Origin of the sequence: Halomicrobium sp. IBSBa (assembly GCF_017612575.1) — an archaeon.
GTDB lineage: Archaea > Halobacteriota > Halobacteria > Halobacteriales > Haloarculaceae > Halomicrobium.
The window spans coordinates 1,221,905-1,277,479 of the sequence record NZ_JADPQC010000001.1; the positions used below are offsets into that span (position 1 = coordinate 1,221,905).

The window sequence follows — 55,575 nt, forward strand, 5'->3', positions numbered from 1 at the left end:
CGCATCCGTCCTCGACATCGTCGAGGTGGTCGGTCGCTGGCTCTTCGGCTTCGACGTCTTCGCGTGAACTCTGTTGTGCGTCTGTCATTGGTTTGTGCATCGCGCCAGTGAGCGCGGTGTTTCGGTACTCACCCGTACTACCTACACCCGCATAAAGCCGCTCTCACCCGTAATCCCTTCCACCACTCCCATTTGCCGGCAATTTGTGCAGGTATCTCCGACGGCGGGCCACGAGCGCCGGTCAGTGCCACCAACACACACGGACCACCAGAGGGAGCGGGGATCGTCGCAGTTGCGGCGAAACTTGGCTACGCCGAACGACTGACGTGGCCGGCGGATCTAATGACATCTAATGACGACCGACGTTCACCAGCTCGACGACGGGGCCTGGATCAGCGTCAACGACTCCCGAGAGGTGAACGTCAGCGACCTGTGGTTGCTGGCGGAAAGTGAGCTTTGCCGGTGTGAGCCGACCGATTTCCTCGCCGAAGGGTTCGTCGATACGGGCGTCGACCCCCCGAATATTCAGGCCCGTATCGCCGGTCGCTGTATCGCCTGTGGAACGGAGGGCGTGACCGACTGGCTCACCGTCGGACGCGTCATCGACCCCGAATCGGGCGAGTTCTACGGTGTCGTCCACGACAGCGTCCACATCCCGGAGAAGCGCCACCGACTGGCCGACCCGCAAGAGTAGGCAACATCATCCTGTTGCGGGGAGAGGTGGGGAGCCTTGTCGAGAAGGCGTGTTGTATATGGGTGGGTCCCAAGAATAGAGGTACACTAACCATGCCGACGAAAGTCGAGAACTGGAAAGACGAGGTGTACGGCAACGAGATCCGTGACCACCTCATGGAGTTCGCCGAAGAGGGTTGGGACGCGATTCCCGAGGACGAACACGACGCCTGGTTCGAGCGCTTCAAGTGGTGGGGCCTGTACCACCAGCGCTCCGGCCAAGAGTCGTACTTCATGATGCGGATCGGGACGCCCAACGGCGTCATCGAGCCCGGACAGCTGGAAGTGATCGCGGAGGTCGCCGACAAGTACGCCCGCGGCCCCGAGGAGAACCCGGAGTTCGGCGACGCCTACTGTGACTGGACGACCCGCCAGTCGATCCAGCTCCACTGGATCAAAATCGAGGACATTCCGGAGATCTTCGAACTGCTCGAATCTGTCGGTCTCTCGACCCAGCAGGCCTGTGGTGACTCCTGGCGGAACATCGTCGGCTGTCCCGTCGCCGGCAAGGACAAGCACGAACACATCGACGCCTGGCCGATCGCCGAAGACCTCCACGAGACGTTCAAGGGCGACGACGACTACGCGAACCTCCCGCGAAAGTGGAAGGTCTCGGTCACGGGCTGCGATCAGGGCTGTGGCCAGGGCGACATCAACGACCTCGCCTACGAGCCAGCCGAGAAGGACGGCGAACTCGGCTTCAACGTCCGCGTCGGCGGCGGCCTCTCCCGCAAGGAGCCCCGCCTCGCCCGCGACATCGACGTGTGGGTCCCCCCGGAGAAGGCGGCCGACATCGGTCACGGGATGTCCGCACTGTTCCGCGAGTACGGCGACCGCGACGACCGATTCAACGCCCGCATCAAGTTCCTCATGGACGAGTGGGGTCCCGAGAAGATGCGGTCGGTCCTCCAGGAGGAGTTCGTCGACTTCGAGCTTCCGCGGGCCGGCGAGGACATGCGCGACCAGTACACCTACAACGCCGGCGGCAACGAACACGGCGACCACGTGGGCGTCCACGAACAGCCCGACGGCAACTACTACGTCGGCCTGAACGTCCTCGTCGGTCGGATGGGCGTCGACGACGTGTACGAACTGGCCGAACTCGCCGAGGAGTACGGTTCCGGCGAGGTCCGGCTGACCCAGCGCCAGAACGTCATCGTCACGGACGTCGACAGTGACCGCCTCGACGCGTTCCTCGACGAGCCGCTGCTGGAGGACTACTCGCCCGATCCCCACTCGTTCATGCGGGGCTCGATCGCCTGTACGGGTACGGAGTTCTGCTCGCTGTCGATCGTCGAGACGAAGAACAGACAGGTCCGCTACGCCCGCTGGCTCAAAGAGAACGTCGAGCTTCCGGAGGGCGTCGAGGACTTCCACATCCACCTCTCGGGCTGTACGGCGTCCTGTGCCCAGCCCCAGATCGCCGACATCTCGCTGCGGGGTATGAAGACCCGCAAGGACGGCGAGCCGGTCGAGGCCTTCGACATCGGCCTCGGCGGCGGCCTCGGAGAGAACCCCCACTTCGCCGACTGGGTCGAGATGCGCGTCGCCGCCGACGAAGTGCCGGGCTACATCGAGAACCTCCTCGACGCCTTCGAGGCCGAGCGCGAGGGCGACGAGACCTTCCGCGAGTTCGTCGCAGACCACGACGAGGAGACCCTACAGTCCCTGGCAGACCCCGAAGAGACCAGCTACGACGATCCGTACCTGGGCAACACGAAGATGACCTGGTACCCCTACGCCGAGGACAGCGACATGCAGTCCTCGCCGGCACCGACCGACGCCAACGACGAGCCGCTGCCCTCCGACGACTGATACCGTCGTCGTTCGTTCGTCCGTGCGACGGGCGAGGGGAGACGATCGCGCTGGACGGGCTCGTCAGTGCGTTGTCCCAGTGCTTTTGTACTGGCCCGCGAACGCTCTAGCATGGCATCTGACGGCGGTCGGAGCAACCTCAAGACGATCGCGCTGGGCCTCGCGGTGCTGTTCGTGCCCGCACTGATCATCGTCGCGACCCTGGAGTTTCTGATTCTCACGGGCGATCTCGTGTTGAACGAGCTGACGCCGCTCCAGCTCGTCGAGTTATATCTCATCGACCTCGTGCTGTTCGCTGGCGGCGCGTACCTCCTCTATCGTCTCTTGCTGTACTCGATCGGAGGCCCCCTCGGCGGCGCAGACGACGAGGAGTGATACTGCCGGCTGTAACTTCGTGAAGATCTTCGCCACCCCGGGGTGGCGAAATCGTTCACAGATTTACAGCCGGTAGTATGAGTCGCCGTCGATCGTGCAGTGTCGACGACGGATCGGCAGTCACCGACGCTATAAGTTCGAGCCACTACTGTGTAGCATATGGTCGATCGGATCATGCGGGTCAACGCGTACACGACCTTCGACCTGCTGGAGGGACACGTCGAGGGACACGGCTTCGAGGAAGACGCTTACGCCGTGTTGAACGTCAGTACGGACACGCGCGAGGACCCCGACGCCGTCGAGGTTCAGTTGGAGATGGACAACACCGAGGTCAACGCCGTGGAGCCCCACGCCGACACCGTGTCGCTGTCGCCGGCCGAGGCTCGCGAGATGGCCGCCGAGTTAGAGAAGTACGCCAGCAAGGTCGAGGCCAGCGAGTAGCGGGTCACTCGCTGTCTGCAATGGGCTCGGCGACGGCAGCGTCGGAGCCAGGGTCGGCTCCGGTAACATCGTCGGCTGTGCCGATCAACTGGTCGAGTTTGCGCTCAAACGCCTCCTCGCTCAGTTCGCCCGCCGCGTAGCGCCGTTTGAGTGTCGCGACTGGGTCCGGTTTGGACGTCGCGTCGCGCGATTCCGCCGTCTGCTCTCGTGGGGCTGCCTGCTCGCTCACGTCCTTGGCCGTCTCGTGGGCGTAGTACAGCGAGAAGATGCCCAGGAACAGCACGCCGACGCCGACAGCCCGGCCAGCGTACAGCGACGCCTGGACCGGCCACGCAAGGAGGGCGACGAACACCCCGTAGACGAACGCAGGCACGCCGACGATCGCACCGACACCAGCACTGGCGAGTCGCCGGAACGCACTGTCGGTGTCGGTCGTGGCGTCGTCTGAGCTGCCAGCACGGCGGGAGACATCGCGAAACAGGAGCTGTGCGACGTGCGTCGAGCAGAGGAACCCGACGAACAACACCAGGAGGGTGAGCGCAGATGCGCCGAACAACACCTCGTTGTGCTCCGAGACGTTGATTCCGACCAGCAGCGCGAACAGAAACACCGTCTGGGGAACAGACGCGAAGGCGAGTCCGAGCAGCGAGCGCGCATACGGATCGGCGGGCGTGAATCGATCGACGTACCCCATGGTTGGCCGTCCTCGATTTCGACGGCGGAACACTTCATAGTTCGGTGAGGGGTTCCGAGTCGAGTTCGTCGCCGGGCAAACGAACGATCCCGTGGTTCTTTGGTGTGTCGTGACATACCGCAGAGTATGTCGACCGATTCGCCCGGAAACCCTGCCTCCCGCGAGCTGGGCTTTTGCCCGTGTTGTGGCTACCGGACACTGCCGGAGGGCCACCCCGGTTCCTACGAGGTCTGTCCGGTGTGTCACTGGCTCGACGACCCCGTCCAGTTCGGCGACACCGAGTACGTCAGCGACACCAACCACGTCTCGCTCAGCGACGCCCGCACCAACTTCGAGAAACACGGAGCCTGCACGCCCGAGGCCGCAGACCAGACTAAGACGCCCGCCGACGCGCCACGTGACCCGAACTGGCCCTACGCCGAGGAGTGACCGGCATCGAGGCCGTGAGACGGTGTCCCGTTCGCTGCATGCACAACGATTAACACCACGTGTACTCCCATCCTAGACGATGTCGCATCCAACGCGTACGCTCCCGAGCGGTGACGAGCTTCCGATCGTCGGCGTCGGCACCTGGAACATCGACGGCGACACGCTCCGTGATTCGGTCCGGGCCGGACTGGACGCGGGCTACACCCACGTCGACACCGCCGAGGGGTACAAAAACGAAGACGAGATCGGCGACGTGCTGGCCGACTACGACCGAGAGGAACTGTTTCTCACCTCGAAGGTCCTCCCCAAGAACCTCGACTACGAGTCGGTGATCGCCTCGTGTGAGGCCTCGCTGGAGCGACTCGGGACCGACTACCTCGATCTCTATCTCGTCCACTGGCCCAACCCCGCGATCTCGCTGCGCGAGACGATGAACGCGATGGCGACGCTACACGACCGCGGACTGATCCGAAACGTCGGCGTCTCGAACTTCAGCGCCTACCAGCTCAGCTGTGCCCACCACGTCAGCGACGTTCCCATCGCGGTCAACCAGATCGAGTTCCACCCCTACCTCCAGCGACCCGACCTCGTCGACTACTGCCGCGAGACCGACACCGTGATCGAGGCCGCCGCGCCGCTCGCCCGGACGGAGATTTTCGACGACCCAGTGGTTCAGGAACTGGCCGAGACCTACGACAAGTCGCCGGCACAGATCGTCCTGAAGTGGGCCGTCGAACAGGACGTGGTCGTCCTCCCCAAATCGTCCTCGCCCGAACACGTCCGCCAAAACGGCGCGCTGTTCGACTGGGAGCTGGCCGCCGAGGACCGCGAGCGCCTCGACGACCGGGACCGCGACCAGCCCGTCTACGACCACCCCGCTCGCGACTGGACCGGCGACACGTACGGCATCTCCCAGTAACGGGCACCACAGCGTCGAGTCCACGCCGAGACGAGTCGAGTCGTCGCACTCGTCTGACCGTCGATCCCAAGCGATAGGTGAGTGGCACTCCCAGGCCCCGGTGATGGACGCCGACATCGACACCGCCGCCGAAGACCCACCACTGGGACTGCTCGCCGTCGCCGTCGTCGGCCTCCTGCTCACCGCGGCGGGCGCGCTCGCCTTCGTCCTCGACCTGGTGGGCACCAGCGATATCGTCCTCGGGGTCGTCCCCGCCCTGACGCCGCTGTTCGATCTGGCGCTGTTGGTCACCGTTCTGGGCGTCGCCCTGTTCCTGTTCGCGATGACCGAGTGGAGCCCGGATCTCGACACCCGATAGCTCCACTCCGACCGACGAGAAGAGAGTGACCGGAGCGACGGACCTCGCCACAGACACGCGACGGTATCAGTACCGGACAGTGTCGTCGACCCGCTCCCAGTCCGGTGCCTCGACGAGCGTCCCAAGCGCGTCGTCCAGTTCGGACCGCGTCGCTCCGTAGAATCGTTCTCGGCCCACGGGCGTCCGCACCCGAACGAGATCCGTGTGATCCGTCACGTGGAACAGCGACAGCGTCCACGGCCTGTTCGTACAGTCCCACCTGCTGTGTACCGTCGCCTCGTCGTCCGCGACGACACGCGCCCCCAGCTCCCAGCTCAGCCGCGTCAGAATCGGGAGCTCGAACGGCACGGCGTCGGGAAGAGTAGCGCTGTCTTCGTCGCCGGGTCGAGCGCTATGAGCAGCCATACCACGCTATCGGACAGCTGTGAGTAAAAGCGTAGCTATTCGCCGACGATCAAGGGCGGCGCTGTGTCGGACGACGAGAGAACGACTGACGGAGCGAAGCGACGGAAGAATGGACTCGCCGGGATTTGAACCCGGGGCCTCTTCCTTGCGAAGGAAGCGATCTACCACTGATCTACGAGCCCGCGTTGGCCACTCGCGCGCGGAACGGTTTAAACCCTGCGCGTGAGAGTGGCGTTCGGGAATCCGTCACACAGTGTCGGACGCCGAACGCTGGTTCGAAGCGGACGCGGCGTCGTGGCCGCGTTCAGTCCCGAAAGGCGGCAACGTCGTCTTTCGATCTTCGGACTCGCTGAGCGAGTCCTCAGTCCTCAAGGACGATCTCGATTGAGACGTCGTTCGGGACCTGGATCCGCATGAGCTGGCGCAGTGCTCGTTCGTCGGCGTCGATGTCGATGAGTCGCTTGTGGACGCGCATCTCCCAGTGTTCCCACGTCGCGGTCCCTTCGCCGTCGGGGGACTTGCGGGTGGGGACTTCCAGCGTCTTGGTCGGCAGCGGGACGGGGCCCGAGAGCTCGACGCCGGTCTTGTTCGCGATCTCGCGAACGTCACCGCAGATGTCGTCGAGGTCTTCGGGGCTGGTTCCTGCCAGCCGGACGCGTGCCTGTTGGGACATGCGTTATCGCTCGTTGACGTCGAGGACTTTGCCGGCTGCGATGGTCTGACCCATGTCGCGGATGGCGAAGCTCCCGAGTTCCGGAATCTCGCCCGAGGGCTCGATGCTGAGAGGCTTCTGGGGTCGGATGGTGACGACCGCGGCGTCGCCGTTCTGGATGAAGTCCGGGTTCTCCTCGGCGACCTCGCCGGAGGACGGGTCGATCTTCTGGTCGATGGACTCGATCGTACAGGCGACCTGTGCGGTGTGTGCGTGGAAGACCGGGGTGTAACCGGCCGTGATCACGGACGGGTGCTGCATGACGACGATCTGGGCCTGGAAGGTGTCGGCGACCGTCGGCGGGTCGTCGGCCGGGCCACAGACGTCACCGCGGCGGATGTCGTCCTTGCCGATGCCACGGACGTTGAACCCGACGTTGTCGCCGGGCTCTGCCTTGGGCACCTCTTCGTGGTGCATCTCGACGGTCTTGACCTCGCCGCCGACGTCGCTGGGCTGGAACGAGACGTTGTCGCCGGTGTTCAGGATGCCCGTCTCGACGCGGCCGACCGGCACCGTACCGATGCCGTCGATCGTGTAGACGTCCTGAATCGGGAGGCGCAGCGGTGCGTCCGTCGGCGGCTCCGGCTCGGGCAGGTCGTTGAGTGCTTCGAGCAGGATGTCGCCATCGTACCAGTCCGTGTTCTCCGATTCCTCGGCGATGTTGTCGCCTTCGAACGCGGAGATCGGGATGAAGCTGGCGTCCTCGGTACCGAAGCGGACCTGCTTGAGCAGCTCTTCGACCTCGGAGACGACGGACTTGTAGTCGGACTCGCTGTAGTCGACGAGGTCCATCTTGTTGACGCCGATGATGAGCTCGCCGATGCCCAGCGTGCGTGCCAGGAAGACGTGCTCGCGAGTCTGGGGCGCGACACCGTCGTCGGCTGCGACGACGAGGACCGCGTTGTCGGCCTGGGACGCGCCCGTGATCATGTTCTTGACGAAGTCACGGTGGCCGGGACAGTCGACGATGGTGAAGTCGTAGGCGTCCGTGCTGAACTCCTGGTGGGCGATGTCGATGGTGACACCGCGTTCGCGCTCTTCGGCGAGGTTGTCCATGACGTAGGCGAACTCGAAGCCGCCCTTGCCCTTCTCCTCGGCTTCTTCCTTGTGCTGTTCGATGACGTGCTCGGGGACGGACCCTGTCTCGTAGAGGAGTCGTCCGACGAGCGTACTCTTTCCGTGGTCGACGTGGCCGATGATGGCCAGGTTCTGGTGTCGGTCGCTCATTGTTGTATCTCACGCGCAGAGGCGCTATATCGGAGTCTTTGCGCGGTAGTTCATAAAACGATTTCGAAAGCGTCCGTAGGCCGTCCCGACGCCGTCCTGCGATTTGGCACGCGGTGACACGGGACGAACCCCGTTCGCGGGCCGCATACACCACCACAATCGGTGCCGATCGGGGGACAGAGGAGCTCCTGAGGTGCCCAGAGAGCGCGCGCGACACGACCAGCTGGATCGCGAGAAAGGGGAGATCGGCTACGCCTCGGGGAGTCGCCCGACGTCGGCCAGGACCGCACTCGCCGTCTCGGGGCCGCCGGCACCGCGTCCCGAGATGTTGAGTCGCCCGGCGTGTTCCGTTTCGAGCTGGACGATGTTTCGCGTCCCGGAGACGGAGAGCGCGGCGTTTTCCGGAACCAGCCGCGGGCCGACGCGAACGTCGCCGTCGGCGACCTCGCCGATGAGGCGGATCGTGCGGCCGTCTTCCTGTGCGAGTTCGAGGGCGCTGCCGGGGATCGAGCTGATCCCCTCGACCGTGGCGTCGTCGAGCGTGTACTCGCGTCGCTCGCCCGCGAGGACGTTCGCGACGATGACACACTTCAGGGCGGCGTCGGTGCCCTCGACGTCGAACGTGGGGTCGGCCTCGGCGACGCCGAGATCCTGGGCCTCGGCGAGGACGTGTTCGTAGCCTAGGCCCTCGGCGGCCATCCGCGAGAGGATGAAGTTCGCCGTCCCGTTGAGGACGCCCCGCGCCGCGGTGATGTGTTCGGGGTCGAAGTCGTCGATCGTCGACAGGACGGGCATCGCACCGCCGACAGTCGCCTCGAAGAGCACGTCGCCCGCGCTCTCGCGTTCGAGCGCGCGCACGTCGGCGTACCGTTCTGCGACGGGGCCCTTGTTCGCGAGGACGACGTGACGGTCCCGCTCCAGTGCGGCCTCGACGTGACCGAAGCCGGGCTGGGCGTCGCCGAGCGTCGTCGGCGTGGCTTCGACGAGGGCGTCGTACTCCGCTTCGAGAGCGGTCTCGGGCCGGGCCGATCCGACCGTCCCGTCGGCCTCTTTGGCAGCGAGGGCCGCGTCGACGTCGATCCCGTCGGCGTCGACGACCGCCCCACTGGAGTCGGCCAGTGCGGTCACGGTGTGGCCGTAATCGCCCGCGAGTTCCGCGACCGATCGGCCCACCGCACCGGCACCGAGGACTGCGAGTTTCACGCGTCACCACCCGCCGTCAGCGGCTCGACGACAGTCAGTTCCTTCTCGGCGGCGATCTCTCGGACCGCCGCCAGCGCGCTGTCGGCGTTGCCCGCCTCGGTGGCGAGACGGAGTCGTGCGCTCGATACGTCTTCGGTGCCTTCCGGGGCCGACAGCGACAGATCGGTGACCGTCGCCTCGGTGGCTTCCTGGATGTGTGAGAGCGTGTGAGAGAGGTCCGTGTTCACCAGGTGACCCGAGAGGACGATCGTCAGGGCCTCGCTGTAGCGCTCCGCGCCGGCCTGGATGATGTTGAAGTTCTCCGCCTGGAGGGCCTCGACGATGTCCTCGAACCGCTCGGGCGTGGCCTCCAGGTCGACCTCCACGGGGATGTGCCCCCGTGGCGTCATGTTCCCACGCTCGTGGAAGATAGAGAGGAGGTTGCCGCCGTTGTCGGCGATTGGGTGGAGCGCCCGGAGCAGTTCGCCGGGTTCGTCGACCAGTTCGAGCCGGACTGTGTAGGCTCGAACCTCGTCCTGCGAGTCGCTCATCGACCGCTCACCTCCTTCTGGATACTGCCGCTCATTGTGCAAGCACACGAACCGCGTGCTATAAGAAACCGTCCGTTCGCCGTCGACAGCCAGCGTCCCACCCGCCCAAGAACGGTCGTGCCGACGGTGAGACAGACGACCCCGATATCGATCTAACGGACAGTACTGCCAGAATCGGCCGGTACCAGACCGGACACTTGAGGCTTTCGCCAGAACATTCATGATGCCGCTTGGAAACCCTTCACAGGGATGGCGCGAACGACGACCACAGAGAGACGGGTCCGGGATCACGGGCGGGGAGGAGACCGAGACGAATCGACACCACGTGGCCGGCGGCTACCGGAGACAGTGCGATGACGACGGACGACCTCCGTCGGCGGGTCGAGCGACTGGAAGCGATGGTCGCGGCGGCGTACGACGAGCCAGAAGATGGAGACGGTCTGACGCGGCGGACGATGCTGAAGGGGCTGGGACTCGTCGGCGTCGGCAGCTACGCCGTCGGGAAGGCACGGGCAGATCCACAGGGACAGCTCGGGACCGACACCGATCCGGTCGCGACCGTCTACGCCGAGCAGCTCCACGGCGGTCTGACGGGCAACACGGCGGTGAGTTCGCTGCTGGGGCCGGGACTGGGGATCGACAGCGGCTCGCTGTCGGCCGACGTGACCGGCGCGACGAGTACGGGTTCCGGCACCGACCTCTACAGCGGGACGACCGACGGCGACCTGCAGCTCCGATCGCTCGTCGGGGGCACGAACGTCTCGCTGTCGAGCGCCAGCGGAGCGGTCACGATCGACGCGACGGCCGGCTCGTCGGTGTGGAGCGATCCGGACGCGGACGATCTCCTCGAACCGACCAGCTCGTACACGGGGATCGATCTGAGTGGCGTCAGCAATCCGCGGGTCGTGACGCCCTGGATCGGTACCACGACGGCGACGGCGTTCGAGGCCTTCGTCGGCACCACCCGCGTCGCCCGGTTCACACCGACTGGAACCGACGGAAACGCCGAGACGGCCGCGGGCAACGTCCTGCTGGGTCAGTATGCCCAGATCGGTGACGGGGCGACGGGCGTCGCGGTCGGCGGCGGCGGCAGCCCGACCAACAGTCACGAGAACGTCGCCTACGACAACTACGGGACGATCAGCGGCGGCCAGAACAACACGGTCGGGAGCAACGACGGCGATCCGGTGACGGCGGCCCACGCGACGATCGGCGGGGGCTACAGCAACACCGCTTCGAGCGAGTATGCGACGATCGCCGGAGGAACGTCTAACACCGCGTCTGCTCAATCTGGGGCCGTCGGTGGCGGCAACGGCAACACCAGTTCGGGCAACTACGCCGCCGTCGCGGGTGGCTACTCCAACAGTGCGAACAGCCAGTACGGGACGATCGGTGGCGGGTCGACGAACACCGCGTCGGGCCAGCACGCGACGGTCGGCGGCGGAAACAGCAACACGGCCGGCGGCGACCAGTCGACCGTCGACGGCGGGCAGAACAACAGCGCAACGGGACCGTACGCGGCGGTTCCCGGCGGCCAGAGTAACACAGCCGCTGGGAGCCACTCGCTTGCGGCCGGCCGTCGCGCGGCGGCCAACGACGCCGGGGCGTTCGTCTGGACAGACAGTCAGGACGCCGACTTCGCGTCCGACACCGACTACAACGGCTCCGGCGTGACCGGAACCGACACGTTCCACGTCCGGGCGCAAAACGGTGCCCGCATCGTCAACGGGGCCGGAACGACCTACATTCCGAGCGGGTCGACCGGGTGGACGGCGACGTCGACCAGAGCGGCGAAGACGAACTTCCAGCCGATCGATCCCGACAGCGTCCTCGACGGCGTCCGCTCGCTGGACGTGGCCACCTGGGAGTACAAGACCAGCGACGGCGAGGCCGCCGGAGTCGAGCACATGGGCCCGACGGCTGAGGCGTTCGACGACGCCTTCGGTCTCGGAGAGAGCGAGCGCCACATCAACTCCATCAACGCCGACGGCGTCGCCCTGGCGGCGATCCAGGGACTCGCGGACCGGGCCGACGAGCTGGCGGGCGAACTCGAACGGAGAGACGAACGCATCGACGAACTCGAAGGACGGCTCGCCGAACGAGACGAACAGGTCGACGAGCTGGCGGACGAACTCGAACGGAGAGACGAACGCATCGACGAACTGGAGGCGCGACTGGACGATCTCGAAGCGCTCGTACAACAGGGTGACTGAGACTGACAGCTGTCCGAACATTGCAGGACGGTTGCAGGGTAGTCCCTCGATTGATAACAATTGCCAATGCTTATAAGTCCGAACGGACGCGTAGTCACTGGTAGCACTATCGACGCTGTCGCGGCGTCGTGTCGGGGTTCTTGCCGACGAAGCCGGCGGGACCGTGACGGCCGACCAGAGAGAACGTACGACTGCGTCGGCGAACCACGCCGACCGCGGCGACAACTGGGATGACCGAATTACATGGAATCATGCACTCGTCGGGCAGTCGTCGCCGGGACGCTCGTCGCGGTGGTCCTCGTCTGGAGCGGACTCGTCCCGCTGTCGGCCGGAGCCGCGAGCGTCTCCGGTCTCGACTGCCAGCCGGGGAGCGAGGGGGCCGTCTTCGCGACCGACAGCGGCCTCGAAGCAGTGTACGACGGCGAGACGCTGGACGGCAATCCGTTCGTCGACGACACCACGCTCGCGTTCCCGAACGTCACGGTCAGTGCGACCGACACCGCGTCGCTTCGCATCGTCGCGGCGACCGACGACGGCGTCTGCCTGCGCTCGATCGAACCCACCAGTGCACCGCTCCGGGTGACGCCGGACGCCGGTGAGACCGTCGTCGTTCGCGATTCGCTGGTGAACCTGAGCTACGGCTCGTTTCAGTACGCACGCTCGGCCGGCGGCGTCGATCTGGCGTACAACGCCAGCGCGCCCGCCGAGATCACGGTCGAGGACGGAGACCTCTCGGCCGGACGCACCGTCGAGGCCGTCGACGCCGACAGCGGGACGAAACTGACGACCGGAACCGTCGGTGCCGACAACACGGTCGACCTCCAGTTGCCGGCGGGACACCGGAACGTGGATCTGCGGTACGCGTCGACACAGACGGCGACGGCTACGTCGACCGTCCAGCCGGCCGCGACGGCGACTCCGACAGCGACGGACACCGCGACACAGACACCGACCGCGACACGAACGCCGACGCCGACGAACACCACGACGCCGACGGCGACCACGGTGCGGACGCAGACACCGACCGCGACGGCGACCGCGGGGGAGACGCCGCCAGACAGCGACTCGGATACGGGCGGGTCGTCGGCCGACGACGACACTGCGACGCCGACTCCGACGCCGGACAGCACCCGGACGGCGACGGAGACAACGACGCCCGCGAATACCACGGAGTTCACCGTCCCGGAGTGGACCGGCGAGCTGGTGGCCTACGAGCCGACGCCACAGACCCAGCACGTCGGCGGCCTGCTCCCGTTGACGGTGTCGCTGTGGGGACTCGCCCTGTGGCTCGTGGTCGCCCGTCGGGGACCCGAGACGCGCTTGCTCGCGCTCGTCCTCGTCGTCGCCTCCGTGCGAGCGACGAGCGATCTGACCCAGATCGTGCTCGACGGCTTCGTCGGCGTCGAAGCCCCGCTCGCGACGCTCAATCTCCTGCTTGAGTTCGCGACGGCGGTGCTGTTTGCCGGCTTCGCCGTCCAGTACGCCGACCTCGGCGAGCGCAGTACCCGACACGCGAAACGCGCCCTCGGTGTGCTCGGGGCAGTCGGAGCCACCGCCGTCCTGACGAACCCCCTCCACGGACAGGTCTTTGCCGACGCGGCCGTCGCAGCCGGCCCCTTCACCTACGTGACGGCCAGCGTCGGTCCGGTCGGCTGGCTCCTGTTCGCGCTCACGACCGGGCTGGTCGCTGCCGGGGGCGTGCTCGTCGCCCGAACCTTCGTCGTCGGCTCGCCGCGAGGAGCCTGGCGACCGGTCGCCGTCATCGGGACCGGGCTCGCCGTCGCAGTCGGCATCGCGGTCCTCGACGTGCTGGAACTGGGACCGGTGACCGGCTACGACTACAGTGCGACCGGCGTCAACTACTTCCTCCTGGCGACGACCGTCTCGCTGCTGGGCTACGGCTTCCAGCGGCTCAAGCCCAGCGGGCAGCGCTCGATCGTGGCCGACCTCGACGACGCGATCGTCATCCTCGACGACGCCTGGCGGGTCGTCGAGTGGAACGGGGCCGCCGAAGAGATCGTCCCAGAGCTGTCGACCGGGCGCTCGTTCGACGCCGTCTTCTCCGAGCCCCTGGCGCGCCCGACCGTCGATCAGACGGTCACCCGCGAGATGAGCCTACAGGTCGATCGGTGGGTGACCGACCGCGAAGCCGACGCCGAGTCGCCGACCGACAGTGACGACCGGACGGACGGTGACTCGGACGGCCAGACGACAGCGGAAGCCACCGACCGAGCCGAGACGGCAGACCCTGGAGCAGACGGGACAGAGCCGGACAGCGCCGCCGAATCCCACGGCGAGCCCCCCGAGACCGAGCGACGCCACTTCATCGTCAACGCACGGGCGGTGACGACCGAGACCAGCAACGTGATCGGTTACACGGTCCGGTTCGCGGACGTGACGGCGCTGAAGCGCCACATGTCTCAGCTCGAGCGTCGCAACGAGCAGCTCGATCAGTTCGCTGGCGCTGTCACGCAGGATCTGCGCGGCCCGCTGGCCGAGGCACGCGAGGAGACGGAGCGTGTCCGAGCGGTGCTGGCGGACGCCGACGAGCCCGAGGCGGTCGACCGACGGGCACTCACGACTGCACTCGGTTCGATCGACGCGGCGCTGAACCGGATGGCCCAGCTCGTCGAAGACATCCTCGGACTGGCTCGCGACCGAGAGTTACAGACCGATCCGGAACCGATCTCGTTCGACGCGATCGTCGAGTCGGTCTGGAACCGCTTCGATCCGGAGGCGGCCACCCTCTCGGTCGAGGCCACCGGCGAGATCAGCGCCGACCGCGAGCACCTCGATCGACTCCTCGCCGTGCTGGTCCGGAACGCGATCCAGCACGGCGGCGAGGGGGTCACCGTCCGCGTCGGCCTCGACGACGACGGGTTCTGCGTGGCCGACGACGGCCCCGGTATCGACTCGTCGGTCCGAGACCGCGCGTTCGAGGCGGGCGTGACGACTCGCGACGCTGCGGCCGGTCTCGGGCTCACGATGGCCCGACAGCGGGCCGCCGCCCACGGGTGGGAGATCGCACTCGACGGCGACGCGGCGGGGACGAAGATCGTCGTCAGCGGCTGTGAGACGAAGCTACCGTCGGAGGTGCCCGAGGAATGACCGGCGGCGGGCTGTCCCGAGCGGTCGCGACGGCGCTGTCTGAACTGCGATTCGACTACGCCCCGTCGCTCCAGACCCAGCACCTCCTGCTGTTTGCCACGATGACTCTCGTCACCGTCGGGCTGGCCTACTGGATCACGCGAACCAGACAGACGAGGGGGGCCCAGCTGTTCGCGCTCACCCTCGTCGTGCTCGGTGCCCGGCTGGCCTCGGACGTCGCCCACGGGCTCGTCGGCGAGCTCTGGCCGGTCCTGGAGGTGCTGGTCGCGCTGAACCCGCTCCTCGAACTGGGGCTGGTGGTGCTGTTCGTGCGCTTTGCCGGCCGCTACGCCGGTATGGAGCGAGTGGGGTCCGACCGGGCACGTCGAGCAATGGGCGGCCTCGTCGCCGTGGCGGCGGTCGCGATCGCGACCAACCCCGTCCACGGACTGGTGTTCGACGCCGTCCGGCAGGTGTCGATCCCGTTCACCCACGTCGTCGTCGAGCGTGGCGTCCTCGGGTTCGGCCTGCTCGGAGTGAACGCCGTCCTGTTGCTCGCCGCTGCCGGCCTGCTCGCGTACGCGGTGACGACGGGGTTCCGGCCGGCGTGGTGGCCGGCGATCGTCCTCTCGATCGCGGTCTCGGTCGCGATCGTGGTGATCGCCCTCCAGCTTCGCGTCGGCGGGGCACTGTACCAGTACGACTACACGGCGATCGGATACGCCGGGTTCTTCTTCCTGACGACGCTGGCGCTGGTCGAGCACGGCCTGCGCCGCATCGAGGTCGTCGCACGCGAGGAGATCCTCGACGACATCGACGACGCCGTCGTCCTGCTGGACACCGACGGCACCGTCGTCACGACGAACGCCGCCGCCGAGGGGCTGTTCGGGACACTCGACGGTTCGGAGGGGTTCCTGGATCGGTTCGACGAACTCGGGAGCGAGCAGCTGGACGGCGACCGAGAACGGACCGCGATCACGATCGACCCCAAGACGACCGAGTGGGAGACGCTCCGGAACACGACCAGGACCGCAGGGCGGGGGCCGCGGCACTTCCTCGTCTCCACCGAGTACGTCACCACGCAGACGACGCGGGTCATCGGCCACGTCGTCCGGTTCGTCGAGACGACGGAGCTCGAACGCCGCTCGCGGGAGCTCGAACGCAAGAACGACCAGCTCGACCAGTTCGCCAGCACCGTCTCTCACGACCTGCGCAACCCCCTGAACGTCGCGACTGGCTACCTCCAGATGGCGACCGAGGCCGTCGATCCCGACGACGACGCGGCCGTCGACGTCGCGGCGGCGCTGACCTACCTCGACAAGGTCGAGGTGTCACTCGACCGGATGGCGACGATCATCGACGACATTCTGGCGCTGATCGACAACGCCGACCCGGTGACCGACACCGAGGCCGTCGACTTCGATTCGGTCGCCTCGGCCGCCTGGTCGACCGTCGACACCCGGTCGGCGACCCTCGAACGGAGCGGCGAGGGCACCGTCGAGGCCGACGAGACACGGCTCCAGCGCCTGCTGGAGAACCTGTTTCGCAACGCCGTCGACCACGTCGGCGACGAGGTCACGATCGAGGTCGGGCTGACCGGGGACGGCTTCTACGTGGCCGACGACGGCCCCGGAATCCCCGAGGACGAACGCGAGCAGATCTTCGAACACGGCTACACGACCGGTGACGAGGGGACCGGACTGGGCCTGTCGATCGTCCAGCAACTCGCCGAGGCCCACGGCTGGACGGTCTCGCTCGATCCAGACGCCGACGGCGCGAAGTTCGTCGTCGAGGGCTGTGCGACGACACGCCGTCCGGCACAGACGACGGAGTCGACCGAGCCCGAGCGGCGACACCGTCCCGAGCGAGAGCGGTGATCGATACCGGTGTCGACAGCCTTTTTTCCCCGGCGCAATGATTGCTGTGCATGACAGAGTTGCAGTTTATTACCTTCGCTTGTGACGCGCCGGAGCGACTGGCGACGTTCTGGGAAGCCGCACTCGACGGCGAACGCCGCGACACCGAGGTCCCCGAGACGGCACTCGTCGACCGCCCCGGCGACGGCCCGGATCTCCTGTTCAAGCGACTGCAGGCCGGCACGAAGTGGCGGATGGCGATCCACCTCGATCTGTCGGTCGAAGACAGAGCCGAGAGCGTCCAGCGACTCCGCGAACTCGGGGCGACCGTCCGCGAAACGAAGACCGAACACCACGACGGGACGACCGCCGAGTGGACGGTGCTGGAAGATCCCGAAGGCAACGCCTTCTGCGTGTCCGAGTACTGACTGTCGAAGCAAGTGTACCGCGGTTTCACGGTCTGATCAGCGCTCTGACGAGCGATCGGTCGCTGGTACTCGCGCTCTTTTCGCCACCGGGAGAGCAAGCTCTCCCGAGCCTCAGTTCGCACCGCTCAGTGAGACCGCGTTTTTCGAGGAGCGGTCGCCGGAGGCGATCCGACGCCCAAAGAGGTGGTTTGCCTAGAAGTAGTCGACCGTCTCGGGCAGTTCGAGCTTCATGCCCTTTCGCTCGCGGATCTCGTCGATCTTCTCGGGCTGGAGGTTGTCGGCCATGACCTGGAAGCCGGCGTTCTCGGTGTTCCAGGAGGCACGGCCCTCGGTCGCCGAGCGGATGTCCGAGGAGAAGCCGATCATCTCGTCGACGGGCGCGACGCCCTCGACGACCATCAGGTCGCCTTCCTGGTACATGTCGTCGACGCGGCCACGACGGCCCTGGATCTCGCCGGAGGCCGCACCCATGTGTTCGTTGGGCACGTCGATGCGGACGTTCTGGATCGGCTCCAGGAGACGGATCTCGGCGTCGATCAGGGAGTTGTGGACGGCCTCGCGCATGGCCGGGATGACCTGTGCGGGACCGCGGTGGATGGCGTCCTCGTGGAGGCGGGCGTCGTGGAGGCGGATGAGCGACCCCTGGACCGGCTCTGCGGCCAGCGGACCGTCGTTGAGCGCCTCTTCGAGGCCCTCGATGAGCAGCTCCATCGTCTCGTTGAGGTGCTGGATCCCCTTCGTGTCGTCGATGAAGACGTTCGTCCCGTGGATGTGCTCGACGTTCTGGGACGTCTCCTTCTCCATGCCGGCTTCCTGCAGCGCTTCACGGCGCTCCAGTTCGGGCATGTCCATGGAGGCGTCGCCGAGCTTGATGGCGTCGACGATGTCCTGATCGAGCGTCTCGACGCTGATGTAGAAGCGGTTGTGGCGGTTCGGCGAGATGCCCTCGACCTCGCGGGAGGCCTGCTGGGGTGCCTCGCGGTAGACGACGATCGGTTCGCCGGTGTTGACCGGGATGCCCTGGTTGCGCTCGATACGCTGGGTCTGGACTTCGAGGTGGAGTTCGCCCTGCCCGGAGATGAGGTGCTCGCCGGTGTCCTCGTTGATCTCGATCTGGATGGTCGGGTCCTCCTTGGAGACCTGTCGGAGCGTCTCGATGAGCTTGGGCAGGTCGTCCATGTTCTTGGCCTCGATGGACTTCGTGATGACCGGCTCGGAGATGTGGTCGATAGACTCGAAGGGAGTCATCTCGACGCTAGAGACGGTGGAACCGGCGATGGCGTCCTTGAGGCCGGTGACGGCGGCGATGTTGCCGGCCGGCACTTCCTCGACTTCCTCGCGCTCGCCGCCCATGTAGATCCCGACGCTCTGGACGCGGTTCTTGCCCGCGGTCCCGGAGACGTACAGCTCCTGGCCCTTCTCCAGGGTGCCAGAGAAGACGCGACCGGCGGCGATCTCGCCCGCGTGGGGGTCGACGCCGATGTCGGTGACCATCAGGACGATCTCTCCGTCCTCGTCGACGAGCTTCATGCTCTCTGCGACCTCGGAGTCGGCGTCGCCACGCCAGATGCGCGGGATACGACGGGGCTGGGCGTCGATCGGGTTCGGGAAGTGCTCACAGACCATGTCGAGCACGACGTCCGACAGCGGCGTCCGCTCGTGGAGCTCCTGGCGCTTGTCGGCGCGTTCGAGTTCCATGATCTCGCCGAAGTCCATCCCGGTCCGCTGCATCGAGGGCATAGAGACGCCCCACTTGTACAGCGCAGAGCCGAAGCCGACGGTCCCCTCCTCGACGGAGACCGTCCAGTCCTCGTCGATGTCGTCCATCTCCTCGGTCATGCCCCGGATGAGGTCGTTCACGTCGGCGATGACGCTCATCAGGCGCTTTTGCATCTCCTCGGGCCCCTCCTGTAGCTCGGAGATGAGTCGATCGACCTTGTTGATAAAGAGCGTCGGCTTGACACCCTCGCGGAGTGCCTGTCGGAGGACGGTCTCGGTCTGGGGCATCGCGCCCTCGACCGCGTCGACCACCACGAGCGCGCCGTCGACGGCGCGCATCGCTCGGGTCACGTCACCGCCGAAGTCGACGTGGCCCGGCGTGTCGATGAGGTTGATGAGGTGGTTGGTGTCCTCGTACTCGTGGGTCATCGAGACGTTCGCCGCGTCGATGGTGATCCCACGCTCTTGCTCGTCCTCTTCGGTGTCCATCGCGAGCTGCTCGCCTGCGGTGTCGTCCGAGATCATCCCGGCACCGGCCAGCAGGTTGTCCGTCAGCGTCGTCTTCCCGTGGTCGACGTGTGCCGCGATAGCGATATTCCGGATGTGTTCCGGAGTGTTCATCAGTGTCTCGCATTCCTGTACAATTTTCTTACGTCGGCCCATTATACGGCATAGTATCAACAGCACCGTCAAAAGAGTGCTGTTTCGGTCTGAGTGCGTCAATTCGGAGCACGACGACCGGAACCCGCCAGGGAGCGAGTGCGACGACGAGACTGAGAGGTGTGTTCCGCCGTCGAAGAAGAGAGCACAGAAGCCGACACTCGCCGGGCGTCGATCTGCGCTGGCGACGACGATCGGCGGGCCCGGACAGCCGACAGCCTCATACGCTGAGAGTCCGTGGTAAATGTACACATGGACGTCCACGTTCGGGGTGGTCCAGCCGCGCCGTTTCTCGGTGCCGCCGACCTGTTCGCCACCGAGTACGAGATCGACGGCGACGTGACGGTCCGCGTCCGCGAGGATCCGAACGAACGGACTCGCGTGAGCCACGACGAGGAGAGCCACTGTCTGACGATCTCACGGCAGGCGGCGACGAGCGCGATGGCCCGCGAGCTGGCGCTACACGAGTTCGCGCACATGCACCGCTACGAAGAAGCCCACCCCTCACACACCCAGTCGACGCGAGAAGCGATTTACCTGGCACTGGCGGGCCAGAGCGTCGAGCGCCGCACCCTCTCACACTGCTACCAGATCGCCAACCACATGAAAGACATCTACGCCGACGACGTGTGGCTCGACGTGGTGCCGGCGGACAAACTCGTCGCCTTCCTCGAATCGAGTCTCGCGGCCGCCGTCGCGGACTCCCCGCGAGAGCGGGGCACCTGGGACCGACTGACCCCTGCGACCGACCCCGATATCAACGCCGTCAACGCTGCCTTCGCGCTGGCGCTGGTCGAGCGCCACGACCTCGTCGGCCCGGAGCATCCGATCTACGACCTCGCTCACGCCGCCGCCGAGGACGCCCCACAGGTCGGTTTCGAGGAGTTCAAACGGCGATTCCGCACGCTGGCTCGCGACACCGACGAGAGCGAGTACCGCAAGGCGCTGGTCGACGTGACCCGGGCTTACGCGGTCGCGAGCAACGGCGACAGCGCCGCCGATTGAACCAGCGGCGACAGCGCGAGCGCCACGCCGAGCGCGACGACAGGATAGTCCATCCGACCGAACGTCAGCGCCGGTAGCGTCGGGTTCCAGGCGAAACAGCGGGCCCGCAGCGCGACTGCCAGCCGGTCGGAGCGAGCCAGCGCCCGATCGATTCCCTGGACCGCGAGTCGTCGTGCCCGGTCCGTCACCGGCCGGTCGGCCCCGCCGCGGGCCACCATCGCCGTCCGGATCCGCCGGAGGTCGGACACGAGAAGCGGGAAGAACCTGACGACCAGTCCCGTGCCGACGCCGAGCAACTGACCGGCCCGTCCGGGGACGAGACGTTCGACGGCACCACGGGTCGCGCGCACGGGCGTCGTGTAGACGTAGACGGCACTGACGGCCAGCACCGGCGGGATTCTGGCGACGGCCCGAAGCGAGGCCAGCGCCGGTTCGACCCGAAACCACGGCGGTCCGATCGCGATGCCGGCGATCACCGGCCCCAGCGCGAGCACGAGGAAGACGACCCAGTAGGCCCTGGCGACTCGCCGGGGATCGAGTCGACCGGCGAGCAGTGCGAGCCCGGCCAGCGCGTAGACGCCGGCCAGCCAGGAGAGAGTCGTGTCCGCGAAGGCGGCGACGGCGAACCCGGCCTGAAAACACAGCTTCGACCGCGGATCGAGCCGGTGGGCGAACGTCTCGCCGGGTCGGTAGCTCAGCATCGCGGATCACGGACGCCGACGCCATCCAGTTCGTCGAGCACCGCCGAGGGCGGCCCGTCGAGTGCGATCTCGCCGTCGACCAGAGCCACGATGCGGTCGGCGATCTCGGTCAGGTTCCGCAGGTCGTGCGTGACGACGACGACGCTGGTCTCGCCGTTCGAGAGAGTCGCGAGGTGATCGAGGACCGAGCGACGCGCCGCCAGATCGAGGCCGGTCAGGGGCTCGTCGAGCACGAGGTGGGCGGGTTCCATCGCGAGCGCCCCGGCGATGGCCACCCGGGCCTGCTCCCCGCCGGAGAGGTCGGCGATCCGGCTCTGGCGCTCGCCGGTGAGTCCGACCGCGGCGAGCGCGCGATCGACGCGGTCGTCGATCTCCGACCGTTCGAGGCCGAGGTTCTCCGGGCCGAAGGCCACGTCCGCGCCGACGGTGGCGGCGACGAACTGGTCGCGGGGGTGCTGGAACACCATGCCGACGCTCGTCCGGGCTGTGACGGGCGCTTCGTGTGCGTCGCGGCCGTCGACCTCGACGGTCCCCTCGTCGGGCGTCAACAGGGCGTTGAACTGCCGGACGAGCGTCGTCTTGCCGGAGCCGTTTGGCCCCACCAGCAAGACGCTCTCGCCGTCGTCGATCGTCAGGTCGACGTCGTCGAGGACGACCACGTCACCCCGACGAGCGGTCAGTCCCCTGACGGCGATCATTCACGGACGAGGTAGCCACCGCGTACGATCGCGATCGCGACGGCGACCTTCAGGAGGTCGAAGGGAACGTACGGTGCCATGGTCGCGGCGGCCCGTTGCACCGACAGTCCGAGAGCCCAGGACATCCACGGGACGCCGACGGCGTAGATGACGACGACCGCGGCCACCAACGCGAGCACCTGGGTCGCCAGGCCGATCGTCTCCAGCGACCGAGGCGTAGTCCGCCGATGGGCGATCCCACCCGCGACGACAGCCCCGAGCAGGAACCCCACGAGGAAGCCACCGGTCCCCTGCCCGACGAGGACGTAGCCAAGTCCCGCGTTCCAGTTCGAGAAGACGGGAGCGCCAGCGATCCCCACCAGCAGGTACAGCGCGAGTGCCAGCCCGCCCCACAGCGGCCCCAGCAAGAGGCCGGCGAAGAATGCGCCGAACGGCTGGAGTGAGAACGGTGGCAACGATCCCGGCAGCGGGATCGACACCTGTGCCAGCGCCGCCGTCAACGCCGCCAGCAGCACTGCCGTCGCGAAGTGCTCGACCGTCTCGTCGCCGACGAGGGCGACAGAATCGTGTTGCTGTGCCATATCGTGGCTTGCTACGTCAACAGAGATATACCCCGTGGTTTACGACGCCGTCACGACGGTGCCGTCGCCAGTGCCGGCCGCCCGTGACGACTGTCACGACCGCCGCGAGTCCAACAGCCACGGCTGGCGGTGTGACGGGGCGTGTCAGAGAAAACTGCGCGCAGAGAGGATTACCGGGCTGCGGCCGCGACGCGTTCCTTCTCTTCTTTCTGGTTGACCGCGTAGGTCTGGACGTCGTTGTTGGCCGCGCCGATGAGCTGCTGGGCCAACGCGTCCTCGGCGTCCGTCGTCGTCTTGAACGAGTCGCCGTAAACGCCTTCGGCAAGGAACTTCAGCGCCTGGTCGACGCGGCGCTGGGGCGCGACGTCGACGGCCTTCGGGACGGAGATGCCACCGTACTTCAGGCGGACGGTCTCCTCGCGCGGGGCGCTGTTCTCGACGGCCTCGACGAGCACCTGCACCGGGTTCTCCTCGGTGCGCTCGTGGATCGTCTCGAAGGCGTCCTTGACGATGGTGGTCGCCAGCTGCTTTTTGCCCGTGTTCTCGTCGGTCTGCATCAGGCGGTTGATGAGCCGCTCGACGATGCTGATCTCCGACTTCTTGAACTGCTTTTCGGAGTGGCGGCCCATCGTGTGAGCGATCGGCGTCACCGTCACGTAGCGCTCGGTCGAGGGGTCCGAGAACTCGATCTCGGTCACGTCCCACTCGCCGAACAGCTGTGCGGGGGCGGCCTCGTCGTCGGTGCCGGCAGGTGCGTCCGGCTCGGGAGCGTCGTCTGCCGACATGTTATCGCACCGGCTTCTCCGCGTTACCGCGAACCAGTTCGATGAGCGAGACGCCGTTGACCTTCTCGACCTTGTAGTTGACCCCAGAGATGTCACCCATGGCACGACCCTTCGCGCCACCGATGCCGGCGATCGTCACTTCGTCGTGTTCGTCGATGAAGGAGATCGCACCGTCGCCGGGACAGAACGCCGAGACCTGCTTGCCGTTCTTGATCAGCTGGACCCGGACACACTTCCGGATCGCGGAGTTGGGCTGTTTCGCTTCGATACCGATCTTCTCGAGCACGATCCCTCGACCCTGGGGCGCACCTTCAAGCGGGTCGGACTTCTGGCCCAGCCCGCGCTCGCGGCGCGCGTAGTCAGAGTCGGACCACCGGTGGTTCTGGCGGTCCTTCTTGAGTTTGCGTGCGGCGTATTTGCCGTTCGCCATATAGGCTTGCGTATCCCTCGGAGCTACTTAAGACTCCTCTTTCGTCGGCGCGAAACGGACGGAGAACGGGTGGTAGCGACTCGCACGCAGGCGGTAGAAGAGACGACGCGAGCGGTCGACCCTCGCGGCTTCGCTCCGGGTGCGTAGACGGTGCCAGCCGACAGCGTCGCCAGAAAGGGTCACGGCCGTCGAGACGTGCGTCGCCGGCCGAAACGTCGCGGCTACGTCAGTTCGATACCGTCCACGTCGAAGTGGCGTTTCGCGAGCCGGCGGGCGGCGTCGATGTTCTTCCCGTCGGCACCGATCGCGACGCCGCGGTCTTCCTGTGCGACCTCGACGTAGGCGATGGTGTCGTCGTTCTCCGAGATCGTCACGTTGTACACTGCGGCCGGCGCGAGCGTGTTCGCGACGAAGTTCGCAGCCGTGTCGGCGTCCTCGATCAGCTTGACCGCGCGGTCGAGTTTCGCCTCGATGCGGTCGACGACGACGCCGCCGGGACCGATCGCGTCGGCCATCTCGCCGGCCTTGACGACGTAGATCACGCGGTCGTTGTCGTCGTCGATCACGCAGTCCCGGACAGTCACGTCTGCCTCGGTCTCGAACAGCGCGATCAGCCGGCGCGCTTCGTCCGAGAGTTCGACGGGCATCAGTCCTGGCTCGCGCCCATCCGAAGGTCCACGTCGCCGGTGCCGAGCTGGACCGGCTTGCCGACGATCACGTTCTCGATGACGCCTTCGAGCACGTCGACCTCGCCGTGGATCGCGGCGTCGAGCAGGTGGTTGACCGTCACCTCGTAGGCCGCACGCGCGAGGACGCTCTCCTTGTTGCCCGAGATACCGTGGCGACCGATCGACTCGATCTCGCCGCGGTTGGTCATGATGTCGGCGACCAGCATCAGGTGCCGGATGTTCACGTCGTCGAGCCCCTGCTCTTCGAGCGTGTGCATCGTCTCGTTGATCAGCGTCTCGCGGGCCGCCTCGATGCCGAGGTTGCGGTAGATCTCGTGGATGTTGTTACACGTCGTCCGGGAGGCGTCGATCCCCTCGATCCCGAGCACGTCGCCGAAGGCCGACCCCTCGGTGTAGAGGACGAACTCCTCGCCCTCGTCGGTCTCTTCTTTCCGGATGACCACGCGGGAGATGTCCTCGATCCCCTTGAAGACGACCTCGCGAAGCTCTTCGACGAGCTGGAGGAGGTCGCGATACGACGGCTCGTCGGGGCCGAACTCGATCATCGTGCCGGCCTGGCGGGTCTGGACGCCCAGCTTCGACTCGATGGTCTCGGCGATCTCCTCGGCCACGTCCTCGACCTGGTCGACGGTGGGCCACCGCTCCATCAGCGTCTCCTCGTTGAGGTCGATCTGGACGAGCATGTCCGCGACGTTGGTCGAGATGTCACCCAGCGCGAGGATGCGCGTGGCCTCGATCTTCCAGACGACCTCGTGGGCCTTCTCCCGGTCGGTCGCGTACTCGTCGTCCAGGTGGACCGTCATCATCGGCGTGTCGGGCGTCTTCCGGGCGTCGACCAGCTCGATGAGCCGCGGCAGCCCCTGGGTCACGTCGATCTCTGCGACCCCGGCGTAGTGGAACGTGTTCATCGTCATCTGGGTGCCGGGCTCGCCGATCGACTGGGCCGAGACGGTCCCGACTGGGTCCAGCGGATCGACGCGCGTCTCCTGGTAGCGCGACTGGACGGCCTTGGCGATCTGGTCCGCCTCTTCGACGGTCACGTCGCGCTCTTCGATCGTACTGTACACGTCGTCTTTGAGCCGTCGTGGGAGGTCCGTATCCTCCACGATCGCTTCGATGTCGTCGGTTACGTTTGCTCGTGTCATCAGTCGTCACCCTCCGCCATCCACCAGTCGTCGGTGTGTTCCGACAGGTTGGTGGGTTCGGTGCGTTCACCGAGGAACTCGCTTTTGATGCTCTCGGACTCGAACTCGGCGTCGAGAACGCTGTCCGCGATCTCTTCGACGTCGACCGGCGTCTCCTCGTTCGAGGAGACCTGCACCGGCGAGGTGCCGTCCTCGCCGAACTCGAACTGGACGATGTTGTCCGAGGTGTCTCGGACAGTGCCGTCGTACTGGGCTTCGAGTTCCGAGAGCGCGTTGATCAGACGGCGCTGGAGGTAGCCGGACTTGGAGGTCCGGACTGCCGTGTCGACCAGCCCCTCGCGACCGCCCATCGCGTGGAAGAAGAACTCCTTGGGGTTGAGGCCGGAGCGATACGACGCCTCCACGAAGCCGTGGGCGTCCGAGGAGAGGTCGTCCTGCTTGAAGTGTGACAGGGTGCGGTCCTCGTAGCCGCGGTTGATCCGCTCGCCACGGACCGCCTGCTGGCCGACACAGCCGGCCATCTGGGTCAGGTTGAGCATCGACCCACGCGCGCCGGACTCGGCCATCACGACCGCCGGGTTGTCGTCGTCGAAGTGGTCCCCGGCGATGTCACCGGCGGAGTCACGGGCCTTGCCCAGCGTCTGCATGATCTTCATTTCGAGGGTCTCGTCGACCGTCCGACCGGGGAGCGACTCCAGTTCGCCCCGCTCGTAGGTCTCGATGAGCTCCTGGACGCGGTCGTAGGCGTTGTCGATTGCCTCGGTGATCTGGGCCTCCGCGGCCTCCGGGACGGACTCGTCGTCGATCCCGATCGAGAACCCGAAGTGCATGATCGAGCGCATCGCCAGCGCGGCGATCTCGTTGATGAAGATGCGCGCTCGGGTGTTGGAGTACTCCTTGGTGATGGTGTCGACGATCTCGCCGCCGAATCCACCGACTGCGCTGTCGTCGATGGTCCCCTCGACGAGCTGTCCGTCCTCGATGATCACGTCGTCGCCGGCCTCGCTGGTGAACGTCAGATCGAGGTCGTCGGGCAGCAGCTCCGAGAAGATGTCCCGACCCGTCCAGTAGGGCGTACCGTCGTCGTCGATCCCAGATTCGGGCGGGAGTTCGTCGATCCGGGTCGCACGCAGCAGGTCCAGCGCCTGGGTCTCGTTGAACTCCGGATTGGTGTGGGTCAGCAGGTAGGTTCCACTGATGTGGTCCTGGATCGCGCCGATGATGTTCTCACCGAAGCGCGGGCTGAGGATCTGTTCCTGGACGCGCATCAGCACGCGAGCCTCGGCACGGGCCTCCTCGTTCTGGAGGGCGTGCATGTTCATCTCGTCGCCGTCGAAGTCCGCGTTGTACGGCGGACACACCGTCGTGTTGAGCCGGAACGTCTTGTAGGGCATCACCACGACCTCGTGGGCCATGATGGACATCCGGTGCAGCGACGGCTGGCGGTTGAAGATGATGATGTCGCCGTCGATCATGTGACGGGACACTTCCCAGCCCGGTTCGACCTTCTCGGCCAGCTCCTCGCAGTTCTTCTCGGTGACCTTCAGTCGGCGGCCGTCGGGCCGCTTGACGTAGTTGGCACCGGGGTGGGCCTCGGGCCCGTTGGCGACGTAGCGACGAGCGTTGTCGAGGTTGCGCTCGTTGACGTTCATCGTCTGGGTCATCTCCTTGGCCACGCGGTCGGGGACGCCGACCTCGTTGAGCGAGAGCGTCGGGTCCGGGGAGATGACGGTCCGGGCCGAGAAGTTCACGCGCTTCCCGGACAGCGAGCCACGGAAGCGACCTTCCTTGCCCTTCAGGCGCTGGGAGAGGGTCTTCAGCGGCCGGCCAGAGCGGTGGCGGGCCGGCGGCGTGCCGCTGATCTCGTTGTCCATGAACGTGGTGACGTGGTACTGGAGCAGTTCCCAGAGGTCCTCGATGATCAGCTGGGGCGCGCCGGCCTCGCGGTTCTCCATGAACCGCTGGTTGATCCGGATGATGTCGACCAGCTTGTGGGTCAGGTCGTCCTCGGATCGCTGGCCGTTGTCCAGCGTGATCGACGGTCGCGCGGTGACCGGCGGCACGGGCAGGACGGTGAGGATCATCCACTCGGGGCGAGAACGGGCGGGCTTCATGCCCAGCACCTCGACGTCCTCGTCCGGGATGTCCTCGAACCAGTCCCGGATGTCGCTGGGCATCAGCTTGTTCTCGTCTTCCTCGGTGAGATCTACGTCCAGCGCCGACTCGATGGCCCGTCGGTCGTCCTGTCGAGGGCGGAATTCGCCGGAGATGATCTCTTGAACGCGGGAGGGGTCGATACCCGTCTCGTCGGCCAGCTCCGAGGGCGTGGTCCGTTCGCGGCCGGCCTCCTCGTCGGGCTCCATCGCGGCGACGATCCGCTGGGAGTACTCCGAGGAGAGCACGTCCTGGACCTCGTAGTAGGTCGTCGGCTTCTCGTGTTTGATGTCGTACTGGGGCTCGCCACAGAACGGACAGCGGTCCTTCTTGCGGGCTTGCCGGATCGCGGCCTTCGTCACGTCGTTGACGTCCTTGCCCAGCTCCTCGGATCGTTCGAGGCGGTCCTCGAACTCCTCGCGTTCGCGTTCGTCGAGACAGAGCCGCGAGCACTCCCGACAGGTCCCGCGCAGCAGGCGTCGGATGAGCTTGTTGAACCCGACGTGGATGACGGGCGCTGCGAGTTCGATGTGACCGAAGTGGCCGTTACACGACCCGCTGTGTTTGCCACAGGTCTTGCACTCGAGCCCCGGGTCGATCACGCCCAGACGCGGGTCCATCAGTCCCATGTCGATCGGGAACCCGTCGTCGTCGTAGGTGTCGGCCGTGATGACCTTCGTGGCGCTCATGTCGCGGTACTCCTCGGGATCCATCAGCCCGAAGCTAATGGAACTGATCGACTTGGGTGTCTGTTGTGCACTCATCGTTAGACTGCGTCTTCCAGTTCGATGCGCGGTGCGATTCCGAGCGCCTTCATCTCGTCGAGCAGGAGCTTGAACGCGTACGGCATCTCGACCTCGTGGATGTCGGTCTCTTCCTCACAGTTGGGACAGTAGATGCGGCGTTGCTCGACGTTCTCGACGGCGGTCATGCCACACTCGCCACAGATCTTGATCCACTCGCGGTCGGACTCGTCGAGGAGCCGTTCCTTGAGGACCATCGCCGCCCCGTGGCCGATCAGCACGTCCCGTTCCATGTGGCCCACGCGCAGGCCGCCCTCGCGAGCACGTCCTTCCGTCGGCTGACGGGTCAGCACCTGCACCGGCCCGCGTGAACGGGCGTGCAGCTTGTTCGAGACCATGTGGTACAGCTTCTGGTAGAAGATCGTCCCGACGAAGATCTCGGCTTCGACCTTCTCGCCGGTGACGCCGGAGTACATGACCTCCTTGCCGGAGGACTTGAATCCACGATCCTCCAGCGCGCCGCGCAGTTCCTCCTCGTCTTCGCCCGTGAAGGCGGTGCCGTCGACGCGCCGACCTTCGAGTGCGCCGACTTTCCCGCCCAGCATCTCCAGTACGTGGCCGACCGTCATCCGCGACGGCAGGGCGTGTGGGTTGAGGATGAGGTCGGGCACGACGCCGTCCTCGGTGAAGGGCATGTCCTCCTGGGGAGCCAGGTGACCGACGACGCCCTTCTGTCCGTGCCGGGAGGCGAACTTGTCCCCGAGCTCGGGGATCCGCTCGTCACGCACGGAGACCTTCGAGAGCTTCGAGCCGTCCTCGCCTTCCATCAGCGTGACCGTGTCGACGACCCCGCTCTCGCCAGAGCGCATCGTGACGCTCGTTTCGCGGCGCTTCTGGGGGCTGAGACCGCCCATGTCGTCTGGCTCTTCGAGGAACCGCGGCGGCGAGGTCTTGCCCAGCAGGACCTCGTTTTCCTCGACGTTGGTCTCGGGGTTGACCAGCCCGTCCTCGTCGAGGTGCGTGTACGCCTCCTCGCCGCGTGCGCCTCGCACCTCGTCGTCGGGGATCTCGAAGCGGTCCTCCTGACCGCCGGGGTAGCGCCGTTCCTCGCCCTCGTAGGTCCGGAAGAAGTGCGAGCGAGCGAGCGCACGCTCGACGGAGCCCTCGTTCATGACCAGGGCGTCCTCGATGTTGAACCCCTCGTAGCTCATCACGGCGACCGTGAAGTTCTGAGCCGCCGGGCGGTCGTCGTAGCCGATCTGTTCCGTGGTCTGGGTCTTGACCATCGACAGCTGCGGGTAGTGCAGCAGGTGCTGGCGCGTGTCCGGGCGAATCCGGTAGTTCGCGCTCGGCAGCCCCAGCGACTGCTTGATCATCCCCGACCCCATCGTAATCCGGGGCGAGGCGTTGTGTTCCGGATACGGGATCATCCCGGCACCGATCCCGAACATCAGCTGTGGGTCCACTTCGAGGTGGGTGTGGTCCTCGGTCACGTCCTCCTCGCTGACGGCCACGAGGATGTCTTCCTCTTCTTCGGCGTCGATGAACTCGACGACGCCGCGTTCGACCAGTTCTTCGAAGCCCAGTTCACCGTCTTTGACCTGCTGGACCTCCGATTCCGTGATCAGTGGTTCGCCGTCCTCGACGACCAGCAGCGGGCGACGGGCCCGGCCGGCGTCGGCGTTGACGATGACTTCGTCCGTCCGATCCTTGACGGAGACGTTGACCATCTCCGAGACGTCCCCGCGTCGGCGGGCCTGTCGGATCTGATCTGCGAGCTGTTCGGGGTCGGGATGTGTCCCGACCAGACTGCCGTTGACGTACACTTTGGCGTCGCGTCCCTGACTCATAGTTTATGTTGTCCGCTGACTGCTCGACTGATGCGATCCCTGTGGACGTTCGGCCACCCAGAGCGGCGAATTCCCGTCCGCCACCCCGCCCGGGGCCAAGCCGGTGCCAAGACACGGCTGGCCACGAGTCGTGCCGCTCACGGCACGGGTTCCGGGGCGAATACTGGCGGACCCCTCGGGCGAGGCTGCCCGGGGGACCCCGACGACGACCGGACCGGTCGCGTCGCGACCCGCTTCGGGTCCGCGGTGAGTTCCGCCTACCATGGGTGTTGGCGTACCGCAGTGGAGAAAGTTTCTGTCACGATATACTACAGTTGGATAGACTAGCGACGCCCTTAACCCTTATCAAATCGGCCGAAGCGGATTCCTCGACCTCCGTGAGAGCGGCCGGAGCTGGCGCAGCGTCCACCCCCGAATTAGTGGGGAGGTCGGACGTGGTTTCGGTGCCGCTGCGACGGGCCGTGATCGATCGCAGCGCCGCGACAGCCGGTCGGTACTTCAGCGAACGGGTGGCCGGCGGCGATCCGCGTTACGTTTCGACCGCCTCGATTACCTCAAGCGAAGTGACGAACTCGAACTCGCGGGGTCGCTTGTAGTCCTCCAGCGTGTCGTTCTCGACGCAGTGCTGCTCGAGTTCGTCGGCCGTGACATCCGTGTCGGCCACGACGTAGGCTTTCGGGACCTCGCCCCACTCGTCGTGATCGATCCCGACGACGGTCGTCTCTTCGACGGCCGAGTGTGCGGCCAGCACCGCCTCGACGTTCTTTGGGTAGATGTTGTCGCCCCCGAACTTGATGCGATCGTGAAGGCGACCGGTGACGGCGTAGTGCCCGTCGTCCGTCTCGACGCAGGCGTCTCCGGTAAAGTACCACTCGCCCTGGAAGGCGTCCTCGGTTCCCTCGTAGTTGTGGAGGTAGCGGTCGAACGCGCCGGCCGTATCCCGGCGGACGATCAGTTCACCCTCCTCGCCCGGTTCGACTGTGGCCGTCGGATCCAGGGAGTCGATCTCGACGATGCGCATGGCGTCGGTCGGCGTCGCGTACCCGAACAGCCGCTGGTCGTCGCGGTCCCGGAGGTTGACCTTGGTGTACGGCGGGAAGATTTCGGTCATACCGTACGTGTTGTAGAGGTACTCCGGGTCGATCACCCGCTTGATCGCCGCGAAGAGTTCGTCGCCCATTGGCGCGGCGGCCGAGGCGACAGTCTCGACCGACGCGAACGTCGCGGGATCGGCCGCCGTCTCTCCAGTCTCGTCGTCGAGTCCCACGAGCTTCTTGAGGATCGGGGGCGCCTCGTGGATGAGCGTGACCCCTTCACGGGCGATCACCTCGCCGGCCTCGTCGACGTGGCTGTGCTGTAACAGGACGTACGTACCACCCGTCGCGAACGTCGACAGGAGGTTGCCGTGGAAGGCGATCGTGTGATACAGCGGGATCGTCCCGAGGACGGTCTCCGCGTCGAATTTGTCCTGACTATGGACGTTCAACAGCGCGCGGTCGACGCCACTGCGGTGGGAGATTTCGATTCCCTTCGGGTCACCCGTCGTCCCCGAAGTGTACTGGACGACGCTGGGATCGTCCGGTCGGGCCGGCGACGGGACCTCGTCGCTCGTCTCCCGGCGGAGCACGTCACAGGGTTCCACGCCGTTGGCCAGAATGTCGGCCGTCGTGACCAGCGCGCCGAACTCGAGATCCTCTCTGCGGTCGAGGACCTGCTCGGCGATCTGCTCGCCGAAGACGAGCATCGACAGATCGGCGTCGGCGACGAAATGCTCGAGTTTCTCGTCGCTGACGCGGTAATCGAAGGGGACGGCAACGGCACCGACGTGCTGGACCGCGAGCAGAACGAAGACGTGTTCGGGCGTGTTCGAAAGCGCCGTCCCGACCCGATCACCCCGCTCGATGCCGAACGCCCGGAGGCCAGCGGCGAACTCCTCGACGCGCGTTTCGACTTCGGCGTAGCTGAATCGTCGGTCAGTGATCGGATCGACCAGTGCCGTCCGGTCAGGTGTCCGATTCACCGCATTCGCCAACAAATCAGGGACAGTCCACATCGTTTCGCGGCTTCCTCCCTATAATATAAATATCCACCGACATCTATCCTCCGGATTTCGGTTCGCTCAGAGAACGCGAGCGGGAAATTACGGCAGCAGGTCTTAGCTGTCGAACTCGCGCCACCGCACGTCGGAGACGCCTCTGCTCGTCCCGCGACGGGGCCGACAGTCATCACGCGGACACGTCCGAGACGGCCCGTTCGATCTCTGCGAGACACTCGGCTACGTGTTCCCGATGGGTCCTGAAACCCAAGATGCAGATCCGGAGCGCGAAGACACCGTCCAGGATAGTCCCGGAGAGGTGGACCCGCTGTCTGGCGTTGACAGTTTCGAGGACCGTCCTGTTGAGGTCATCGAGCGCCGCGTCGTCGACACCCGGCGGCTCGACTCGGAAGGCGACGGTAGACAGCTGGGGTTCGTCGACCAGCGTCACGTCGTCGAGGTCACGGAGGTACTTGGCCGCCGATTCGGCGAGTGAGAGCTTCTCCGCGAGCGTCTCCCGGAAAGCGTCGACGCCGTGCATCTTGAGAGGGAGCCAAACGCGGAGACCGCGGAAGTCCCTGGACTGCTCGGGGCCGAGCCGGCTGAAATCCACCGTCCCCGAGGTCGGCTCCCAGTCGGGCAAGTAGTCGGCAGAGGTAGCGTGCGTCCGAGCCAGCGCCGTCCCGTCCCTGACCAGGAGCGCTCCGGTCCCGTACGGCAGGAACAGTCCCTTGTGGGGGTCGATCGTGATCGAGTCACAGCGGTCCAGCCCGGAGAGGCGCTCCCGGCCGGTCTCCGTGAGCGCGAAGAACCCGCCGTAGGCGGCGTCGGCGTGCAGCCAGAGGTCGGCTCGTGCGCAGTAATCGGCGAGTGCGTCCAGGTCGTCGACGGCACCGGTGTTCGTACTGCCCGCGGTCCCGACGACGAGGAACGGTTCGGCGCCCGCCTCGCGGTCCGACCGGACCTGGGCCGCGAGGGCGTCGACGTCGATGCGATACCGGTCGTCGGTCGGGACCGAGCGGACGTTCTCCTCCCGGAAGCCCGCCAGGGTCGCGGCTTTAGTGACCGAGTGGTGGGACTGGTCGCTCGTGTAGACGATACCGTCGAGGAAGTCATCACCGAGACGCTCCTGTCGGGCGGTGATGGTGGCGATGAGATTCGCCATGGACCCGCCGCTGGTGAGGAGGCCGAACGAGTCCTCCGGGTAGCCCATTATCTCGCAGAACCACCTGATCACCGTCGACTCGATGGCAACCAGGGCAGGTGCCTCGAACCAGGTCCCGACGTACCGGTTCGTCGCGTTCGCGATGAAGTCGGCTACTGCGGCATGATAGAGGCCGCCACCGGGGACGTACGCCATGAACTTCGGGTGGGGGTTAGCGGCGGAGTGCGCGATGGCATCCTCGAAGAGCGTCGTAAGCAGTTCCCCGAAGGGCGTCGGCCCCTCAGGGAGTGGTTCGCGGAGCGTTTCGGCGTGCTCCCTGGCGCCGTTGAGCTTGACCACCGGTTCCTCCGGAAGCTGCTCGAGGTGGTCCAGAACCCGTTGAGTGCTCTCCCGGATGAGTTCCCGTTTCCGCTCGCGAGAGAGTTCCAGTGGCCGGTCAGAGTCACCATCACCCAATCGGTCGGCCAGCTCCTGCCATCTAGCTTTCTCGAAATTATTGTCGGAATCAACCATTAATACACCGTTCCGATTCGATCTCAAAATGATTGTCGGTTTTGTATAGTTGACATATTGTTCGAACTGAAGCGAGTGAACAGTCGCCCGTCTCATGGCGGCCTCGGGAGACGGGGAACGGACACGTCACTGTCCGGCGACGATAGGTCGAAGACGGTCGAGATTCCGAGATCGAGAGTCCCTCAGTCATCGTCGAGGAACCTCCGGACCTCGTCGGCGACCTGTTCCGGCGCCCGCGAGAGGCCATTGTGACCGATGCCATCGAGTTCGACGCATGTGTGCCCGACGAGCGCATCCGCGAGCGCGGCCGCCCCCTCGCGCAGGTGCCGTGGCGACTCCCCGCCCCGGAGGAGCAGCGTCGGTGCCGAGACCTCGATGGCGTCGTCTAGCTCGTAGCTCTCGATCGCCCAGTTCTCCCGGACGATCGTCTCTGCAAGCCGAGTACACTCCGGCCAGATCGGCCACTCTTCGACGTTCGTCGCGGAATCGAGGGTACCCAGGAACTCCTTGACGGCCGCCTCGCGCTCGCCGTCCTCGACCAGGGCTGCCATCCGGTCGGCAAGGTCAGCCTCGACCCTGAACTCATCCGTCAGCACCGTCGGATCGTACAAGATCAGCCGATCGACCGAACGCTGCCGGGCCGCTTCAAGCGCACAGAGGCCACCGAACGAATGCCCGAAAACGGCGGGATCGCCTTCGACGGCGTCGATTATCGCCGTGAGATCAGCCACCTCCGTGGCGAGGGAGTGTGCGTCGGCGTCACCGCTCGCTCCCCGTCCCCGTCGATCCGGGACAACGATCGAGCGGTCCTCACCCAACCGCGGCCGGAGCCGGTCCCAAGTGTGTCGCGTCGCCATCGACCCGTGTACGAGGATGATGGGATCGCCACCGCCCTGGTACTCGTAGCCGATTTCGGTGCCGTCCGCGGCAGTGACTGCATGCATCGACGTCGTGTCCGACATTTCCGTCTGTCAGTGAGTCTGTCCGGGTGACGTTTGTTTCGATTCTGTTTTCGTTCGTATTGATTCCCGGAGTCACGTTACGAACCGCCCTGGGATCGACAGTTCCGCTGCCACAGCCATTTTCACGATTGACGGGTCGCCCTCGACCCCGAAACCAGAGAATTGCGGCAACAAAACTCGAACCGACAACAAACGCGGTGTTTGCTTGCAGGTGTTTCGCCAAGGTCCACGGGAAGGAGTTGTCGACGACGCCGTGTTCCCAGTGATAGATCGCGTTCACCGATCAACGCTTGTTCCAGACACACCTTCTATTTCAGAGGGGCCAAACGCGGATATCGAAACAGCGTCGAACGCCTCGGTCGAGTAGTGATCCGATGTCTCCCTCGGTTCACAAACCGTTTCCGCAGCGGCCGAGCAACGGCAGCTGACGACTGACTCCCGCCTTCCATTTTCGCACGAACGTAGCGTTATCTAAACGCCGATACATACCGTTAATATAAAAAGCTCGCCTTGATAACTTAGTGCCACTAAAGGATGTCTGAAGCTACCGACATGTGGAACCCGCTCTTCGAGACGATGGACTCGGAGGAGCTACGGGCGTACCAGCTCGAGCGATTCCGGGACGTCGTCCGTCATGTGAAAGAACACTCCCCGTTCTATGCTGAGAAGTTCTCCGACGTGGATCCCGACGCGATCACGTCGCTCGCCGACGTCCGGGAACTCCCGCTGACGACGAAGGCAGAACTCCGCAAGGCACAGGCGGGCGAGGATCTCTACGGGGAGGTCCTCACCGCCGACAGGGAGTCGATCGTTTCCTACCACCAGACGTCTGGTACGACCGGCCAGCCCGTCCGTCAAGCCGACTCGATGGCCGACTGGGAGTGGTGGATCGACTGCTGGGCGACCGTCCTGTGGGCCAACGGCGTTCGCGCCGAAGATAGAGTGTTCTTCCCGTTCTCGTACAACGTCTTTCTCGCCTTCTGGGCGGCCCACGACGCAGCCGAGCGCATCGGTGCCGAGGTCGTCCCGGGTGGCGGGATGTCCTCGAGTCAGCGTGTCCAGAAGATCGAGGAACTCGAACCGACGGTCGTCGCGACCACGCCGACCTACGCATTCCGGCTGGCCGAGGTCGCAGACGAAGAGGGCATCGACCTCGCGGCGTCGTCCGTCGAGACCGTGATCTGTGCCGGCGAGCCCGGGGCGAGCGTCTCCAGCACGAAAGCAGAGATCGAGCGGCTCTGGGGCGCTGACGTCTACGATCACGCCGGTGCCACCGAAGCAGGTGCGTGGGGCTTCTCCTGTGAGGGCACCGATCTTGGGCTGCACCTCAACGAGAAACAGTTCCTGATAGAGGTGCTGGACGAGAATGACGAACCGGTCGAGCCCGGCGAGGTCGGCCGCGTCGTCGTCACACCGCTGCACCGGTTCGCCCAGCCCTACGTCAGGTTCGACCTCAAAGATCGCGTGCGACTGACCGAGCGCGGCGCGTGTGAGTGTGGCCGGACGTTCCGACTAACGGATGGCGGCGTACTGGGGCGGGACGACGACTTCAAGACGATCAACGGGATGCTGTTCACGCCCCGGGCCGCCGAGGACATCGTCCACGGGTACGACGACGTCACGAACGAGTTTCGCGTCCGGATCGACGACCACCCGACCAAGGAACTCGAGGTCCTCGAACTGGCCGTCGAGGCCGACACCGAGGACACCGACGCGATCGAGTCCGAGGTCCGGAAACGGATGCGCCAGCAGGCCAACATCAACCCCGCGGTGAAAGTCCTCGAACCTGGAGAACTCACACGGAACGAACTCAAGAGCGACCGCGTCGTGGACAATCGCAGCCGGAAAAACGAACTCGAAGCATGAGCCAGCAAGCGCCCGACACTACAGAAGACGTGACCGAACAGATCCGAACGCATATGGCGATCATCAGCGAGGAAACGGCCGAACTGCAGGCCGTCCTCGAGGAGTGTGAGAACCCTGCACTCGAACGGAACGCAGCGCAACTCGAGCGGCTCGTGACGGTCCTCGAGACGAATCTGCCGCCGCGCTGACCGACCGTCTCGACGGCGGCCGGACGAACAGCGACTGGCCTGATCGACTCGCACAGCACGTCCCGAACGCAGCAACCGGTAGCCAATTCAACAATGAGAGACAACGGCGTTGCACTTCCGCCAGTATGTAGACGATACGATATAGCTGAAGAGTCACTGTCCCCCGTCGACCGGATCATCCTGACGAGCGACGGGACCGTCATGCGAACGCTGGAAGCGTTGACCAGAAAGCGTATCGTCGTGAATATCCGCAAGCGGACCGTCGAGGACGACGTCCTCGCCCGGAAGATCGTCCTCCACTCGCCCGACGAGGAGGATTTCCCCTTGGCGTGGGCGGAGTCGTGGGTCTACCTCTCGCGACTCAACCCCGAGTACGCCCGGGGGCTTCGGAACGGGTCGATCGGCATCGGAGAACTCGTCCGCAACAATCGCCTCGAAACGTTCCGCGAAATCAACGAGATCGACGATCAAGTGCCGCCCGAGGAGACGCCGACATTCGTCGAGACGGACACGCCTGTGATGCAGCGGACCTACGACATCTACTGCCAGGACAAACAGGCAATCACCATCACCGAGTACTTCCGCCGGGGACTCAAGGCGTTCGCCGAAATCGACCGCTAGTCCCCCGCGGCACGCCGCAGGGGACGGTATCGGCTCTCGTACCCCTCTGCAGACAGCTGTGCTATTGCAGTCAACTAGCACCAGAAGGAGGGTCGGTTAGCGACGCGTCCCCCTCTTGTGACCGATCGCCGGGGTCGTGCCGCGTCAGTCGTCCGCTGGCTGCTCGATTCGCTCGATCCCGGGGATCCCCTGGACCCCCATGTCGGCGAGTTCCTGTTTGAGATCCTGTTCGTCTTCGACGTTCTGCGAGAGTTCCATCGCCTGCGCGAAGTTCTTCACCAGACCACAGTTGGGTCCTTCGGGGGTCTCGGACGGACAGATCCGGCCCCACTGGGTCGCGTGCAGGTCACGCGCCTCGAAGTGGGGCTGGCTCCGAGAGAGCGGCGAACGGAGACGCCGCAGGTGAGAGAGCACGCCCATGTAGTCGGTCCGGTCGACCAGCTGGCTCACGCCCGAGCGGCCGCCGACCCAGTTGCCCGTCGCGATCGGGTGTTCGAGCCGTTCGGTCAGCACGTCCGACCGGACGACCGTCGACACCGAGAGCTGGCGGTTGCGCATGTTCGCCCGTTCGAGCTGGTACTTCACGTCGCGTGCCAGCTTGTTCAGCGCGGTCCGGAACAGGTCTTTCATCAGGTCGCCGCTGACCTTCAGGCGCTTGTTGGAGTAGTGGTCTTTGTCGTCCGCGTCGCGTCGACCGAGCGCGAGTTCGAAGCAGGCTTCCGCCATCCGGCAGAGGTAGAAGGCCTTGTTGATGCGCACGTCCTCCTCGTCGACGCCCTCCTCGTGGAGGTGCGGGAGGAGATAGCGGTCGATGACGTAGTTGGCTCGCTTGAGCTGGTAGTTCTTGCCCTGACCGGAGGCGACGCGCTCCCCGAGGGTCTCGATCGCGCCCTCGGTGGTCTGGACGTCGGCGGCCTCCAGGTTCTCCAGCATGAACTTCACGATCTCCGGGTCGTCGCTGACGCGGTGGACGATCTCCTCGTCGGACTCCAGGCCCAGCGCACGCACGAGGGTCACGAAGTTGATCGAGCCCGAGACGCTCGGGAAGGAGACTTCGAGGATACCGTCTCGCGTTCGTTCACAGAGGACCAGCGCGCGGTAGCCACGGCGCTGGGAGAAGGTCTTGGCGACCTGCACGTCGTCGCCGTACTTGGTGTCGTGTTCCGCGAGGATCTTGTTGGGCGCGAGGTCCTCGCTGGTCATCAGCACGCGTTCCGAGCCGTTGACACAGAAGTACCCACCGGGGTCGGCCGGGTCTTCTCCGATGTCGATCAGCTCCTCGTCGGTGAAGCCGTCGATGTTGCACTTGTTCGAGCCGACCATGATCGGCATGCGGCCGATCTTGGTCTCGGTCTGGTCGACGACGACTTCCTCTTCCTCGTCGCCGCCACGGACGATCGCCATCTCCATGAAGACCGGCGCGGAGTAGGTGATGTTTCGCAGCCGGGCCTCCTGTGGATAGAGCAGTTCCTCGCTGCCGTCGGCCTCGCGGACGCGGGGCGTGACGACGCGTACGTCGCCCAGTTCGACGAAGACCGGCTCCTGGCCCTCCTTGTCGCCGATGTCGGTCTCGATCGTCTCCTTCTCGTCGACGACCTGCTGCATGCCCCGGTCGAGGAAGGAGTTGAACGATCGGAAGTGATGCTCCGCCAGACGCTCCCGCGAGAAGTACTCCCGAGAGATCGCACGTCGGTCGTTGACGTCCATCAGGACACCACCAGTCGGTACACGACTGCCTGATCGGTCGTTCGCGAATTACGGACGATCTTGATCACGTCGCCGACTTCGGCCTCGTCGGGGGTGGCCGGGTCGGTGCGCTTGATCTTCGGCAGGTCCGTCTTTTTGATGTTGTACTCCTCGAGCACGTCGTCGAGAACGTCCTCGTCGACGATGCTGTGGTCTGGAACGAGTTCGTGTTGGCTTACGTCTACCATGTGTGTTGTTGCCGGCGAGTGGAGAAGGTGGCTGTCACGAGATACTACAGGTCGTTATTAGCGGAACGCATTTAACCCTTGCCAAGTCCGTCTGCAGTAGCTATCCGATACCGGACCGGCCGTCGCGTCACCTCACACTATGCGAACGACCTTCATAGTCGTTTGGGTCCGGGAAAGGACGGACAGCTCCGGACGGGAGACGGCGACAGACGAGCGTTTGGGCGGTCTCGGATTCCGTCACCCACCGGCTCCACGACACTACAACCCAATGACGGCGCGTTTGGAAAGCCTTAATACCATCACCAGGATACGATGAGATGCGTCGTGCCCGGATGGTGTAGTGGCCCATCATACGACCCTGTCACGGTCGTGACGCGGGTTCAAATCCCGCTCCGGGCGCTTCTGCTGTGAACAGACCGCCGAACAACTGAAAATGCGTCGTGCCCGGATGGTGTAGTGGCCCATCATACGACCCTGTCACGGTCGTGACGCGGGTTCAAATCCCGCTCCGGGCGTTCTACTACAAACTCGCTCTTCTAGTAGAGTCTCTCACTGCCGAGCAACTGCCAGTCGAGTTGGCGCTGGCATCTCGGACAGGGTCGACTAGGCAACATCGGTCTGTTTCCCGACCGGAACCGTCGTACACTCGATCTCGAACCTCGCTCCGCCCTGGGCACTGTCGGTGAGAGAGATTTGCCACCCGTGGGCCTGGACGATGTCCCTGACGATGGCGAGGCCAAAGCCGGTTCCGTCCCTGCTGGTCGTATACCCCTGGTCGAAAACCGCCTCGCGTTCGTCTTCGGGAATGCCGGCACCGGTATCCTCGACGTAGAAGCCAAACTCCTCGGACAACGGCCCGACCCTGACGGTTAGATCGGCGGCTGCGTTGTGCTCGACGCTGTTTCGAAACAGGTTCTCGAACACGTTGCGGAGGCGGTTAGCGTCGCCGTCGAACTGCATCGTTCGCTCGACGGCGAGCGACGACTCGCCGGTGTCGACACTTTCCCACGCGTCACGAACGACCGCTTCGAGATCGACCTGTCTCGTTTCGGTCACCATCTCGTCGGACCGGGCCAGCGTGAGCGAGTCGTCGATGATGTCCGCCATCCGGTCGAGTTGGCGCTCGATCGTCTCGATGGTCTCGTCGTGCTCGTCTTCGGTGTTGGCTTTGAGAAGGTCGATGCGGCCAGTTGCGACGTTCAACGGATTTCGGAGGTCGTGGCTCACGATACTGGCGAACTGGTCGAGGCGTTCGTTCTGTCGTTCGAGCTTTCGTTGCTGCCGTTGTTTCTCAGTTATGTCCCGGGAGTTCAGTACGATACCCTCCACGAACGGATCGTCGAGCAGATTTCTCGCACGCACTTCGATCACCCGCCACTCGCCCGCCGAGTTGCTGACTCGCGCTCTGTACGTACCGGTGTAGCTGTACTCGTCGACGTGTTTCGACAGCTCGGTGAGGATCTCCGTTCGATCGTTCGGATGGAGACGTTTGGTGATGTTTTCGCCGACCAGTTCGGACGGTTCGTAGCCGAGGATCTCTTCGATGGACTGGCTGACGTGTGTTATCGTCCCCTCCCTGTCGATCACGGCCACCATGTCCGAAGACCGCTCGATCAGCCGTTTGAACCGCTCTTCGACGATGTGGCGCTCGGTCACGTCGCGGTAGATAAACACGGATCCGATCGTCGTCCCGGTCTGGTCGGTCAACGTCGTTCGAGTCGTGTCGAAAAACCGCAACGAGTCGTCGACCTCGACGGTCACGTCACTGTTCGTCTCGTCGCTGTCCGTTTCCAGGGAGTCGTACGACGGGATCACGTCGGCAGCGGGCCGTCCGACGGGTGGTCGTTGCTGCTCGTCGAGCAGTTCCGTACCAGCCGTGTTTACGTCGACGACGCGGTCGTCGACATCGACGACGAAGATCGGATCGACCATCTCGTCGACGAGCGTGTGCCTCGCGATGGGGACCAGATCGAGGAATCCAAACCGAAACAGCGCGACGGCGAAGATGATCCCGGTGATCGTGTTCGCGAATGCTCCAGGGTCCCAGGCTGCCGCCGGGTTGCCGTTGTACAGGAGTATCACGGTCCCCACGAACGGAATGATGCCGCCGGACAGCATCAGGATGACCTGAACGCGGTATCGACCACGCCAGTTGATGCCGACGAGGGCGATGAGAACGTAGGTCGTAAGGATCAACGCGTACTGGTAGGCGAAGGTCGCCCACACGAGAGGGCCGTCTTCCCGCCGTATCGCCGCGAGTGGTGCCTCGTTAATGAATCCCTCGACGCTCCACAGCAGATCGTGTGCCGGTGCCGTCACGACGAGCACGAAGACGACGGCTGGCCACGCGAGCAGCAGTGCCCAGCGGCGACGAGTGAGGAGCGATTCTCTGTCCGTGTACGTCACCCCGAACCAGAGTTGAGACGGTCCGAGCCCGAGGATACCGGCGAACTTGACGATGGTCCCGAGCCGGTACGCCGAGAGGGTGACACTCGCTGCCCGGACAGCAGTCCCCAGCGAGTAGAGCGAGACACAGACCATCACGACGGCGAACGGGATCGCGCCACGGACCTCTCGACGACGAACGGCGATTGCAGCGATAGCTAGGTTGACACCAGAGACGACGAGAAGCACCCATGTGGGTGCTCCAGGTGCAAATTCCACGTGTCTGGTATTCGAGAGGCGAGCATTATATTTTTGGCTGCCGTCGAGTCAGTGCACACTCGATCGACCGACAGCAGTGCGATCGACGTGGGCACCGTCGGCATTGTCGTCGTTTTCCGTGCCGATCAGGCATCGTCGTGTGATCGATCCGGGACAGCCGGTGTGGGGAGGAGACGAGCGCCGAGTCGGTCCACAGAAATTGGACCGGCGGCTCCGTGAAGTCGGTGGCGTAGAGGGGAAAAGTCCCCTCACCCTGTCATAGGTCCGTCCCACCTCGGGAGGCGGACACAGATGTGATCGGCCGACGGCGATAAATGCTTTGCGGGGGTGGGGAACTGTTTAGTGTCGGCGCACGAATCTCGCCCGTATGGAGGACGTGGACCGCGAAGCGATGCCGCGGGCGATCGTCGAGGAGTTTCTGGCACGCGAACGCGGGACGCGCGCGCTGCTGGACGACCTCGAGAAGCTGGCGATCGAGGGCCGGACCGAGGAGTTGCACGACCGCATCGAGAACCTCGCCGAGAACGACGAGGCTGTCTTTTACACCGTCGCGTTCAGCCTCGCGGACTCGGTGCAGTTCTTCGGCGACGTGGAGGCCCAGCTCGACGTGACCGCGGCCGATCGGCTCCGGGAGCTGGCCGAGACGTACCCGACGCTGGCAGAACCGTTCGCCGTCGTTCGAACGGAGCTGTCCGAAGACCGCAAGAACCCGGTGACGAACGTCAGCTACAGCGTCGCCTACCACCGTGGGATCGAGTCACCGATCGTCACCTACCGCCCGCTCTCGGGCGGGCGAGAGCTCTACGAGTCGCGAGCGACGCCGTCGGAAGTGCTGGGCACGGCCGCAGACCTCGTGGCGGCGACGACCGACGCGCTGGACGTGGCCATGGAGAGCGATCACTCGGTGAACACGGAGGAACTGAGCGAACTGATCGACCGGCGCGAGCGACTGGAGACGGAGCTGTCGCGTCTGCGTGACGATCTCGACGAACTCCGGCGGACACCGATCGACGGGGAGTAGCGAGGCGACACCGGATGCGTTTATGTGTCCACGGACAGAAGCACGGAGCGAGCACATGGGACTGGACCGACTGGCCGAGCAGGTCGAGAAAGAACGGCGTGACCTCCAGATTCTCGAAGCCGTCATCGAACACGGTCCGATCGGGATCGCCAGCCTCGCCGAGGTGGCCGAGATCCCCGAGCACAAGGTGCGGTACTCGCTTCGGATGCTCGAAAACGACGAGCTCGTCCAGCCGACACCGGAAGGCGCGGTTCCCGCCGACGACATCGAAGCGCGGATCGCGACGATGAACCAGGGGCTAGAGCGACTGCACGACCGGACCGAGACGCTGAAGGCGATTTTCGACGAGGAGTGACACCCGCCGGACGCTTCGACAGCGATATACTCCTTCGCGAGAGCAGACCCATCGACCGTCGACGGCCACGACGACAGCCAGATGTCAGAGAGCACCTCACACCACACGGTCGAAACGCTCGCCCTCGTCGGCGTCGGCGGGTTCGGCGGTGCGATCGCTCGATACGTCGCCGGGCAGTTCGTCGCCGGCCCCGCCGGGACGATGCTCGTCAACACCGTCGGGAGTTTCGCACTCGGCGTCCTCGTCTACGAGGCCGTCCACCTGGGACGGCTCTCCAGCGCGGCGCGGCTGACCGCGACGACCGGCTTCCTCTCGTCGTTTACCACGTACAGCACCTTCGCGGTCGAGACGGCCGGCCTGGCTCCGGCGTGGGCGCTCGCGAACGTCGCCGGGAGCTACGCGCTGGGTCTTGCCGGCGTGCTCGCCGGGCGTACGCTCGTCCGTAGAACTGGCCGGAGGGGTGGGTGATGGTCGCCATCGAACCCGCGGTGCTCGTCGGGATCGGCGGGGCGCTCGGCGCGCTCTGTCGTCACTCGCTGGCGACGGCCGTCGACCGGGAAGCGATCCCGCTGGGAACGCTGACCGTCAACGTCGTCGGGAGTTTCGTCCTCGGACTGGTCACCCTCGCCACACCGAGCGAGGGTGTCGCGCTGCTGGTCGGTGTCGGTGCCTGCGGGGCGTTCACGACGTTCTCGTCGTTCGCAGTCGAGACGGTCCAGCTGTGGGAATCGGGCCGCCCTCTCGTCGCGGTCGGCAACGCCGTCGCCAACCTCGTGGGCGCGCTCGCGGCCGTCGGTCTGGCGTGGCTCGTCCTCTCGCTGTGAGTCCGTGGCCGAGGCGCGGGTTTATGTACCGGGACGGGACCACGGCTCGCCATGTTCGTGGAACTGTGGCGCGACGACCGGGCCATCGAAGGACTGCCGATCAGACTCGTCATCGCCCTCGTCGTCGGCGTCGCGAGCCTGAGCGTCATGATGAACACCATCTCGGGACTGGACACGATGACCGTCAGCGAGCTCAACGTCGACCCCTCGAAGGAGGTGGTCGGAGAGGGCGAGACGGACGTGACGCTCACAGTCGTCGACCCGGACGGCCAGCCGGTCTCGGACGCGACGGTCGTCGTCACCGGTGGCACCGCGACGCTGAACGGTGCGGTGACCGCGACGACGGACTCCGGGGGCAACGCCACCGTCACGATCACGCCGCAGTTGGGGCCAAACCAGCAGGAGGGGACGGTGACGATCGACGTGAAACCCCCCGCCAGCGGCGGGTACAGCGACCGGCGGCGCAACACCCGAATCCTCGTCGTCGAGGACGGCGGCTAGGCTGCCATCCGCGAGTCGCCGCAGCGACTGGTGTCCCCAACCTCGTTGGACGACCCCACTGTGTCGGCCGGTAAGCGAGCGTTACGCGCGCCGACGGAGAGAAACGACTCTATAATTATCCGGTCGTGGGCCAACGACCACCGCATGAACCTCGCCGCAATCGGGTTCGGTAACGCGGGTGGCAAGATCGTCGACAGATTCCTCGCCTTCGAGGAGCGGTCTGGGCGGTCGCTCACGACGGAGGCGCTCGCGATCAACTCCGCGGAGATCGATCTGGCGAAGTTGGACGTGCTCCCGCCGGACCGTCGGCTCATCATCGGCCAGACCGACGAGCGGGTGAAGGGACGGGGCGTCGGTGCCGATCCGGAGCTGGGCTCGGAGATCGCTCGCCAGGACCTCACCGAGATCGAGCGCCAGCTGGACGCCGTACCGATCCACGAGACCGACGGCTTTCTCGTGGTCGCCGGGCTCGGCGGGGGAACCGGGAGCGGTGGTGCGCCGGAGCTCGCCGAGCGGCTGGGTCGGATCTACGACGAACCGATCTACGGGCTGGGGGTGTTGCCAAGCGCCGACGAGGGCGGTCGTCCCTCGCTCAACGCCGCCCGCTCGCTCCAGGCTTTCGCCGACGCGACGGACAACCTCATGGTGTTCGACAACGACGCCTGGCGACAGACCCAGGGGTCGGTCGCGGCGGGGTACGACCGGACCAACCGAGAGATCGCGCGGCGGTTCGTCACGCTCCTGGCAGCCGGCGAACTCGACGGCTCGCAGGTGTCGGAATCCGCGATGGACGCCAGCGACATCCGCCGGACGCTGGCGACCGGGGGTCTCAGCACGATCGCGTTCAGCCAGGCAGACGTCGAGGCCGAGACGAAATCGAAGCAGGGACTGTTGGGCCGCCTGCGGTCCAACGGCGAGAGCCACACCGACGAGGGCGACCTGGCGAAGAAGATCCACGGGCTCGTCCGGAAGGCCGTCCAGTCGCGGCTCACCTGTCCGGCAGACGTCGCCTCCGCCGAGCGCGCCCTGATCGTCGTCTCCGGCCCGCCACGCGAGGTCTCACAGAAGGGACTCCAGCGGGCCCGCCAGTGGCTCGAACGCGAGACCGACAGCGTCGAGGTGCTGGCCGGCGACGACCCCCGGACCGACGCCGACGCGCTCTCGGTGGCCGTGTTGCTCTCGAACGTCACCGAGGTGCCACGCGTCGACGAGCTCCAGGAGCGGGCCGTCACGGCACAGGAAAACAGCCGGCAGCAAGCCGCCGAGCGCAGAGCGGAGATCGACGAGTTGCTCACCGACGAGGAGAACGAACTCGATCCCCTCTAGTAGTCGTCCCAGTCGATCCACTCTTGCTCCCAGCCCGCCCGTGACTGGGCGGCCTGCTGGGCGCGTTCGCGGTCCTCGCGGTGGGTGCGGTTGCGCTCGACGGTGCCTGCCTGCTCGCCCTCGACGAGCATCGGCTGGAAGGCGACCCCACCGAGGCGGCGCTGACTGCCGTCGGCCGCGACGACCGTCAGCGTCTGCTCGGCCGCACCGAGTGGCATGACCAGGTGGCCGCCGTCGGCCAGTTGCTCCTGGAGCGTGCGCGGCGGTTCGACGGCCGCCGCCTCCAGCAGGATCTTGTCGTAGGGTGCGTACTCGGGGAGTCCCTCGGCCCCGTCCCGACGGTCCACGAGGACCGCCTCGTAGCCGGCCGTCGCGAGGTTCGAACGGGCGTCGGACACCAGTCGGCGCGTGATATCGATCGCGTGTACGCGCTCGGGGCCGACGATCTCGGCGACGAGCGCGGCCGTGTAGCCGACGCCGACGCCGACGATCAGCACGTCGTCGTCCGCTTCGGGGGCCAGCGCTTCGAGGAGTCGTGCCGCGGTGCTCGGTGCGAGGACGCGCGTCCCGAACCGTTCGAACGACCGGTCGGAGTAGGCCGCTCGGTCGTCCTCGACGAACGCTTCCCGCGAGACCGTTCGCATCGCGTCGGCGAGACGCGGTGTCTGCAGACAGCCCTTGCTCTCGTGGGTCAGGCTGTCGACCATGTCTTCCCGCAGCACCGCCTGTTCCATACCCGAGGTTCCCGCCGGACGTATATGAATGGCCCGCCCCAGAGTGGCGCGAGAATCGACGGCAGAGCCGAGGCTACGTGGACCGCCAGAGGCCGAGCCCGAGGTGCTCGCTCCGTTCGTCCGTAGAAAGATTCACGAGTCCATCGGTCGAAGGCGACCACGATGCCGGGCACACCCGAGCCGGTCGTCGGGAGCGCAGTCGTGACCCTGGGGCTCGCGGTCGCGACCGGGACACTCGTCGCCGTGGTGCCGCTGGTCGTCGGCCGGCGGCCGTCACCCCGGCGATACGCCGCCGTCGGCGGGGGCGTGTACGCGCTCGTCGTCGGGGGCCTCTGGGCCGTCCCGCGGATCGGCGTCGCCGGGCTGGGGTGTTCGCTCCCGGGAGACGCGGGGACGTGTGGCCCGTTTGCACTCATCGGCGTCCTCGTCCTCGCCGGACAGGGGGCCGTGGCGCTGTACACCCACGGCGAGTACGGCTACGTCGTCCCGCTCGGCGCGACGGCGTCGGTGACGCTGGTGCTGGCGTGGTCGTTCCTGCGGATCGGGGGCGAGAGCGACCCGATGGCACTCTACGCGCTCTTTTTCGGGCCGGCGGCGGTGGGCGTCACGTGCGTCCTCGGCGTCTGCGAGGGGATCGTCCGACGGCGGCGGGGAACCGCGGTCACTGCATCGTGACGAACCGGACGCTGCCGTGGTGCTCGCGTTCTAGCTCGCCGTCGGCCCGCTTTCGAGCACGGACGAGCGTCTGGGGGCGTCGACCGAGGGGGCCGAGCACCACGCCGCCGGGCCGGAGCTGTTCGACGACCGCCGGGGGAAACTGCGCTGCGCCACAGGTGAGGTACGCCCGGTCGTACGGCGCGTGCTCGGGCCACCCTTCGCGGCCGTCTCCCCTCCTGATCGCGACGGTGTCGTAGCCGAGATCGGCCAGTCGCTCGCGGGCCGTCTCGGCGAGGGTGGCGCGGTACTCGACGCTGTACACCGTGTCCGCGAGTTCGGCGGTCACGGCCGCGTGATAACCACAGCCGGTGCCGATCTCCAGAACCCGGTCGTCGGGGGCCAGGTCCAACAGGTCGGCCATGATCGCGACCATGTGGGGGGCGCTGATCGTCTGCCCGTCCCCGATCGGGAGGGGGCGGTCGTCGTAGGCCCGTTCGCGGTGCTGCTCGGGGACGAACTCGTGGCGGGGGACCGATTCGAGCGCCGTCAGCACTCGCTCGTCGTCGATGCGGTCGCTCTCGGCGAGGGCCTCAACGAGCGCTCGTCGCCGAGCCGCCCAGTCCATGCTACCACGCCGACCAGGCGGTGGTCGACTCGTCGCGGACGTACAGTCGCTTGATGTCTTTCGCGAGGGCGCTGTCGCGGTCCTGGTCGTACTGCTCGCGGTCGTAGCCGTGCGCGTCGTCGCGGACGTGGAACCCTTCGACGGTGAACTCGTTGTCGCCGAACTCGTCGGTCGCGCCGACGGTGAACTCGTAGTCGCCGGGGACGTTGAGCTTGAAGCTCTCGGTGCTGTCGTGGCGGCCGTCCTTGGGGTGCATCGTCACGTCGACGGCGACGTTCCCGACCGCGCGGGTCCAGATGGTCTCGACGTCTTCGGCGGTCCCCGAATCGACGCGTCCGCCCTCATCCAGTTCGACGGCGGTGATCCGCACGGTCATCAGGGCCTCCTCGGCGTCCAGCAGGAACTCTTCGCCCTTGGCCAGTTCCTCCTCGGCCGGCACGTCGACCTGTGCGCTGAACGACTCGCCGTCCTGTGAGACGACGACGCGGCGCTGTACCTCGTCGTCGTCCGGGAGCTGTTCCTTGTGGGTGTGGTCACATTCCGTACAGCGAACCGTCACGTGGCTGCCGGGGCTGAGCACCTCGTGGACGGTCTCGAAGGCCGGCGAACACGCCGGGCACGGCAGGGCGAGGCGATCGCCCGGTGTCGCGTCTGTCATAGGCGAGCGTACTCGGGCCGAACGTAAAGGGTCGTCGTCCCGGCCGTCTGGCCGCCTGTGACTGCCGGCCGGGGACGCACAAAACGAGATCGAACCGTACAGAAGGGCCTTACAAACGGCGGCCGACGACAGACGTATGGCACCGATACGCCGCCGCCGAGCCCTCCAGCTGGCGGGCGGGAGCCTCAGCGCGCTCGTCGCCGGGTGCGTCGGCGGGTCACCGTCCACTGGTACCGACGAGCAGACCGAGACACCGACCGACGAACCGACAGAGACGCGGACCGACGAACCGACAGAGACGCCCACGGCCGCGACCGAAGTGACCGGGAGCGAGCAGGTCCGGTATCCGTCGAGCCCGTCAGAGCCCGACTGGGCGGGAGCGGACGCCGTCGGACACGTCGCGCTGGCGGCCTCCCGAGAGCGGGCGCGAGCGCTGCTCGCGCCGTTCGAGCTCCCCGAAGAACGACGCGAGCCGGTGGTCGAGTTGCTCCGGGAGACCGACTTCGAGCGGTCGCTGCTGGCGCTGGTCGAGACCGTCGGCCCGAACGGCTGCTACCGGACCGTCGAGCTCTCGAACCTCGCGCTGAGCGACGACCGGCTCGTCGGCGACGCGAGCGCGGTAGACGAGAGCGACGGCAAAACGGCCTGCACCGAGGCGCTGACCTACCCCGCGACACTCGTGCGGGTCACCTTCGACGGGACACCGCCGGAACGGGCGACGTTCACGATCACGGACGGCTGGGGCGAGAGTGCCGACGTGACGGGGACGGTCGAGGATCGAATCGGCCCGGACCCCGACGATCTGGCCGGTCACGTCCGCCCGGACGACGACCCCGTCGTCCGAGAGCCGCTGTCCTGTGACCGCGAGGGGTTCAAGCGCCACGAAAGCTGGGTCGACGATCCACCGTGGGGACTGGCCACCGACGACGACGGCGCGCCGACGTTCGCGCTCCGGGTCGACCGACTCGAAGCCGCCGTCGGTGAGACGGTCACGGTCGCGATGACCAACGTCAGCGACAGCGTCCTGAGCACCGGCAACCGCCACAAATACAGCTTCCAGACGTACACCGACTCGGAATGGGAAGACGTGCGCGGCGCGACCGACGGCGACCCCCTGCCCTACACCGACGAAGCGATCAGTCACGTCCCCGGCGACGGGTTCGAGTGGACGCTGGCACTCACCGAGGAGGGTCTCGTCGCGGACCACGTCCACGCCGACCGGCTGGTCGTCTGTCCCGACCTCGAACCCGGTCGCTACCGCTTCGTCTTCTGGGAGCCCGCCGTCGCCGTCGCGTTCGACCTCGTCGAGTGATACGACCGGCTGTAAATCTGTGACCGATTTCGCCACCCCAGGGTGGCGAAGATCGTCACGAAGTGACAGCCGGCAGTATGAAGCGGGCTGGTGGTGTGTCGCCCCGGCTCACTCCTCCCGAGGAAGTTTCACTTCCTCGCCGTCCTCGCGTGTCGCTTCGCTCCCGCTCACTCTGCGTGTGGCAGTTCCACTGCCACACCGTCAGCAAACACGGTCGGCTCTCGCAGAATGCCGTCGAGGTGGATCGGCGCGGTCGTGTCCCCGCCGATGGCGTGGTCGTCGCCGATCGCGATGTGGACGGTGCCGCCGGCCTTCTCGTCGAGGAGCACCGAGCCAACGAGGTCCCGGACGGCGACGTTTGTCCCGATCCCGAGTTCGGCGAGGTTGTAGGCGGCGTCACCGACGGCTTCGGCGGCCTCCTCGATCTGCTGGCGGACGGCGTCGTCGCCGATCTCGGTGACGAGCCCGTCCTCGACAGTGAACTCCAGTAGTTCCCCCTCCAGCTGGCCGTGGGGCATCATCGTCCCGTCGACGACGAAGGTGCCGTCGGCGGTCGTCGGGCTACAGAACACCTCGCCGGCCGGGAGATTCGACATCTCGCCGGGCTCGTGGACGATGCCGGTGTCGAGTTGCCACTCGCGGTCGCCCAGCCCGAAGGTGATGTCGGTCCCCTGGGGGGAGGTGACTCGGATCTCGTCGGCATCCTCGACCTGTGCGAGGACGTCTCGACAGTGGCCCGCGATCGCCTCGTAGTCGGCGTCCAGCCCCATCAGGAACACGCCTTCGGTGATGCCGGGAAGCGTCGCGACGCGGGCACCGGCCTCGTTGGCCTCGCTGCGGGCCTGCGTATGGCTCAGGCTCTTGGTCGTCGGCGCGAGCACGACATCCGCGCCGGCCATCGCGGCGGCGACCGGTTCGGGTGGCTCCTCGCCGTGTTGCTCGCCCGGCGGGTACCGGAGGAAGACGGTGTCGTCGCTGATCTCGCTGGCGACGCGGTACAGCGCCTCGCCGATGGCCTTGCGCTTCTCGTCGGTGACGACGGCACAGGACTCCGTCGACTGGAGGTTCAGACACTGCTCGACCGCGGTTCTGGCCGGCTTTCGAAGCGACGAGTTCATGCACGGTAGTGGCCGCCCGACCCACCTAAAGGTACCCGGCCGCGAACAGGGTACTCCAAAGCGAGTACGTTTCTATCACTAACAATCATAAAGAATATGGTCGCCACCGGCGAACCTCCGTGTATGCTCCGCGTGGGCATCAACGGCTTTGGCACCATCGGAAAACGGGTCGCCGACGCCGTTCGTGCACAACCAGATATGACGGTCGCCGGGGTCGCCAAACGAACACCCGACTACGAGGCCGAGATCGCTCGTGATCGGGGCTACTCGCTTTTCGCCGCCGCAGAGACGACGCCGTTTACTGCGGCCGGAATCGACGTTGCGGGCCAGGTCCGCCAGCTCGTGGCTGCGAGCGACGTTGTCGTCGACGCGACGCCGGCCGGCGTCGGCGAGCGAAACCGTGCGCTGTACGAGGAACTGGACACGCCAGCGATCTACCAGGGCGGCGAAGACGCGAGCGTCGCGCCCGTCAGCTTCAACGCCAGGGCGAACTACGACGAGGCGGTCGGTGCCGACGCCGCCCGCGTCGTCTCGTGTAACACGACCGGGCTGTCACGCGTCCTGGCACCGCTGGAGGAACGCTACGGGATCGAGAAGGTGCGCGCGACGCTGGTCCGACGCGGCGGCGACCCCTCACAGACCGGGCGGGGACCGATCAACGACACGCTGCCCGACCCCGTTTCGATCCCCTCCCACCACGCACCGGACGTCAAGACGGTCTTCCCGGAGCTGTCGATCGACACCATGGGCATGAAGGTGCCCGCGACGCTGATGCACACCCACGCGATCAACCTCACGCTCCGGGCGATGCCCACCGCCGAGGACGTTCGCGAGCTACTGACCGCCGAGGGGCGACTGCTCGTGATCCCGGAACGGCTGGGCATCGACGGCGCGGGCAAGCTCAAAGAGTACACCCGCGACGCGGGCCGACCCCGCGGCGACGTGTGGGAGAACTGCATCTGGGCCGAGTCCCTGACCGTCGAGCCCCTGTCGGACGACCGTGCTGACTGCTACCTGTTCCAGGCGATCCACCAGGAGGCCGACGTGGTCCCCGAAAACGTCGACGCCATCCGGGCGATCGCCGGCCTCGCCGACGGCCCCGAGAGCGTCGAGCGCACCAACGAGGCCCTGGGGATCGGCTGCGGGCTCGCGGGGATAGAGCCCGACACGACTGCGCCGGCCCGCGACGCCGCGAGCGACGACTGACACGGGCTATACTTTCGCTGTCACTTCGAGATTCGCCACTGAGGTGGCGGGTTCGTTCACAGACTGACAGCCGGCAGTACGCTCAGAGCCGATGGAACTCGATCTCGCCCGACTCGGTGTCGAGGACGGCGACGTGGAGCGGTTCGGGTGCGGTCTCGATCGGGATGCCACCGGGGTTGATCCGGACGGTGCCATCGTGTTCTTCGAGCACGCGCTCGTGGGTGTGCCCGTGCAGGACGTAGTCGTAGTTGCCACACTCGACCAGCGCGTCGACGATCGCGGGGCTGGTGCCGTGGTAGACGGCCACCTCGACGCCGTCCAGGGTCAGCTCACCCATCTCACCGAGGTAAGTGCCGAACTCGTCGATCTGGGCGGCGAGTGCCCACTCGCCGTCGTTGTTCCCCCGGACCGCGTAGAAGTCGAACTCGTGCTCGAAGGGGGCAGCCGAGAACGGTGCGACGAAGTCACCGCAGTGGACGACGGCGTCGACGCCGACGGCGTCGAACTGCTCGATCGCTGCCGCGACGAGGTCCGTGTCGTCGTGAGTGTCCGAGACGATCCCAACGTGCATACACGATATGCTGGGCCGGGCGTGGAAATCGGTGTCGATCAGCCCGGCGCGGCGCTCACGCGGTCTGGCGTCCCGCCCCGGTAACGAGGGCGACGCGGTCGTCCGGACGGGTCGTTACTCCCGCTGGAGGACCTCGACGCCGATCAGCGAGGCCCCGGTGAGCGCGCGGATGTACGCCCCGCCCGCGATCGAGACGTGCCCGAAGTCGTCCTCGCTCATGCCGTACATCTCGATCGCCCGGGAGGTGTCGCCCCCACCGACCACCGAGAAGCAGTCGGTCTCGGCGATCGCTTCCAGCACCGACACCGTCCCGACGGAGAAGCGCTCTTCCTCGAAGACACCCAGCGCACCCTTCACGAAGACGGCCTCCGAGTCCCGGACCACGTCGGCGTAGTGCTCGGCCGTGTCCGTGCCCACGTCCATGAACGAGACCGTCTTCTCGTCGATGTCGGCTACGTCCATCTCGGTGCGGTCGCCGTCCTCGTCGGCGTAGGCCATGTCCGTCGCCAGCGTGATCTTCTCGCGGTTCTCTTCGAGGATCTGCTCGATCAGCTCGTGGTTGTCCTCCCACTGGGAGTCGTAGAGATCCAGGTCGGGATCGAGGTCGAAGCCCACGGGCGCGCCGTCGGCCCGCAGGAACAGTTCGCCCGCGATCCCGCCCAGCAGGAAGTCGTCGACCGTGTCGCCGAGGTGGTCCATCACGTCGATCACGTCGGTTGCCTTCGTCCCGCCGACGGCCATCGTCACCTGTCCGTCGAACTCCTTCTGTGCGATGGCGGTGTTTGCCTCGTACTCGGTCTCCATGACGCGGCCGGCGTATGCCGGGAGCACGAGCGGGAAGCCCACCAGCGAGGCGTGCGAGCGGTGGGCCGCCGAGTAGGCGTCGTTGACGTAGGCGTCGAACTCCGGGGCGAGCGTCTGGACGAACTCCGTCTCGGCCTTGACCTCGGGGTCTTCCTCGGGCAGTTCCTCGTCACACATCCGGGTGTTCTCCAGCAGGAGCACGTCGCCGCCGTCGAGGTCGTCGATGGCGGCCAGCGCGTCCTCGCCGAAGGTGTCGGCGACGAAGTCCACGTCCCCGCCGATGTGTCCGCTCAGGATGTCGGCGTGCTGTTCGAGCGAGACGAACGTGTCCCGGCCGGGGCGGCCCTGGTGGGCCATCAGCACGGTCTCGAAGCCGCGGTCCGCGAGTTCTCGAACCGTCTTCGCGTGGCGTTCGAACCGGCGGTTGTCCTGCACCGCGCCGTCCTCGACCGGCGAGTTCAGGTCGAGGCGGACGAGGACGCGCTGTCCGTCTGCGAGGTCGTCGAGCGTCTGGAACGCTGCCATACGCGAGGAGAGAGGCGTCCGGGAGAAAAAACCGCCCGATCCCTATTAGCGAGTGAGCTTCGCTTCGTGGTTCTCGTCGAGTTCGCGCAGTCGATCGCCACACGAGCCACACTCCGCGGCGATCACCTCGTGGAGCCCACAGCAGGACTCGACGGTGTCTGCCGTCGTCGTGATCTGGCCGCCACACGCGGGACAGTCGTCCCCGAGCGTGCGCAGTTCCTCGCGGATGGTCCCGCGCTGTTCGACCGGCACGTCGGCCCAGCGGTCGGTCCACGCTGCCATCGCCGCGTCGGTCGCCACGTCCGCGAGCAGCGCGGCCTCGCTTGGCCACTTGCGAATCCGGTTGTCGATCTCGATGGCCGGGTAGTCGCGGTCCGTCGTCGCGACCGAGTCGGGAGCGGCGTCGAACAGGGTCGCCAGTGTCGCCGGTTCCCGCGGCGAGTCCCGGTTGGCGTCGACGTGCTCGTCTCGCAGCGCCGCGAAGTCCTCGGTGAAGCGGTCGCCGTCGTCGCGGGTGACGACGCCCTCGTCGACGAGGAACTGTTCGGGCTCGACGGCGTTCTCGCGGTGGTACTCGATTTTCTCGATTATCTCCCACTCCTCGTCGTCCGCCTCGTGGTCGTCGAAGCGCGCACGGATCGACTCGGGGAGGTACCGCTTGGTCAGCGTTGGCGTCCCGGGGACGAGATAGCCACGCAGGTAGATCGACACCAGTGAGGCGACGAAGACCGCGACGCCGGCCGGCGGGACGACGACGCCGACGAGCGTGCTCACCACGGCAGCGATGACGACGTTGACGGCGGTAC

Annotated in this window: 54 protein-coding genes and 3 tRNA genes (2 of these 57 only partly in view); 26 read left to right on the top strand and 31 right to left on the bottom strand. The window is 66.1% G+C overall.

What is annotated here, in order from left to right; translation table 11 throughout:
- Positions 1-88, bottom strand: partial view of a hypothetical protein gene (locus IL252_RS06270; protein ID WP_170092686.1) — the 5' portion only. 62 nt of this gene lie to the left of the window's left edge; 88 of the gene's 150 nt are visible here — the first part of the coding sequence; its start codon is at positions 86-88; its stop codon lies beyond the left edge, outside the window.
- A 264-nt stretch (positions 89-352) separates the two neighbouring features.
- On the opposite strand from IL252_RS06270, the gene IL252_RS06275 reads away from it, so the two are divergent.
- The 4 genes from IL252_RS06275 (at position 353) to IL252_RS06290 (ending at position 3,363) form a co-directional block, all read left to right on the top strand.
- Complete coding sequence (locus IL252_RS06275; RefSeq protein ID WP_170092687.1) at positions 353-694, top strand: hypothetical protein; 342 nt, start codon at positions 353-355, stop codon at positions 692-694.
- A gap of 92 nt (positions 695-786) precedes the next feature.
- Complete coding sequence (locus tag IL252_RS06280) at positions 787-2,547, top strand: nitrite/sulfite reductase (protein WP_208627291.1); 1,761 nt, start codon at positions 787-789, stop codon at positions 2,545-2,547.
- Positions 2,548-2,658: 111 nt separating this feature from the next.
- Positions 2,659-2,922 (top strand): hypothetical protein, encoded by a 264-nt coding sequence (locus tag IL252_RS06285; RefSeq protein ID WP_208627292.1) that lies wholly within the window; start codon positions 2,659-2,661, stop codon positions 2,920-2,922.
- 159 nt (positions 2,923-3,081) lie between these two features.
- On the top strand, positions 3,082-3,363 hold the full coding sequence (locus IL252_RS06290) for a DUF6360 family protein (RefSeq protein WP_208627293.1): 282 nt from the start codon (positions 3,082-3,084) through the stop codon (positions 3,361-3,363).
- Positions 3,364-3,367: 4 nt separating this feature from the next.
- Here IL252_RS06290 and IL252_RS06295 read toward each other — a convergent pair whose 3' ends face one another.
- Positions 3,368-4,057, bottom strand: a complete 690-nt coding sequence (locus IL252_RS06295) for an SHOCT domain-containing protein (protein WP_208627294.1) — start codon at positions 4,055-4,057, stop codon at positions 3,368-3,370.
- A 126-nt stretch (positions 4,058-4,183) separates the two neighbouring features.
- Between IL252_RS06295 and IL252_RS06300 the strand changes: the two genes are divergently transcribed.
- The 3 genes from IL252_RS06300 (at position 4,184) to IL252_RS06310 (ending at position 5,763) form a co-directional block, all read left to right on the top strand.
- Entirely contained in the window at positions 4,184-4,486 is a 303-nt protein-coding gene (locus tag IL252_RS06300) for a CPCC family cysteine-rich protein (protein ID WP_208627295.1), read from the top strand.
- A gap of 79 nt (positions 4,487-4,565) precedes the next feature.
- On the top strand, positions 4,566-5,405 hold the full coding sequence (locus IL252_RS06305) for an aldo/keto reductase (protein ID WP_208627296.1): 840 nt from the start codon (positions 4,566-4,568) through the stop codon (positions 5,403-5,405).
- 103 nt (positions 5,406-5,508) lie between these two features.
- Positions 5,509-5,763: a hypothetical protein gene (locus IL252_RS06310; RefSeq protein WP_170092693.1), complete on the top strand. Its 255-nt coding sequence runs from the start codon at positions 5,509-5,511 to the stop codon at positions 5,761-5,763.
- Between the two features lie 66 nt (positions 5,764-5,829).
- Here IL252_RS06310 and IL252_RS06315 read toward each other — a convergent pair whose 3' ends face one another.
- From IL252_RS06315 to IL252_RS06340, 6 genes are all read right to left on the bottom strand, one after another.
- A complete protein-coding gene (locus tag IL252_RS06315) occupies positions 5,830-6,168 on the bottom strand; it encodes a hypothetical protein (protein ID WP_153554567.1) in 339 nt (112 codons plus the stop codon).
- A 110-nt stretch (positions 6,169-6,278) separates the two neighbouring features.
- Positions 6,279-6,350, bottom strand: a tRNA-Ala gene (locus IL252_RS06320).
- A 179-nt stretch (positions 6,351-6,529) separates the two neighbouring features.
- Positions 6,530-6,841, bottom strand: coding sequence for a 30S ribosomal protein S10 (gene rpsJ / locus IL252_RS06325; RefSeq protein ID WP_012808023.1), 312 nt, complete (start codon positions 6,839-6,841; stop codon positions 6,530-6,532).
- Positions 6,842-6,844: 3 nt separating this feature from the next.
- On the bottom strand, positions 6,845-8,107 hold the full coding sequence (gene tuf, locus IL252_RS06330) for a translation elongation factor EF-1 subunit alpha (protein WP_208627297.1): 1,263 nt from the start codon (positions 8,105-8,107) through the stop codon (positions 6,845-6,847).
- 249 nt (positions 8,108-8,356) lie between these two features.
- Positions 8,357-9,310: a homoserine dehydrogenase gene (locus IL252_RS06335; RefSeq protein ID WP_153554577.1), complete on the bottom strand. Its 954-nt coding sequence runs from the start codon at positions 9,308-9,310 to the stop codon at positions 8,357-8,359.
- Positions 9,307-9,840 carry an amino acid-binding protein gene (locus IL252_RS06340; protein ID WP_208627298.1) on the bottom strand — a complete coding sequence of 178 codons (534 nt, stop codon included), beginning with the start codon at positions 9,838-9,840 and terminating at the stop codon, positions 9,307-9,309. Before IL252_RS06340 ends, IL252_RS06335 begins: the two co-directional genes overlap by 4 nt.
- Positions 9,841-10,193: 353 nt before the next feature.
- Here IL252_RS06340 and IL252_RS06345 point away from each other — a divergent pair, with 353 nt between their 5' ends.
- The 4 genes from IL252_RS06345 to IL252_RS06360 all read left to right on the top strand — a co-directional run bounded on the left by IL252_RS06345 (position 10,194) and on the right by IL252_RS06360 (position 17,424).
- Positions 10,194-12,053: a tail fiber domain-containing protein gene (locus IL252_RS06345; RefSeq protein ID WP_208627299.1), complete on the top strand. Its 1,860-nt coding sequence runs from the start codon at positions 10,194-10,196 to the stop codon at positions 12,051-12,053.
- 243 nt (positions 12,054-12,296) lie between these two features.
- A complete protein-coding gene (locus tag IL252_RS06350) occupies positions 12,297-15,161 on the top strand; it encodes a histidine kinase N-terminal 7TM domain-containing protein (protein ID WP_208627300.1) in 2,865 nt (954 codons plus the stop codon).
- Entirely contained in the window at positions 15,158-17,017 is a 1,860-nt protein-coding gene (locus IL252_RS06355; protein WP_208627301.1) for a sensor histidine kinase, read from the top strand. The genes IL252_RS06350 and IL252_RS06355 overlap by 4 nt, the downstream gene beginning before the upstream one ends.
- A 50-nt stretch (positions 17,018-17,067) precedes the next feature.
- The gene (locus tag IL252_RS06360) at positions 17,068-17,424 is read left to right on the top strand and encodes a VOC family protein (protein WP_208627302.1); all 357 of its coding nucleotides are present in this window, start codon (positions 17,068-17,070) and stop codon (positions 17,422-17,424) included.
- A 192-nt stretch (positions 17,425-17,616) separates the two neighbouring features.
- On the opposite strand, the gene IL252_RS06365 is transcribed toward IL252_RS06360, so the two are convergent.
- Positions 17,617-19,806: an elongation factor EF-2 gene (locus tag IL252_RS06365; protein ID WP_208627303.1), complete on the bottom strand. Its 2,190-nt coding sequence runs from the start codon at positions 19,804-19,806 to the stop codon at positions 17,617-17,619.
- Positions 19,807-20,055: 249 nt separating this feature from the next.
- Between IL252_RS06365 and IL252_RS06370 the strand changes: the two genes are divergently transcribed.
- Positions 20,056-20,808, top strand: coding sequence for a DUF5781 family protein (locus IL252_RS06370; protein WP_208627304.1), 753 nt, complete (start codon positions 20,056-20,058; stop codon positions 20,806-20,808).
- On the opposite strand, the gene IL252_RS06375 is transcribed toward IL252_RS06370, so the two are convergent.
- From IL252_RS06375 to IL252_RS06430, 12 genes are all read right to left on the bottom strand, one after another.
- Complete coding sequence (locus IL252_RS06375; RefSeq protein WP_208627305.1) at positions 20,769-21,509, bottom strand: energy-coupling factor transporter transmembrane protein EcfT; 741 nt, start codon at positions 21,507-21,509, stop codon at positions 20,769-20,771. The two genes, IL252_RS06370 and IL252_RS06375, sit on opposite strands and share 40 nt — an antisense overlap.
- Positions 21,503-22,207 carry an energy-coupling factor ABC transporter ATP-binding protein gene (locus tag IL252_RS06380; RefSeq protein WP_208627306.1) on the bottom strand — a complete coding sequence of 235 codons (705 nt, stop codon included), beginning with the start codon at positions 22,205-22,207 and terminating at the stop codon, positions 21,503-21,505. Before IL252_RS06380 ends, IL252_RS06375 begins: the two co-directional genes overlap by 7 nt.
- Positions 22,204-22,788 (bottom strand): biotin transporter BioY, encoded by a 585-nt coding sequence (locus IL252_RS06385; protein WP_208627307.1) that lies wholly within the window; start codon positions 22,786-22,788, stop codon positions 22,204-22,206. The genes IL252_RS06380 and IL252_RS06385 overlap by 4 nt, the downstream gene beginning before the upstream one ends.
- Positions 22,789-22,958: 170 nt before the next feature.
- Positions 22,959-23,573: a 30S ribosomal protein S7 gene (locus IL252_RS06390; RefSeq protein ID WP_012808036.1), complete on the bottom strand. Its 615-nt coding sequence runs from the start codon at positions 23,571-23,573 to the stop codon at positions 22,959-22,961.
- 1 nt (position 23,574) lies between these two features.
- Entirely contained in the window at positions 23,575-24,003 is a 429-nt protein-coding gene (locus IL252_RS06395; RefSeq protein ID WP_012808037.1) for a 30S ribosomal protein S12, read from the bottom strand.
- A gap of 221 nt (positions 24,004-24,224) precedes the next feature.
- Positions 24,225-24,650: a NusA-like transcription termination signal-binding factor gene (locus IL252_RS06400; protein WP_170092733.1), complete on the bottom strand. Its 426-nt coding sequence runs from the start codon at positions 24,648-24,650 to the stop codon at positions 24,225-24,227.
- Positions 24,650-25,837 carry a DNA-directed RNA polymerase subunit A'' gene (gene rpoA2, locus IL252_RS06405; RefSeq protein WP_153554588.1) on the bottom strand — a complete coding sequence of 396 codons (1,188 nt, stop codon included), beginning with the start codon at positions 25,835-25,837 and terminating at the stop codon, positions 24,650-24,652. Before rpoA2 ends, IL252_RS06400 begins: the two co-directional genes overlap by 1 nt.
- Positions 25,837-28,755, bottom strand: coding sequence for a DNA-directed RNA polymerase subunit A' (locus IL252_RS06410; RefSeq protein ID WP_153554589.1), 2,919 nt, complete (start codon positions 28,753-28,755; stop codon positions 25,837-25,839). Before IL252_RS06410 ends, rpoA2 begins: the two co-directional genes overlap by 1 nt.
- Positions 28,756-28,757: 2 nt before the next feature.
- A complete protein-coding gene (rpoB, locus tag IL252_RS06415; RefSeq protein WP_170092736.1) occupies positions 28,758-30,584 on the bottom strand; it encodes a DNA-directed RNA polymerase subunit B in 1,827 nt (608 codons plus the stop codon).
- 529 nt (positions 30,585-31,113) lie between these two features.
- On the bottom strand, positions 31,114-32,604 hold the full coding sequence (locus tag IL252_RS06420; RefSeq protein ID WP_244256867.1) for a class I adenylate-forming enzyme family protein: 1,491 nt from the start codon (positions 32,602-32,604) through the stop codon (positions 31,114-31,116).
- A 205-nt stretch (positions 32,605-32,809) separates the two neighbouring features.
- Positions 32,810-34,297, bottom strand: a complete 1,488-nt coding sequence (locus IL252_RS06425) for an aminotransferase class V-fold PLP-dependent enzyme (RefSeq protein WP_208627309.1) — start codon at positions 34,295-34,297, stop codon at positions 32,810-32,812.
- 182 nt (positions 34,298-34,479) lie between these two features.
- Positions 34,480-35,259, bottom strand: a complete 780-nt coding sequence (locus IL252_RS06430; RefSeq protein ID WP_208627310.1) for an alpha/beta fold hydrolase — start codon at positions 35,257-35,259, stop codon at positions 34,480-34,482.
- 534 nt (positions 35,260-35,793) lie between these two features.
- On the opposite strand from IL252_RS06430, the gene IL252_RS06435 reads away from it, so the two are divergent.
- The 3 genes from IL252_RS06435 (at position 35,794) to IL252_RS06445 (ending at position 37,934) form a co-directional block, all read left to right on the top strand.
- Positions 35,794-37,125 carry a phenylacetate--CoA ligase family protein gene (locus tag IL252_RS06435; RefSeq protein WP_244256871.1) on the top strand — a complete coding sequence of 444 codons (1,332 nt, stop codon included), beginning with the start codon at positions 35,794-35,796 and terminating at the stop codon, positions 37,123-37,125.
- Entirely contained in the window at positions 37,122-37,313 is a 192-nt protein-coding gene (locus IL252_RS06440) for a hypothetical protein (RefSeq protein ID WP_208627311.1), read from the top strand. The genes IL252_RS06435 and IL252_RS06440 overlap by 4 nt, the downstream gene beginning before the upstream one ends.
- A gap of 93 nt (positions 37,314-37,406) precedes the next feature.
- On the top strand, positions 37,407-37,934 hold the full coding sequence (locus tag IL252_RS06445; RefSeq protein ID WP_208627312.1) for a chorismate pyruvate-lyase family protein: 528 nt from the start codon (positions 37,407-37,409) through the stop codon (positions 37,932-37,934).
- A gap of 144 nt (positions 37,935-38,078) precedes the next feature.
- On the opposite strand, the gene IL252_RS06450 is transcribed toward IL252_RS06445, so the two are convergent.
- Together IL252_RS06450 and IL252_RS06455 are read right to left on the bottom strand one after the other, a co-directional pair.
- Positions 38,079-39,641, bottom strand: a complete 1,563-nt coding sequence (locus IL252_RS06450; RefSeq protein WP_018256663.1) for a DNA-directed RNA polymerase subunit B'' — start codon at positions 39,639-39,641, stop codon at positions 38,079-38,081.
- Positions 39,641-39,868, bottom strand: coding sequence for a DNA-directed RNA polymerase subunit H (locus IL252_RS06455; RefSeq protein ID WP_012808043.1), 228 nt, complete (start codon positions 39,866-39,868; stop codon positions 39,641-39,643). The genes IL252_RS06450 and IL252_RS06455 overlap by 1 nt, the downstream gene beginning before the upstream one ends.
- 326 nt (positions 39,869-40,194) lie before the next feature.
- Here IL252_RS06455 and IL252_RS06460 point away from each other — a divergent pair.
- Together IL252_RS06460 and IL252_RS06465 are read left to right on the top strand one after the other, a co-directional pair.
- Positions 40,195-40,267 (top strand) — tRNA-Asp (locus IL252_RS06460).
- A 43-nt stretch (positions 40,268-40,310) separates the two neighbouring features.
- A tRNA-Asp gene (locus IL252_RS06465) sits at positions 40,311-40,383 on the top strand.
- An 88-nt stretch (positions 40,384-40,471) separates the two neighbouring features.
- On the opposite strand, the gene IL252_RS06470 is transcribed toward IL252_RS06465, so the two are convergent.
- On the bottom strand, positions 40,472-42,532 hold the full coding sequence (locus IL252_RS06470) for a histidine kinase N-terminal 7TM domain-containing protein (RefSeq protein WP_244256873.1): 2,061 nt from the start codon (positions 42,530-42,532) through the stop codon (positions 40,472-40,474).
- A gap of 367 nt (positions 42,533-42,899) precedes the next feature.
- Here IL252_RS06470 and IL252_RS06475 point away from each other — a divergent pair, with 367 nt between their 5' ends.
- From IL252_RS06475 to IL252_RS06500, 6 genes are all read left to right on the top strand, one after another.
- Positions 42,900-43,553 (top strand): hypothetical protein, encoded by a 654-nt coding sequence (locus tag IL252_RS06475; protein ID WP_170092737.1) that lies wholly within the window; start codon positions 42,900-42,902, stop codon positions 43,551-43,553.
- A gap of 55 nt (positions 43,554-43,608) precedes the next feature.
- A complete protein-coding gene (locus IL252_RS06480) occupies positions 43,609-43,908 on the top strand; it encodes a winged helix-turn-helix transcriptional regulator (protein WP_208627313.1) in 300 nt (99 codons plus the stop codon).
- 81 nt (positions 43,909-43,989) lie between these two features.
- Positions 43,990-44,376 carry a fluoride efflux transporter CrcB gene (crcB, locus tag IL252_RS06485; protein WP_208627314.1) on the top strand — a complete coding sequence of 129 codons (387 nt, stop codon included), beginning with the start codon at positions 43,990-43,992 and terminating at the stop codon, positions 44,374-44,376.
- Positions 44,376-44,732, top strand: coding sequence for a fluoride efflux transporter CrcB (crcB, locus tag IL252_RS06490; protein ID WP_208627315.1), 357 nt, complete (start codon positions 44,376-44,378; stop codon positions 44,730-44,732). The genes crcB (IL252_RS06485) and crcB (IL252_RS06490) overlap by 1 nt, the downstream gene beginning before the upstream one ends.
- 51 nt (positions 44,733-44,783) lie before the next feature.
- The gene (locus IL252_RS06495; protein WP_208627316.1) at positions 44,784-45,233 is read left to right on the top strand and encodes a carboxypeptidase regulatory-like domain-containing protein; all 450 of its coding nucleotides are present in this window, start codon (positions 44,784-44,786) and stop codon (positions 45,231-45,233) included.
- 144 nt (positions 45,234-45,377) lie between these two features.
- Entirely contained in the window at positions 45,378-46,559 is a 1,182-nt protein-coding gene (locus IL252_RS06500; RefSeq protein WP_208627317.1) for a tubulin/FtsZ family protein, read from the top strand.
- Here IL252_RS06500 and IL252_RS06505 read toward each other — a convergent pair.
- Positions 46,556-47,293, bottom strand: a complete 738-nt coding sequence (locus IL252_RS06505) for a protein-L-isoaspartate O-methyltransferase (RefSeq protein ID WP_208627318.1) — start codon at positions 47,291-47,293, stop codon at positions 46,556-46,558. The genes IL252_RS06500 and IL252_RS06505 overlap by 4 nt on opposite strands.
- Before the next feature lie 162 nt (positions 47,294-47,455).
- On the opposite strand from IL252_RS06505, the gene IL252_RS06510 reads away from it, so the two are divergent.
- Entirely contained in the window at positions 47,456-47,968 is a 513-nt protein-coding gene (locus IL252_RS06510) for a hypothetical protein (protein ID WP_208627319.1), read from the top strand.
- On the opposite strand, the gene IL252_RS06515 is transcribed toward IL252_RS06510, so the two are convergent.
- Positions 47,955-48,575, bottom strand: a complete 621-nt coding sequence (locus IL252_RS06515; RefSeq protein WP_208627320.1) for a protein-L-isoaspartate(D-aspartate) O-methyltransferase — start codon at positions 48,573-48,575, stop codon at positions 47,955-47,957. The two genes, IL252_RS06510 and IL252_RS06515, sit on opposite strands and share 14 nt — an antisense overlap.
- A gap of 1 nt (position 48,576) precedes the next feature.
- The gene (locus tag IL252_RS06520; RefSeq protein ID WP_170092746.1) at positions 48,577-49,233 is read right to left on the bottom strand and encodes an HVO_0476 family zinc finger protein; all 657 of its coding nucleotides are present in this window, start codon (positions 49,231-49,233) and stop codon (positions 48,577-48,579) included.
- Positions 49,234-49,369: 136 nt separating this feature from the next.
- Between IL252_RS06520 and IL252_RS06525 the strand changes: the two genes are divergently transcribed.
- Positions 49,370-50,545, top strand: coding sequence for a hypothetical protein (locus tag IL252_RS06525; RefSeq protein ID WP_208627321.1), 1,176 nt, complete (start codon positions 49,370-49,372; stop codon positions 50,543-50,545).
- Positions 50,546-50,712: 167 nt separating this feature from the next.
- On the opposite strand, the gene IL252_RS06530 is transcribed toward IL252_RS06525, so the two are convergent.
- Positions 50,713-51,663: an aminopeptidase gene (locus IL252_RS06530; protein ID WP_208627322.1), complete on the bottom strand. Its 951-nt coding sequence runs from the start codon at positions 51,661-51,663 to the stop codon at positions 50,713-50,715.
- A gap of 123 nt (positions 51,664-51,786) precedes the next feature.
- On the opposite strand from IL252_RS06530, the gene IL252_RS06535 reads away from it, so the two are divergent.
- Positions 51,787-52,869, top strand: coding sequence for a type II glyceraldehyde-3-phosphate dehydrogenase (locus tag IL252_RS06535; protein ID WP_208627323.1), 1,083 nt, complete (start codon positions 51,787-51,789; stop codon positions 52,867-52,869).
- A gap of 82 nt (positions 52,870-52,951) precedes the next feature.
- Here the strand turns inward: IL252_RS06535 and IL252_RS06540 are convergent, their stop codons facing one another.
- The 3 genes from IL252_RS06540 to IL252_RS06550 all read right to left on the bottom strand — a co-directional run.
- The gene (locus IL252_RS06540; protein ID WP_208627324.1) at positions 52,952-53,440 is read right to left on the bottom strand and encodes a metallophosphoesterase; all 489 of its coding nucleotides are present in this window, start codon (positions 53,438-53,440) and stop codon (positions 52,952-52,954) included.
- 114 nt (positions 53,441-53,554) lie between these two features.
- Positions 53,555-54,769 (bottom strand): phosphoglycerate kinase, encoded by a 1,215-nt coding sequence (gene pgk, locus IL252_RS06545; RefSeq protein ID WP_208627325.1) that lies wholly within the window; start codon positions 54,767-54,769, stop codon positions 53,555-53,557.
- A 45-nt stretch (positions 54,770-54,814) separates the two neighbouring features.
- Positions 54,815-55,575: the 3' portion of a hypothetical protein gene (locus IL252_RS06550; RefSeq protein WP_208627326.1), read on the bottom strand. Its footprint extends 70 nt past the window's final position; 761 of the gene's 831 nt are visible here — the last part of the coding sequence; the start codon falls outside the window, past its right edge; the stop codon is at positions 54,815-54,817.

Coding starts and splice junctions, on each gene's coding strand:
- IL252_RS06520 (WP_170092746.1), bottom strand. CDS start 49,233: ATGACAGACGCGACACCGGGCGATCGCCTCGCCCTGCCGTGCCCGGCG.
- IL252_RS06295 (WP_208627294.1), bottom strand. CDS start 4,057: ATGGGGTACGTCGATCGATTCACGCCCGCCGATCCGTATGCGCGCTCG.
- pgk (WP_208627325.1), bottom strand. CDS start 54,769: ATGGCAGCGTTCCAGACGCTCGACGACCTCGCAGACGGACAGCGCGTC.
- IL252_RS06370 (WP_208627304.1), top strand. CDS start 20,056: ATGGACGTCCACGTTCGGGGTGGTCCAGCCGCGCCGTTTCTCGGTGCC.
- IL252_RS06340 (WP_208627298.1), bottom strand. CDS start 9,840: ATGAGCGACTCGCAGGACGAGGTTCGAGCCTACACAGTCCGGCTCGAA.
- IL252_RS06525 (WP_208627321.1), top strand. CDS start 49,370: ATGGCACCGATACGCCGCCGCCGAGCCCTCCAGCTGGCGGGCGGGAGC.
- IL252_RS06315 (WP_153554567.1), bottom strand. CDS start 6,168: ATGGCTGCTCATAGCGCTCGACCCGGCGACGAAGACAGCGCTACTCTT.
- IL252_RS06385 (WP_208627307.1), bottom strand. CDS start 22,788: ATGGCACAGCAACACGATTCTGTCGCCCTCGTCGGCGACGAGACGGTC.
- IL252_RS06300 (WP_208627295.1), top strand. CDS start 4,184: ATGTCGACCGATTCGCCCGGAAACCCTGCCTCCCGCGAGCTGGGCTTT.
- IL252_RS06445 (WP_208627312.1), top strand. CDS start 37,407: ATGAGAGACAACGGCGTTGCACTTCCGCCAGTATGTAGACGATACGAT.
- IL252_RS06280 (WP_208627291.1), top strand. CDS start 787: ATGCCGACGAAAGTCGAGAACTGGAAAGACGAGGTGTACGGCAACGAG.
- IL252_RS06410 (WP_153554589.1), bottom strand. CDS start 28,755: ATGAGTGCACAACAGACACCCAAGTCGATCAGTTCCATTAGCTTCGGG.
- IL252_RS06365 (WP_208627303.1), bottom strand. CDS start 19,806: ATGGGCCGACGTAAGAAAATTGTACAGGAATGCGAGACACTGATGAAC.
- IL252_RS06430 (WP_208627310.1), bottom strand. CDS start 35,259: ATGTCGGACACGACGTCGATGCATGCAGTCACTGCCGCGGACGGCACC.
- IL252_RS06345 (WP_208627299.1), top strand. CDS start 10,194: ATGACGACGGACGACCTCCGTCGGCGGGTCGAGCGACTGGAAGCGATG.
- IL252_RS06310 (WP_170092693.1), top strand. CDS start 5,509: ATGGACGCCGACATCGACACCGCCGCCGAAGACCCACCACTGGGACTG.
- IL252_RS06375 (WP_208627305.1), bottom strand. CDS start 21,509: ATGCTGAGCTACCGACCCGGCGAGACGTTCGCCCACCGGCTCGATCCG.
- tuf (WP_208627297.1), bottom strand. CDS start 8,107: ATGAGCGACCGACACCAGAACCTGGCCATCATCGGCCACGTCGACCAC.
- IL252_RS06510 (WP_208627319.1), top strand. CDS start 47,456: ATGCCGGGCACACCCGAGCCGGTCGTCGGGAGCGCAGTCGTGACCCTG.
- crcB (WP_208627314.1), top strand. CDS start 43,990: ATGTCAGAGAGCACCTCACACCACACGGTCGAAACGCTCGCCCTCGTC.
- IL252_RS06505 (WP_208627318.1), bottom strand. CDS start 47,293: ATGGAACAGGCGGTGCTGCGGGAAGACATGGTCGACAGCCTGACCCAC.
- IL252_RS06455 (WP_012808043.1), bottom strand. CDS start 39,868: ATGGTAGACGTAAGCCAACACGAACTCGTTCCAGACCACAGCATCGTC.
- rpoA2 (WP_153554588.1), bottom strand. CDS start 25,837: ATGACACGAGCAAACGTAACCGACGACATCGAAGCGATCGTGGAGGAT.
- IL252_RS06475 (WP_170092737.1), top strand. CDS start 42,900: ATGGAGGACGTGGACCGCGAAGCGATGCCGCGGGCGATCGTCGAGGAG.
- IL252_RS06495 (WP_208627316.1), top strand. CDS start 44,784: ATGTTCGTGGAACTGTGGCGCGACGACCGGGCCATCGAAGGACTGCCG.
- IL252_RS06480 (WP_208627313.1), top strand. CDS start 43,609: ATGGGACTGGACCGACTGGCCGAGCAGGTCGAGAAAGAACGGCGTGAC.
- IL252_RS06540 (WP_208627324.1), bottom strand. CDS start 53,440: ATGCACGTTGGGATCGTCTCGGACACTCACGACGACACGGACCTCGTC.
- IL252_RS06360 (WP_208627302.1), top strand. CDS start 17,068: ATGACAGAGTTGCAGTTTATTACCTTCGCTTGTGACGCGCCGGAGCGA.
- IL252_RS06450 (WP_018256663.1), bottom strand. CDS start 39,641: ATGGACGTCAACGACCGACGTGCGATCTCTCGGGAGTACTTCTCGCGG.
- IL252_RS06285 (WP_208627292.1), top strand. CDS start 2,659: ATGGCATCTGACGGCGGTCGGAGCAACCTCAAGACGATCGCGCTGGGC.
- IL252_RS06305 (WP_208627296.1), top strand. CDS start 4,566: ATGTCGCATCCAACGCGTACGCTCCCGAGCGGTGACGAGCTTCCGATC.
- IL252_RS06440 (WP_208627311.1), top strand. CDS start 37,122: ATGAGCCAGCAAGCGCCCGACACTACAGAAGACGTGACCGAACAGATC.
- IL252_RS06400 (WP_170092733.1), bottom strand. CDS start 24,650: ATGCCCGTCGAACTCTCGGACGAAGCGCGCCGGCTGATCGCGCTGTTC.
- IL252_RS06395 (WP_012808037.1), bottom strand. CDS start 24,003: ATGGCGAACGGCAAATACGCCGCACGCAAACTCAAGAAGGACCGCCAG.
- IL252_RS06355 (WP_208627301.1), top strand. CDS start 15,158: ATGACCGGCGGCGGGCTGTCCCGAGCGGTCGCGACGGCGCTGTCTGAA.
- IL252_RS06435 (WP_244256871.1), top strand. CDS start 35,794: ATGTCTGAAGCTACCGACATGTGGAACCCGCTCTTCGAGACGATGGAC.
- IL252_RS06530 (WP_208627322.1), bottom strand. CDS start 51,663: ATGAACTCGTCGCTTCGAAAGCCGGCCAGAACCGCGGTCGAGCAGTGT.
- IL252_RS06425 (WP_208627309.1), bottom strand. CDS start 34,297: ATGGTTGATTCCGACAATAATTTCGAGAAAGCTAGATGGCAGGAGCTG.
- IL252_RS06380 (WP_208627306.1), bottom strand. CDS start 22,207: ATGATCGCCGTCAGGGGACTGACCGCTCGTCGGGGTGACGTGGTCGTC.
- rpoB (WP_170092736.1), bottom strand. CDS start 30,584: ATGAGTCAGGGACGCGACGCCAAAGTGTACGTCAACGGCAGTCTGGTC.
- IL252_RS06275 (WP_170092687.1), top strand. CDS start 353: ATGACGACCGACGTTCACCAGCTCGACGACGGGGCCTGGATCAGCGTC.
- IL252_RS06535 (WP_208627323.1), top strand. CDS start 51,787: ATGCTCCGCGTGGGCATCAACGGCTTTGGCACCATCGGAAAACGGGTC.
- rpsJ (WP_012808023.1), bottom strand. CDS start 6,841: ATGTCCCAACAGGCACGCGTCCGGCTGGCAGGAACCAGCCCCGAAGAC.
- IL252_RS06500 (WP_208627317.1), top strand. CDS start 45,378: ATGAACCTCGCCGCAATCGGGTTCGGTAACGCGGGTGGCAAGATCGTC.
- IL252_RS06390 (WP_012808036.1), bottom strand. CDS start 23,573: ATGTCGGCAGACGACGCTCCCGAGCCGGACGCACCTGCCGGCACCGAC.
- crcB (WP_208627315.1), top strand. CDS start 44,376: ATGGTCGCCATCGAACCCGCGGTGCTCGTCGGGATCGGCGGGGCGCTC.
- IL252_RS06290 (WP_208627293.1), top strand. CDS start 3,082: ATGGTCGATCGGATCATGCGGGTCAACGCGTACACGACCTTCGACCTG.
- IL252_RS06350 (WP_208627300.1), top strand. CDS start 12,297: ATGGAATCATGCACTCGTCGGGCAGTCGTCGCCGGGACGCTCGTCGCG.
- IL252_RS06515 (WP_208627320.1), bottom strand. CDS start 48,575: ATGGACTGGGCGGCTCGGCGACGAGCGCTCGTTGAGGCCCTCGCCGAG.